At 71.3% G+C, this 57,371-nt stretch carries 49 protein-coding genes and 1 riboswitch (2 of these 50 only partly in view); of the genes, 19 read left to right on the top strand and 30 right to left on the bottom strand.

What is annotated here, in order from left to right:
- Positions 1-1,711 carry the 3' portion of an AMP-dependent synthetase/ligase gene (locus tag OG373_RS27895; protein ID WP_405441053.1) on the top strand. The gene continues 86 nt to the left of window position 1, outside the view, so 1,711 of the gene's 1,797 nt are visible here — the last part of the coding sequence; its start codon lies off the left edge, out of view; its stop codon occupies positions 1,709-1,711.
- An 18-nt stretch (positions 1,712-1,729) separates the two neighbouring features.
- On the opposite strand, the gene OG373_RS27890 is transcribed toward OG373_RS27895, so the two are convergent.
- The 7 genes from OG373_RS27890 to OG373_RS27860 all read right to left on the bottom strand — a co-directional run bounded on the left by OG373_RS27890 (position 1,730) and on the right by OG373_RS27860 (position 10,103).
- Positions 1,730-3,346 (bottom strand): GMC oxidoreductase, encoded by a 1,617-nt coding sequence (locus tag OG373_RS27890; protein WP_405441052.1) that lies wholly within the window; start codon positions 3,344-3,346, stop codon positions 1,730-1,732.
- 221 nt (positions 3,347-3,567) lie between these two features.
- On the bottom strand, positions 3,568-4,710 hold the full coding sequence (locus OG373_RS27885) for a glycosyltransferase family 4 protein (protein ID WP_405441050.1): 1,143 nt from the start codon (positions 4,708-4,710) through the stop codon (positions 3,568-3,570).
- Between the two features lie 23 nt (positions 4,711-4,733).
- Entirely contained in the window at positions 4,734-5,849 is a 1,116-nt protein-coding gene (locus OG373_RS27880) for a hypothetical protein (RefSeq protein WP_405441048.1), read from the bottom strand.
- A 24-nt stretch (positions 5,850-5,873) separates the two neighbouring features.
- A complete protein-coding gene (locus OG373_RS27875) occupies positions 5,874-6,932 on the bottom strand; it encodes an NlpC/P60 family protein (protein WP_405441046.1) in 1,059 nt (352 codons plus the stop codon).
- Between the two features lie 245 nt (positions 6,933-7,177).
- On the bottom strand, positions 7,178-8,206 hold the full coding sequence (locus tag OG373_RS27870) for a C40 family peptidase (RefSeq protein ID WP_189963599.1): 1,029 nt from the start codon (positions 8,204-8,206) through the stop codon (positions 7,178-7,180).
- A 252-nt stretch (positions 8,207-8,458) separates the two neighbouring features.
- Positions 8,459-9,823, bottom strand: coding sequence for an NYN domain-containing protein (locus tag OG373_RS27865; RefSeq protein WP_397737550.1), 1,365 nt, complete (start codon positions 9,821-9,823; stop codon positions 8,459-8,461).
- Between the two features lie 40 nt (positions 9,824-9,863).
- A complete protein-coding gene (locus tag OG373_RS27860; protein ID WP_008738811.1) occupies positions 9,864-10,103 on the bottom strand; it encodes a hypothetical protein in 240 nt (79 codons plus the stop codon).
- A gap of 124 nt (positions 10,104-10,227) precedes the next feature.
- Here OG373_RS27860 and OG373_RS27855 point away from each other — a divergent pair, with 124 nt between their 5' ends.
- Together OG373_RS27855 and OG373_RS27850 are read left to right on the top strand one after the other, a co-directional pair.
- Complete coding sequence (locus OG373_RS27855) at positions 10,228-10,962, top strand: rhomboid family intramembrane serine protease (RefSeq protein ID WP_405441044.1); 735 nt, start codon at positions 10,228-10,230, stop codon at positions 10,960-10,962.
- A complete protein-coding gene (locus OG373_RS27850) occupies positions 10,959-11,240 on the top strand; it encodes an Lrp/AsnC ligand binding domain-containing protein (protein WP_214949914.1) in 282 nt (93 codons plus the stop codon). The genes OG373_RS27855 and OG373_RS27850 overlap by 4 nt, the downstream gene beginning before the upstream one ends.
- Positions 11,241-11,876: 636 nt before the next feature.
- Here OG373_RS27850 and OG373_RS27845 read toward each other — a convergent pair.
- The 6 genes from OG373_RS27845 to OG373_RS27820 all read right to left on the bottom strand — a co-directional run bounded on the left by OG373_RS27845 (position 11,877) and on the right by OG373_RS27820 (position 19,139).
- Entirely contained in the window at positions 11,877-13,262 is a 1,386-nt protein-coding gene (locus tag OG373_RS27845; protein WP_405441042.1) for an aminotransferase class V-fold PLP-dependent enzyme, read from the bottom strand.
- 217 nt (positions 13,263-13,479) lie between these two features.
- Positions 13,480-13,596: riboswitch (SAM riboswitch) on the bottom strand.
- A gap of 92 nt (positions 13,597-13,688) precedes the next feature.
- Positions 13,689-14,753: an anthranilate phosphoribosyltransferase gene (gene trpD, locus OG373_RS27840; protein WP_397739763.1), complete on the bottom strand. Its 1,065-nt coding sequence runs from the start codon at positions 14,751-14,753 to the stop codon at positions 13,689-13,691.
- A gap of 187 nt (positions 14,754-14,940) precedes the next feature.
- Positions 14,941-16,581, bottom strand: coding sequence for a cytochrome bc complex cytochrome b subunit (locus OG373_RS27835; RefSeq protein ID WP_405441040.1), 1,641 nt, complete (start codon positions 16,579-16,581; stop codon positions 14,941-14,943).
- Positions 16,578-17,636 (bottom strand): Rieske 2Fe-2S domain-containing protein, encoded by a 1,059-nt coding sequence (locus OG373_RS27830; protein ID WP_405441039.1) that lies wholly within the window; start codon positions 17,634-17,636, stop codon positions 16,578-16,580. Before OG373_RS27830 ends, OG373_RS27835 begins: the two co-directional genes overlap by 4 nt.
- On the bottom strand, positions 17,633-18,442 hold the full coding sequence (locus OG373_RS27825; RefSeq protein ID WP_189963611.1) for a c-type cytochrome: 810 nt from the start codon (positions 18,440-18,442) through the stop codon (positions 17,633-17,635). Before OG373_RS27825 ends, OG373_RS27830 begins: the two co-directional genes overlap by 4 nt.
- 76 nt (positions 18,443-18,518) lie before the next feature.
- A complete protein-coding gene (locus tag OG373_RS27820) occupies positions 18,519-19,139 on the bottom strand; it encodes a heme-copper oxidase subunit III (protein WP_030036314.1) in 621 nt (206 codons plus the stop codon).
- A gap of 202 nt (positions 19,140-19,341) precedes the next feature.
- Here OG373_RS27820 and OG373_RS27815 point away from each other — a divergent pair, with 202 nt between their 5' ends.
- On the top strand, positions 19,342-19,743 hold the full coding sequence (locus OG373_RS27815; protein WP_405441037.1) for a hypothetical protein: 402 nt from the start codon (positions 19,342-19,344) through the stop codon (positions 19,741-19,743).
- Between the two features lie 117 nt (positions 19,744-19,860).
- On the opposite strand, the gene OG373_RS27810 is transcribed toward OG373_RS27815, so the two are convergent.
- The 4 genes from OG373_RS27810 to coxB form a co-directional block, all read right to left on the bottom strand.
- Positions 19,861-21,108: an Ig-like domain-containing protein gene (locus tag OG373_RS27810; protein ID WP_405441036.1), complete on the bottom strand. Its 1,248-nt coding sequence runs from the start codon at positions 21,106-21,108 to the stop codon at positions 19,861-19,863.
- A 124-nt stretch (positions 21,109-21,232) separates the two neighbouring features.
- Positions 21,233-21,631 carry a cytochrome c oxidase subunit 4 gene (locus OG373_RS27805; protein WP_397739774.1) on the bottom strand — a complete coding sequence of 133 codons (399 nt, stop codon included), beginning with the start codon at positions 21,629-21,631 and terminating at the stop codon, positions 21,233-21,235.
- Complete coding sequence (gene ctaD / locus OG373_RS27800) at positions 21,628-23,358, bottom strand: cytochrome c oxidase subunit I (RefSeq protein ID WP_405441034.1); 1,731 nt, start codon at positions 23,356-23,358, stop codon at positions 21,628-21,630. The genes OG373_RS27805 and ctaD overlap by 4 nt, the downstream gene beginning before the upstream one ends.
- Positions 23,355-24,329: a cytochrome c oxidase subunit II gene (coxB, locus tag OG373_RS27795; protein ID WP_397739777.1), complete on the bottom strand. Its 975-nt coding sequence runs from the start codon at positions 24,327-24,329 to the stop codon at positions 23,355-23,357. The genes ctaD and coxB overlap by 4 nt, the downstream gene beginning before the upstream one ends.
- Positions 24,330-24,612: 283 nt before the next feature.
- Between coxB and OG373_RS27790 the strand changes: the two genes are divergently transcribed.
- Positions 24,613-25,992: a cysteine desulfurase/sulfurtransferase TusA family protein gene (locus tag OG373_RS27790; protein WP_405441033.1), complete on the top strand. Its 1,380-nt coding sequence runs from the start codon at positions 24,613-24,615 to the stop codon at positions 25,990-25,992.
- A 366-nt stretch (positions 25,993-26,358) separates the two neighbouring features.
- On the opposite strand, the gene OG373_RS27785 is transcribed toward OG373_RS27790, so the two are convergent.
- On the bottom strand, positions 26,359-27,333 hold the full coding sequence (locus OG373_RS27785) for a carbohydrate kinase family protein (protein WP_189963621.1): 975 nt from the start codon (positions 27,331-27,333) through the stop codon (positions 26,359-26,361).
- Positions 27,334-27,464: 131 nt separating this feature from the next.
- On the opposite strand from OG373_RS27785, the gene OG373_RS27780 reads away from it, so the two are divergent.
- Together OG373_RS27780 and OG373_RS27775 are read left to right on the top strand one after the other, a co-directional pair.
- A complete protein-coding gene (locus tag OG373_RS27780; protein ID WP_405441032.1) occupies positions 27,465-27,704 on the top strand; it encodes a hypothetical protein in 240 nt (79 codons plus the stop codon).
- A 72-nt stretch (positions 27,705-27,776) separates the two neighbouring features.
- Positions 27,777-29,234, top strand: coding sequence for a hypothetical protein (locus OG373_RS27775; RefSeq protein WP_405441031.1), 1,458 nt, complete (start codon positions 27,777-27,779; stop codon positions 29,232-29,234).
- A 126-nt stretch (positions 29,235-29,360) separates the two neighbouring features.
- On the opposite strand, the gene erpA is transcribed toward OG373_RS27775, so the two are convergent.
- Positions 29,361-29,717, bottom strand: a complete 357-nt coding sequence (erpA, locus tag OG373_RS27770; RefSeq protein WP_030010511.1) for an iron-sulfur cluster insertion protein ErpA — start codon at positions 29,715-29,717, stop codon at positions 29,361-29,363.
- A gap of 293 nt (positions 29,718-30,010) precedes the next feature.
- Between erpA and nadA the strand changes: the two genes are divergently transcribed.
- Complete coding sequence (gene nadA / locus OG373_RS27765; protein WP_405441030.1) at positions 30,011-31,198, top strand: quinolinate synthase NadA; 1,188 nt, start codon at positions 30,011-30,013, stop codon at positions 31,196-31,198.
- A gap of 122 nt (positions 31,199-31,320) precedes the next feature.
- Here nadA and OG373_RS27760 read toward each other — a convergent pair whose 3' ends face one another.
- From OG373_RS27760 to cobS, 3 genes are all read right to left on the bottom strand, one after another.
- On the bottom strand, positions 31,321-34,449 hold the full coding sequence (locus tag OG373_RS27760) for an efflux RND transporter permease subunit (protein WP_405441029.1): 3,129 nt from the start codon (positions 34,447-34,449) through the stop codon (positions 31,321-31,323).
- A 136-nt stretch (positions 34,450-34,585) separates the two neighbouring features.
- On the bottom strand, positions 34,586-35,314 hold the full coding sequence (locus OG373_RS27755) for a response regulator (protein ID WP_405441028.1): 729 nt from the start codon (positions 35,312-35,314) through the stop codon (positions 34,586-34,588).
- 34 nt (positions 35,315-35,348) lie between these two features.
- Positions 35,349-36,170, bottom strand: coding sequence for an adenosylcobinamide-GDP ribazoletransferase (gene cobS, locus OG373_RS27750; protein WP_405441027.1), 822 nt, complete (start codon positions 36,168-36,170; stop codon positions 35,349-35,351).
- A 70-nt stretch (positions 36,171-36,240) separates the two neighbouring features.
- Here cobS and OG373_RS27745 point away from each other — a divergent pair, with 70 nt between their 5' ends.
- Positions 36,241-37,026 carry a hypothetical protein gene (locus OG373_RS27745; RefSeq protein ID WP_397739780.1) on the top strand — a complete coding sequence of 262 codons (786 nt, stop codon included), beginning with the start codon at positions 36,241-36,243 and terminating at the stop codon, positions 37,024-37,026.
- A 69-nt stretch (positions 37,027-37,095) separates the two neighbouring features.
- Here OG373_RS27745 and OG373_RS27740 read toward each other — a convergent pair whose 3' ends face one another.
- Positions 37,096-37,374 carry a hypothetical protein gene (locus OG373_RS27740; RefSeq protein WP_405441026.1) on the bottom strand — a complete coding sequence of 93 codons (279 nt, stop codon included), beginning with the start codon at positions 37,372-37,374 and terminating at the stop codon, positions 37,096-37,098.
- 13 nt (positions 37,375-37,387) lie between these two features.
- Positions 37,388-38,182, bottom strand: a complete 795-nt coding sequence (locus tag OG373_RS27735; protein ID WP_405441025.1) for a PspA/IM30 family protein — start codon at positions 38,180-38,182, stop codon at positions 37,388-37,390.
- Positions 38,183-38,444: 262 nt separating this feature from the next.
- Here OG373_RS27735 and OG373_RS27730 point away from each other — a divergent pair, with 262 nt between their 5' ends.
- Together OG373_RS27730 and OG373_RS27725 are read left to right on the top strand one after the other, a co-directional pair.
- Positions 38,445-39,053, top strand: coding sequence for a DUF3043 domain-containing protein (locus OG373_RS27730; protein ID WP_397739478.1), 609 nt, complete (start codon positions 38,445-38,447; stop codon positions 39,051-39,053).
- A gap of 17 nt (positions 39,054-39,070) precedes the next feature.
- Positions 39,071-39,862 (top strand): class I SAM-dependent methyltransferase, encoded by a 792-nt coding sequence (locus tag OG373_RS27725; RefSeq protein WP_397739476.1) that lies wholly within the window; start codon positions 39,071-39,073, stop codon positions 39,860-39,862.
- Positions 39,863-39,942: 80 nt separating this feature from the next.
- On the opposite strand, the gene OG373_RS27720 is transcribed toward OG373_RS27725, so the two are convergent.
- Entirely contained in the window at positions 39,943-40,155 is a 213-nt protein-coding gene (locus OG373_RS27720; protein ID WP_030389078.1) for a hypothetical protein, read from the bottom strand.
- Positions 40,156-40,247: 92 nt separating this feature from the next.
- Here OG373_RS27720 and OG373_RS27715 point away from each other — a divergent pair, with 92 nt between their 5' ends.
- From OG373_RS27715 to OG373_RS27695, 5 genes are all read left to right on the top strand, one after another.
- Complete coding sequence (locus OG373_RS27715; protein WP_405441024.1) at positions 40,248-41,453, top strand: bifunctional adenosylcobinamide kinase/adenosylcobinamide-phosphate guanylyltransferase; 1,206 nt, start codon at positions 40,248-40,250, stop codon at positions 41,451-41,453.
- Between the two features lie 151 nt (positions 41,454-41,604).
- Positions 41,605-42,669 (top strand): nicotinate-nucleotide--dimethylbenzimidazole phosphoribosyltransferase, encoded by a 1,065-nt coding sequence (gene cobT, locus OG373_RS27710; RefSeq protein WP_397739471.1) that lies wholly within the window; start codon positions 41,605-41,607, stop codon positions 42,667-42,669.
- A gap of 83 nt (positions 42,670-42,752) precedes the next feature.
- The gene (locus OG373_RS27705) at positions 42,753-44,618 is read left to right on the top strand and encodes a phosphatidylglycerol lysyltransferase domain-containing protein (protein ID WP_405441022.1); all 1,866 of its coding nucleotides are present in this window, start codon (positions 42,753-42,755) and stop codon (positions 44,616-44,618) included.
- Positions 44,619-44,671: 53 nt separating this feature from the next.
- The gene (locus tag OG373_RS27700; RefSeq protein WP_405441021.1) at positions 44,672-45,322 is read left to right on the top strand and encodes a hypothetical protein; all 651 of its coding nucleotides are present in this window, start codon (positions 44,672-44,674) and stop codon (positions 45,320-45,322) included.
- A gap of 76 nt (positions 45,323-45,398) precedes the next feature.
- Positions 45,399-46,580 (top strand): sensor histidine kinase, encoded by a 1,182-nt coding sequence (locus tag OG373_RS27695; protein ID WP_405444222.1) that lies wholly within the window; start codon positions 45,399-45,401, stop codon positions 46,578-46,580.
- Between the two features lie 206 nt (positions 46,581-46,786).
- Here the strand turns inward: OG373_RS27695 and OG373_RS27690 are convergent, their stop codons facing one another.
- The 5 genes from OG373_RS27690 to OG373_RS27670 all read right to left on the bottom strand — a co-directional run bounded on the left by OG373_RS27690 (position 46,787) and on the right by OG373_RS27670 (position 53,506).
- Entirely contained in the window at positions 46,787-47,596 is an 810-nt protein-coding gene (locus tag OG373_RS27690; protein ID WP_397739466.1) for an endo alpha-1,4 polygalactosaminidase, read from the bottom strand.
- Positions 47,593-48,288 carry a spherulation-specific family 4 protein gene (locus tag OG373_RS27685; protein WP_405441020.1) on the bottom strand — a complete coding sequence of 232 codons (696 nt, stop codon included), beginning with the start codon at positions 48,286-48,288 and terminating at the stop codon, positions 47,593-47,595. Before OG373_RS27685 ends, OG373_RS27690 begins: the two co-directional genes overlap by 4 nt.
- Complete coding sequence (locus tag OG373_RS27680) at positions 48,285-49,862, bottom strand: hypothetical protein (RefSeq protein ID WP_405441019.1); 1,578 nt, start codon at positions 49,860-49,862, stop codon at positions 48,285-48,287. The genes OG373_RS27685 and OG373_RS27680 overlap by 4 nt, the downstream gene beginning before the upstream one ends.
- Entirely contained in the window at positions 49,859-51,385 is a 1,527-nt protein-coding gene (gene pelF / locus OG373_RS27675) for a GT4 family glycosyltransferase PelF (RefSeq protein ID WP_405441018.1), read from the bottom strand. The genes OG373_RS27680 and pelF overlap by 4 nt, the downstream gene beginning before the upstream one ends.
- Before the next feature lie 93 nt (positions 51,386-51,478).
- On the bottom strand, positions 51,479-53,506 hold the full coding sequence (locus OG373_RS27670) for a hypothetical protein (protein WP_405441016.1): 2,028 nt from the start codon (positions 53,504-53,506) through the stop codon (positions 51,479-51,481).
- A 345-nt stretch (positions 53,507-53,851) separates the two neighbouring features.
- Between OG373_RS27670 and OG373_RS27665 the strand changes: the two genes are divergently transcribed.
- The 3 genes from OG373_RS27665 to sucB form a co-directional block, all read left to right on the top strand.
- Positions 53,852-55,390 carry a leucyl aminopeptidase gene (locus OG373_RS27665; protein WP_405441015.1) on the top strand — a complete coding sequence of 513 codons (1,539 nt, stop codon included), beginning with the start codon at positions 53,852-53,854 and terminating at the stop codon, positions 55,388-55,390.
- 389 nt (positions 55,391-55,779) lie between these two features.
- On the top strand, positions 55,780-57,168 hold the full coding sequence (lpdA, locus tag OG373_RS27660; protein ID WP_030772210.1) for a dihydrolipoyl dehydrogenase: 1,389 nt from the start codon (positions 55,780-55,782) through the stop codon (positions 57,166-57,168).
- A 54-nt stretch (positions 57,169-57,222) separates the two neighbouring features.
- Positions 57,223-57,371: the 5' end (the start) of a 2-oxoglutarate dehydrogenase, E2 component, dihydrolipoamide succinyltransferase gene (gene sucB, locus OG373_RS27655; RefSeq protein WP_405441014.1), read on the top strand. It continues 1,678 nt past the right edge of the window; 149 of the gene's 1,827 nt are visible here — the first part of the coding sequence; it begins with the start codon at positions 57,223-57,225; the stop codon falls past the right edge of the window.

Below are 57,371 nucleotides of genomic sequence, written 5' to 3'. Positions count from 1 at the left end.
TCCAGACACCGCCGTCATGAGCCGCAAGGTCGACGGCCGGTGGCAGGACGTGACCGCGACCGAGTTCCTCGCCGAGGTCCGGGCCGCGGCCAAGGGCCTCGTCGCGGCCGGCATCCGGCCCGGCGACCGGGTCGCCCTCATTTCCCGCACCCGCTACGAGTGGGTGCTGTTCGACTTCGCGATCTGGAGCGCGGGCGGCGTCACCGTCCCCGTGTACGAGACCAGCTCCCCCGAGCAGGTCCAGTGGATCCTCGGAGACTCCGGCGCCGTCGCCGTCATCGTGGAGAGCCCGGCGCACAGCGCGTCCGTGGCCTCGCTGCGCGACCGGCTTCCGGAGCTGCGCGAGGTCTGGGAGATCGAGCAGGGCGCGCTGGAGACGCTGAAGGCCGCAGGCGCGGAGATCTCCGACGCCGAGGTCGAGGAGCGCAGCAGCCACGCGAACGCCGACGACCCGGCCACGATCGTCTACACCTCGGGCACCACCGGCCGCCCCAAGGGCTGCGTGCTGACCCACCGCAACTTCTTCGCCGAGTGCGGCAACGTGGTGGAGCGCCTGAGCCCGCTCTTCCGCACCGGCGAGTGCTCCGTGCTGCTCTTCCTGCCGGCCGCGCACGTCTTCGGGCGCCTGGTGGAGGTGGCGGCCGTGCTGGCGCCGATCCGGCTGGGCTGCGTACCGGACATCAAGAACCTGACGGACGAGCTCCAGTCCTTCCGTCCCACGCTGATCCTCGGTGTCCCGCGCGTCTTCGAGAAGGTCTACAACTCGGCGCGCGCCAAGGCCCAGGCCGACGGCAAGGGCAAGATCTTCGACGCCGCCGCGGAGACGGCGATCGCCTACAGCCGCGCGCTGGACGCCCCGGGCGGCCCGTCGCTGGGGCTGCGCCTGAAGCACAAGCTGTTCTCCAAGCTGGTCTACAGCAAGCTGCACACGGTCCTCGGCGGTCGCGGCGAGTACGCGATCTCCGGCGGCGCCCCGCTGGGCGAGCGGCTCGGCCACTTCTTCCGCGGCATCGGCTTTACGGTGCTGGAGGGCTACGGCCTGACGGAGTCCTGTGCGGCCACGGCCTTCAACCCGTGGGACAAGACGAAGATCGGTACGGTCGGCCAGCCGCTGCCCGGCTCCGTGGTGCGCATCGCGGACGACGGCGAGGTGCTGCTGCACGGCGAGCACATCTTCAAGGAGTACTGGAAGAACGAGACGGCGACCGCCGAGGCGCTGACCGACGGCTGGTTCCACACCGGCGACGTCGGCACCCTCGACGAGGACGGCTACCTCGCGATCACCGGCCGCAAGAAGGAGCTCATCGTCACGGCGGGCGGCAAGAACGTCGCGCCGGCCGTGATCGAGGACCGGATCCGCGCGCACGCGCTGGTCGCGGAGTGCATGGTGGTGGGCGACGCGCGGCCCTTCGTGGCGGCGCTGGTCACCATCGACGAGGAGTTCCTCGGCCGGTGGGCCGCGGAGAACGGCAAGCCGGCCGGTGTGACGGCGGCGGAGCTGCGTGAGGACGCAGACCTGATCGCCGCCGTCCAGAAGGCCGTGGATGACGGCAACGCGGCGGTTTCCAAGGCGGAATCGGTGCGGAAATTCCGCATTCTGCCCTCCCAGTTCACGGAGGAGTCGGGTCACATCACGCCGTCGCTGAAGCTCAAGCGCAATGTGGTGGCGAAGGACTTCGCGGACGAGATCGAGGCGCTGTACCGCGGCTAGGTCGTCTCTTTCGGGGCGTCAGCGGGGATCCTCGGCGAGGATCCGGGCCATGTTCCGCTCCGCGAGGGCGGTGATGGTCACGAACGGGTTCACGCCGAGCGATCCGGGGACCAGGGAGCCGTCGACCACGTACAGCCCCTGGTAGCCCTTGGCCCGCCCGTACACGTCGGTGGCGTCCCCGAGGACGCAGCCGCCGAGCGGGTGGTAGGTGAAGTTGTCCGCGAAGGGCCGGTTGTCGCCGAAGAGGTCGTAGCGGTAGATCGTGAAGTTCCGCCGGTTGATGCGGTCGAAGAGGTTCTTCGCGGCGTTGACCGAGGGCGTGTTCTGGTCCCGCCGCCAGTTGAGCCGGGCCGAGTCGGTGGCGGCGTCGTAGGTGAAGTGGCCGCGTTCCCGGTTCTTGGTGATGGCCAGGTACATCGAGATCCAGTGCTCGATGCCCATGGGGAGCGGGGCGATCTCTGCGAAGACCGGGTTCGTGGCGTTGTCCCAGTCGTCGATGCCCAGCGCGGGCATGGTGGCCTGGTTGCAGCCGACGGTGTCCCACAGGTGGTTGGCGCGGGCGGTCATGACGTTGCCGTTGGGGCCCCAGCCGAGGCCGACCCTGTCGCTGAGCGCGGGCAGCGTCCCCCTCTCGCGGGCCCGCAGCAGGATCTCGGTGGTCCCGAGGCTCCCGGCCCCGAGGAAGAGCTGCCTGCAGCCGAGTTCGCGGACCTGGGTGACCCGTCCGGTGATGTCGCTGGTGCGGACCGTCAGGACGTACCCCCCGGCCGGGTCGGGGCGTACGCCGACCACGCGCTGCATGGTCTCGATGGTGACGTTGCCGGTGCCGATGGCGGCGGCGAGGTAGGTCTTGTCGACGCTCTTCTTGCCGTGGTTGTTGCCGTAGATGACCTCGCCCGCCAGGGCCGAGCGGGTGGCGGTGCCGGCGGCCTCGCGCTTCATGTACGCGAAGTCGTAGACGTTGGGGACGAAGACGGTCTTCAGGCCGGTGTTCTGGGCGTGCTTGCGGGAGATCCGGGCGAAGCGGTACCACTCGGTGGATTCGAACCAGGCCGGATCGATGTCGTTCACCCCGAGCATGGCGCGGGCGCGCGGGTAGTACGTGCCGTACATCTCGTCGGCGTCGACCTGGGGCAGCACCTCGGAGAAGTACGAGCGGCGGGGCGTGGGGGCCATACCGCCGTTGACGAGCGATCCGCCGCCCACCCCCCGGCCGACGTACACGGACATGTCGCCGTAGTTCACGCGGTCGAGGACCCCGGGGTACGGGCTGATGTCGCGGTTGACCACGTCGAGCCAGAGGAACTGGGCGAGCGGGGCCTCGGTGCGGTTGCGGAACCACATGGAGCGCTGGTCGGGCGCGGAGGTGGAGGGGAAGACCTTGCCGTCGGCCCCGGGGGTGTCCCAGAGCCGGCCCATCTCCAGGACGACGGTACGCACGCCCGCCTGCCCGAGGCGCAGCGCGGCGACGGCGGACCCGTAGCCGGAGCCGACGACGATGGCGGGGGCGTACTGGGCGGCGGCGGGCTCCACGGCTGCGGCGGAGGCCGCCCCGATCCGGGTGAAGCCGAGCGCGGCGGCGGTCGAGAGGGCGCCGAGTCCCATGAGTTGACGGCGCGTCAGGTTGGATGTCATGGCCGCATCATGGGCGGAATCCGGCCTTCCGGCCAGACGCCGTCTTGACAGGCATCTGAGAGACAGTCAGGCGTGGCTGCACGGCCCGTCGCCGGCGGCTCCGCCGTCGGGGCTCCGCCCCGAACCCCGCTCCTCAAACGCCGGAGGGGCTGATTCTTGCCGGCGATCGAGGCGCGGAGGCCCGGGGGCAGGGCCCCCGGCAACGGCGCGGCACCCGGCAATCAGAGCAGCTCGCGCAGGCGTTCCGCCAGGAGGTCCCAGCGCCACTTCTCCTCGACCCACTCACGGCCCCGCTCGCCCATCCGGCGGCGCAGTTCCGGATCCTTCAGCAGGGTGACGATCCGGTCGGCCGCCTCCTCGGGGGAACCGCCCCGGACGACCCAGCCCGTCTCGCCGTCCAGCACCGCGTCCGGCGCCCCGCCCGAGTCGCCCGCGATCACCGGCAGACCCGTGGCCGAGGCCTCCAGGTAGACGATGCCGAGGCCCTCCACGTCCAGGCCGCCCCGCCGGGTCCGGCACGGCATCGCGAAGACGTCCCCCGCGCCGTAGTGCGCCGCGAGCTCCGACCACGGGACGGCGCCGGTGAAGACCACGGACTCCGAGACCCCGGCCCGGACGGCCAGCGCCCGCAGGTCCGCCTCGTAGGGCCCGCCGCCCACGATCAGCAGCACCGCGTCCGGCACCGCCGCCAGGATCCGCGGCATCGCCTCGATCAGCGTGTCCTGCCCCTTGCGCGGCACCAGCCGCGAGACGCAGACGACCACCGGCCGGTCCGTCAGCCCGAGCCGGGCCCGGACCTCCGGCCCGCCCGATCCGGGGTGGAAGGTCTTCTCGTCCACTCCCGGCGGGAGTTGGACCATCCGGGCCGCCGCCCGGTCCGTCACCGCCGAGGCGATCCGCGAGCGCGTGTACTCCCCCAGGTAGGTCAGCGTGTCGGTGCCCTCGCCGATCCGCCGCAGCAACTGCCGCGCGGCCGGCAGCTGGGCCCAGCCCGCCTCGTGCCCGTGGGTGGTCGCCACGATCCGCCGCGCGCCCGCCCGCCGCAGCGCCGGGCCCATCAGCCCGAGCGGGGCCGCGGCCCCGAACCACACGGACTCGCAGCCGTGTTCGCGCAGCAGACCGACGGCCCGGCGCGTCACGCGCGGAGTCGGCAGCAGCATCGTCGTACGGTCGCGGACCACCTGGAACGGCTGCTCCGCGTCGAAGGCCGCGGTGGCCTCCCGGCCCTCCGCGCCGTGCTTCCACGTGGAGGCGTAGACGACGATCCGGTCGGGATCCAGCCGAAGCGCCATGTTGTGCAGGAAGGCCTGGATGCCGCCCGGTCGCGGCGGGAAGTCGTTGGTCACGATCAGCGTCTTGTGCATCGCTGACAACGTACCGGACGCCCTCAGCGGAACTGCTCCCGCAGGTCCTCCTGCCAGTCCTTCGTCAGCCCCTCCGGATCGACGCCGAGGGCTTCCCGCACCGCCACCGGCCACGGCTCGCGCCCCGCCCTCCCGTACAGGTCGACGAGCGCCGCCTCGCCCCGGCGCCCCGCGACCATCCGGCAGGCCATCCAGGCACCCTCGTAGGCCCGGGCCAGCGCCTCCGGGTCACCGCCGAAGGCGAAGTCCTGCGGCCCCGGCAGCTCATGGGGCACCTCGCCCCGCCGCACGGCCCCGGCCAGCGCCGGAGCGGCCTGCTCCGGGGTGGCGGGGGTACCGCGGTACGCCGCCCAGTCCGCGAAGCCCTCGGACAGCCACAGCGGGGTGGTGGCGGTGGTCGCCGCCCGGGTGGCCACATGGGTCACCTCGTGGGTCAGGACGACCCGGCGGCCCGCCGTACTGAGCTGCGCCCACCCCTCCGGGTTGACGACGACCCGGTCGGCGGGGGCGGGAGCCGCGCCCACCCGGCCGGTCGTGACGGCCCCCATGCCCCGGTACTCGGCGGCCGGGCGGCCCAGCAGCTCCGCCATCCGCTCCAGGGAGCCCGGGACCAGTACCACCGCCCGCCCCGCCCAGGGGCCCGGCCAGGCACCGCTCACCGCGGGCACCGCCCGGTCGGCCTCCGCCGCGATCGCGGACAGCGTCCCGGCGTCCTGCCCGACGCCCAGCACCAGGGAGTGCGCCCCGCGGACCACCTCCACCGGGCCCTGGTCCCACAGCTGCGGCAACGCGCCCGGCGCCGCCCGGTCCCCGGTGACCCGCCACCGGCCGTCCTCCCGGGCGACGCGCACCTCGCGCGCCGAGCCGGCCGCGGCCGCGTCGTAGCCGCCGAGCCGGTAGCGCAGCTCCGCCCGGGCCGTGGCCCCGCCACCGCTGCGCCGGACCGCGGAGACCTCGTACGCCCACCCCTCCAGCGGGATCCCGGCGAGCTGTGCGGGCGGCGTCCGCGCCCAGTCTGCGACGGCCTGCCGCACGTCCCGCTCGGCGGCGTCCCGCGGTGCGGGCACCCCGCACCCGGCGAGCAGCGCGCTCAGCAGGAGCGGCAGCACGCGTAGGAGGGACCGGCGGAGGGGCGACATCCGACGATCGTACGCACGGGTGGGTCAGGGGCGGGTCACCGAGGAGACGGGCATCATCCCGACGGGGTCGTAGCGGACCCGGGCCCCCGGATAGGGGGCGTGCACCACCTGGCCGTTGCCGACGTACATGCCGACGTGGCTGGCGTCCGAGCGGTACGTCACCAGGTCACCGGGGCGGGCCTGCGACAGCGGCACCTGGCGGCCCGCGTGCCGCTGGGCCTGCGAGGTGCGCGGCAGCGAGACGCCGGCCTGCCGGTACGACCAGACCATCAGCCCGGAGCAGTCGAAACCGGAGGGGCCGGTGGACCCCCATACGTACGGCTTGCCGACCGCGGCCCGGGCCGCCATCACCGCGGTCGCGGCGCGGCCCGAGGACGGGCCGAAGGAGGGCAGCTCGGGCATTCCCTCGGAGCGGCCCCCGGAGCGCGAGGAGCGCTCGTAGTCGGCCCGCTCCTCGGAGGGCATGGCGTTGAGCAGCCGCCGGGCCGCCGCGAGCTTCGCGGTGACGGAGCGCTTGTGCCGGGCCACGTCGGAGCGCAGGGCGTCGAGTTCGGCGAGCTTGCTGGAGGCCTCCTGGCGCTCCTGGCCGAGTTCGCGCTGCTCCTCGCGGAGTTCGGCGAGCTGCCGGGCCTGGCGGCCGGTCAGCCGGTCGAGGGCGGCGGCCTGCTCCAGATACGCGTCGGGGTCGTCGGCGAGCATCAGCCCGACGGCGGGGTCGATGCCGCCGCTGCGGTACTGGGCCCCGGCGAAGGTGCCGAGGACTCCCCGCATGGCGTTGATGCGCTCCTGGCCGCGGGCCACCGCGTCCTGGGCCCGGTTGACCTCGACGCGCAGCCGGCCGGCCTTCTCGCCCGCGTCGTTGAAGCGCTCGGTGGCCTGCTCGGCCTCCTCGAAGAGGCGGTCGACCTGGGCGCTGATGCCGGTTCTCGCCGCGCCACCGGGTTCGTGCGGGAGGCCGGGGGCCGCGCTCGCGGGTACCCCCGTCATGGCGACCGCGGCCGTGGCCGCGGCGGCGGCGGTGAGGACGGTGACCTTCGTGTTCCGGTCGAGGCTGCCGAGCCCGGCCCGGCGATGGGACGCCACGTGAAACCGCTCCCTTCCGCTGTGCGGGGCCCGGGTCCGCCCTCCGTGGACGGCCGTGTGCCGGGTTCCGCGCTGGCAGACAGTAGCGGCGCGACCACGCACCGACCAACGACCGTCGGAGGGCGCACATGCCGACGCCCCGCAGGAGACGCAGGTCACCGGCGGGGCGTGTGGTCAGAGGGCGGGCCGGGAATTCGCCCGGATGGGCGGTGTGCGGCGCGTCCCGGACCCGGGCGCGGAGCGGATCAGCCGACCCGGACGCCGAACTGGAACGGCATGTTGTCCATGGACTCGTACTTGATGCCGCTGCGCGGGTTCGAGGCGTGCAGCGTCATGTTGTTGCCGGCGTAGAGGCCGACGTGGTGCAGGTCGCCGTAGAAGAAGACCAGGTCACCGGGCTGCAGCTGGCTGCGGCTGATGCGCGTGCCGTCGTTCACCTGGGTGAAGGTGGTGCGGCTGATGTTGACGCCGGCCTGCTTGTACGCCCACTGGGTCAGGCCCGAGCAGTCGTAGACGTTGGGGCCGGTGCCGCCGGACTGGTAGGTGAAGCCCAGCTTCGTCTTGGCGGCCGCGAGGGCGGCGCCGGCGCGGCCGGAGGCCTTCACGTCACCGAGGTCGACGCGCTGGCTGTCGGCGCGGCTGGCGCGGGACTCCTCGTCCTTGAGCGCGGAGCGCTCCTGCGCGGTCAGCGTGTTGAGGAGGGCCTGGGCCTCGGCGAGCTTGTCGGCCGAGGCCTTCTTCTTCTCGGCGAGTTCCTTGCGCGTGGCGTCGAGGTCGGCGAGCTTGCCGGCGGCCTCCTGACGCTGCTGCGCGAGGGTGCGCTGCTTGGCCTGGATCCGCTGGACCGACTCGACCTGCTTGCCGCTCAAGTGCTCCAGGGAGGAGGCCTTGTCGAGGTAGCTGTCGGGGTCCTCGGAGAGGAGGAGGCCGAGGGAGGGGTCGATGCCGCCGTTGCGGTACTGGGCGCTCGCCATCGAACCGAGCGTGCTGCGCAGGTCGTTGAGGTCGCCCTGGCCGCGCGCGACCTGATCCTGGAGCTGGGCTATCTCCTTCTCGAGCTTGTCCTGGCGCTCCTTGGCGCCGTTGAACTTCTCGGTGGCCTGCTCCGCCTCTTCGTAGAGCGCGTCGACCTGGGACTTGACCTCGTCCTTGCTCGGCTTCGCCGGCGCGGCGGAGGCGCTCTGCGCGGTGAGGGCGACGGCAGCGGCCGCGACCGAGGTGAGCACGGTCACACGAGCGCGGGTCGGCTGCTTGGGTCGACGGTGGGACGCCACGAAGGCGAGCTCCTTCTTCCTCGAGCCGCCGAAGAACGCAACTCGGCAGCACCTTCGCTGCCACCCCTAATGAGTGATCTACCGCACGAAGGTTTGAGGAGACCCTAGTGACCCATCTGTGATCAGTTCAAATCCTGCCGGGAAAAAATTCGGGCCCCGACCAGGTTCTTTACCTACAGCGCACGCTCTGTGCAGGTCACTTGACGGTGCGTCCCCCGCGAGTCCCACCAATTCGGGCATCGGGGCGAGGAGTTACGAAACGCGCGAAAGCCGCTTCAGCAACAAAGCGGACGTCACCGGCCGCGCACCCGCCTTGGCCACCCCGTCGGCGACCTCCCGGTCCGTGGAGACCACGACCACCGGCCGGCCGGGCGGCTCCGCACGCACCAGCTGGCGGATCAGCTCGTCCGCCGTCACCCCGGCCTTGGAGAACAGCACCCGCACCCCGCGCGGCGGCGCGAGCAGCACCGGGGCCGCCAACTCCGCCCCGTCGAAGACACAGGTCATCTCCGCACCCGTCTGCGCCGCCAGCATCGACAGCCCGCCCAGCAGCCGCAGCCGCTGCTTCTCCAGCGGCATCGTCGGATAGCCCGTCTTGGTCACGTTGTAGCCGTCGACCACCAAATGGGCCTGCGGCAGTGCCAACAGCTGGTCCAGCAACGCCGGATCGGTCTCCGAGAGGGCGCGCGCCGCGATGTCCTTCGGCGTCATCCGGCCCGGCTCCACCGCGTCCACCGTGTCGGCGGGCCGCGTCGAGACCGGCGGCAGGGCCAGCTCCCGGCGCAGCCCCTGGGCGGCATCCAGCACCGTGTCCAGCAGCAGCCTCAGCCGCATGTCCTCGATACTGCGCCCCTCACGGGTGGCCCGGCGCGAGGTCTCCAGCGCCGTCTCCACCTCCGCGAGACGGGACTTGAGCCGCCGGCTCTCGCTCTCGGCCGCGGCCACCCGGGCGGCCGCGTCACCACGGATCCCGTCGATCTCCGCATTCACCTTGCGCAGGGCCGCGTCACCCCGCTTGACGTCGCTGAGAGCGCTGCGCAGCTTCCGCTGAAGCGATTCCGCTTCCTTGCGGGCCGCGTCCAGCTCCACCCGTACCTGCTCTCCGCCCGCGCGCTGCAGATCCCGTACGTGGGCCAGCTCCTCGCGCAGCCGCTCCAGCTCGCGCCGGGTCTCCTCGCCCACCCGCTCGGCGTCGGCGCGCTGCGCCTCCTCGCCCGCGGCGGCCACCAGCTTGACCCAGCCGGCCGGCCGCAGGACGAAGGCGGCGGCGGCCACGTCCAGCGGATCCGCGGCGGCCGGCGGCGCGCCGGCCTCCAGGGCGGCGGCCAGATCGGCCTGCGCCTCACGCAGCTTCTCGGCGACCCTGCTCCGGAACACGGGGTCGCTCTCGACCGCCGCGGCCATGGCGTTGCCCGCGAACTTGGCGCGCCGGGTCGGGGTGAACCGGGCATACTGACGCAGCTGCGCCGGGAGGTCCGCGACCGTCAGCGCGCCGAAGGCGTCAGAGACGAGCGCGACGACCCGGCGCCGCACGCCTTCCGGCAGCGGGTGGTCGAGCGCCTCGGCGGCGTCGCCGGCCGCATCGGCCGGCTCAGCGCCGCTTGCTGGCTCCACAATCCGTCACCCCTACCGTGATCTTCCTGTGGGTGCGCCTCCGTCAGGAGTCCGCGCCCGGCCTGTCCACGAGCTCGATCTGGTCCACCGCGTTGCACCAGCGACAGCGGACCGACTCGATGGTCTCATTGACCACCTCGCGCTCCTCGACCTTGGGCTCCCCGGCGAGGTCCAGGTGGACGTACTCCACGACCTTCGACGAACGGGTGACGTCGAAGCGCGTGAGGTTGCCGCACAGGGTGCAGCGCCACCGGGTGGTGTCGGTCGGCAGGGGAACCGTCATCAGGCCGCTCTCTCCTTCGTAGCTGATTCAATTAAAGCCGTCCGCGCCGCTGTATGCGTCGTCCTGCGGACCGCAGCTCGTAACCCTACGGCCTGCCACCGCTTCAGGTGGGTCCCCTTGCGTCATGCTCTGTCACATGATCGTAAGGTGGCGGGCCGTTCGCGAGGCTGCCCGGGGACCGGTGGTCACCCAAGCGCTGATCGCGGGCTGCGCCGTGGTGTTCGTACTCGGCCCGGCCTCGGGTCTCAACCCGGTCTACGGGACCGGCGAGGAGCTGCTCTCCAACGGGGCGGCGTACTTCCGGCGCTGGGGCGTGGTCCCGGACGAGCTGTTCACGGGCACCCCCCGGGCCTGGCTGACCCCGCTCACGGCGCTCTTCGTCCACGGCAGCTGGCTGCACCTGCTCGGGAACATGCTCTTCCTCCATGTCTTCGGCGCGATGGCGGAGGAGCGGATGGGCCGCCCGGCGTTCCTCGTCTTCTACCTCTGTACGGGGTACCTGGCGATGGCGACGTACGCGGCGGCCAACGCGGGGTCCCCGCAGACGCTGGTCGGGGCGTCCGGCGCGATCTCGGCCGTCCTGGGCGCCTTCCTCTTCCTGCTCCCGCGGGCAAGGGTGACGAGCCTGTTCCCGTTCCTCTTCTTCCTGCCGCTGCGGTTCCCGGCGTGGATCGTGCTGCTGTTCTGGTTCGCCCTCCAATGGGTGGCGGCGCAGCGGGCCGGCAGCGGGCCGGGAGTCGCCTATCTGGCCCATCTGGTGGGCTTCTCGCTCGGCTTCCTCTACGCGTGGGCCCGCTATCGGGGTACGACTAGAGTGAGGCGACCAGCGACGGCCACCGAGGGAGACAGCCAGCCGTGATCACCGCGATCGTGCTCATCAAGACCAGCGTGGACCGGATTCCCGAGATCGCCGAGGCCATCGCCGCCCTCGAAAACGTCAGTGAGGTCTACTCCGTCACGGGGACGTACGACCTGATCGCGCTGGTCCGCGTGGCCCGTCACGAGAACCTGGCGGACATCATCCCCGGCCGCATCAGCAAGATCCCGGGCGTCGAGGCGACGGACACGCACGTGGCGTTCCGCACGTACTCGCAGCACGACCTGGAGGCGGCGTTCGCGATCGGCCTCGACGCGTAGCGCTGGCTCCGGCCGCGCCGTGTCCCGGGCGCTGCCCGGACCCGCGCCTCAATCGCCGGCGAGGCTGAATGGTGCGGCGGGGTCGGCGCAGGTCGGTGCGTGGGGCCGTGCCGGGGTGTCTCCTCGGCTCGGCGCGCGCGGGCATGTCCCGGATGCTCGGGGCGGTCGCGCCTCGTCCTGCGGGGACACCCCGGCACGTCCCCACTCCCCTCCGCCGTCCCAGCCGCCAGGAGCCGTCCGCCCCCGGGGCCGACCCGGTCGGGCGAGGCATGCAAGGGGATGCCCGGCACGGTCGAAGTCGGCCGTGGGGCGGGGACACGCAGGAGGGTCCCCGCAGGACGAGGCGCGACCACCCCGTACGACTGGACCGTGCCCGCGCGCGCCGAGCCGAGGAGACCCTCGTGCGGGGCCCCGACCCACACCCCCAGCGGCCCGCAGGGCACCCCGCGCGGGGCACCGGCCCCCTCTTTGAGCCTCGCCGGCGATTGAGGCGCCCGCCCCGGGCAGGGACAGCCGCACCGCCGGGCCGCCCGCAGGGCACCCCGCGCCGGGCACCGACCCCCATTTGAGCCTCGCCGGCGATTGAGGCGCACCCCGAGGGGGGGCACGGCCGTACACCGCAGAGCCGACCGCAGGTCAGACGGCCGGGACGCAGCGGCCTTCCTCCGTGCGGTACTGCCACTTCGCACCGTCCGCGACGAGTTCCTTCACCGCGCGGACGAACCGCTCCACGTGCTCGTCGGGGGTGCCGGCGCCGAAGCTGACGCGGATGGCGTTGAGGGAGCGCTCACCCGGGGCCGCCTCCGGGGCACCGCACTCGCCCTGCGCCTGCGGCTCGCTGCCCAGCAGGGTGCGGACCAGCGGGTGGGCGCAGAACAGGCCGTCGCGCACGCCGATCCCGTACTCCGCGGACAGGGCCGCCGCGAAGTGCGAGCTGTTCCAGCCGTCCACCACGAAGGAGATGACGCCGACCCGCGGGGCGTCGTCACCGAAGAGGGAGAGGATCCGGACCGCCGGGACCTCCGCCAGGCCTTCGCGGACCTTCGCGATGAGGTGGCGTTCGCGGGCGACGAGGTTCTCGAAGCCGGCCTCGGTCAGGGCCTTGCAGGCCGAGGCGATGGAGTAGACGCCGATGACGTTCGGGGAGCCGGCCTCGTGGCGGGCGGCGGTGGTGTGCCACTCGACGTCCACGCCGCCGTCCTCGCGCCGGGCCACCTTGCGGGAGGCCCCGCCGCCGGCCAGGTACGGCTGCGCCTCCTGCAGCCAGTCCGCGCGGCCGGCGAGTACGCCCGAGCCGAAGGGTGCGTAGAGCTTGTGCCCGGAGAAGGCGACCCAGTCGACGTCCAGTTCCTGTACCGAGACGGGGTGGTGCGGGGCCAGTTGGGCGGCGTCCAGCACGATGCGCGCGCCGTGGGCGTGCGCGGCGGCGGCGAGTTCCTTCACCGGCCACAGCTCACCGGTGACGTTGGAGGCGCCGGTGACGCAGACCAGGGCCGGGCCGTAGGGGTCGCGGTCGGCGAGCGCGCGCTCCAGGGTGGCGACGGCCTCGGCGGGGGTGCGCGGCGCGTTGAGGTAGGTGACCTGCGCGTCCACCCACGGCAGCAGCGAGGCGTGGTGCTCGGTCTCGAAGACGAACACCTGGCAGTCGGCGGGGAGTACGGCGGCCAGCAGGTTCAGCGAGTCGGTGGTGGACCGGGTGAAGACCACCTGGTCGGCGGGGCGGCAGTCGAGGAACTCGGCCACCGTGACCCGGCTCTGCTCGAAGAGGTCGGTGGAGAGCTGCGAGAGGTACCCGGCGCCGCGGTGCACGCTGCCGTAGTAGGGGGCGTACGCGGCCACGTCGTCCCAGACGCGCTGCAGGGCGGGGGCGCTGGCCGCGTAGTCGAGGGCCGCGTAGGTGACCTCGCCGCCGGTGACGAGGGGGACGGTGACGTCCCGGCCGAGGACGGCGAGCGGCTCGGCACAGGCGGGGTCCACGGCGGTGGCGGTGGTGGCGACGGCGGCGTTCAGGGATGCGGACATGGCGATATCTCCCGGCAGGCAGGGCTGAATGGCTTCGGTGTGCCCGTACGCGGGTACGGCGCTGCGGCCGTCGGGGGTACGGGAAAGTCCTCGGAGCGACGCGGGGATGCACGGAAGTGACCCTGGTCCGAGGGTGAAGTGGGGGCGGAGTCGCCCTATCGCATTCGCTTGCTCACGGAAAACGCTCCTCGAGAGACCAGGACCCCTGGTGTCGAGGGATCCGCGCTTGCCGTAGGCCTTGCTGCCTACGACCTGGTCATCACCCGGGGCACCCCGCCACGGAAGGAGGGTTGCCGGACAGCAAGCCGGGGCCTAAACGCTGTCACTCGTGACCTGGTCAGCATCCTGCCACAAGATCACGCGAACGCAAGACCCCGGTCCGTATGGTGGACCGGGGTCAGCGTTTTCGCGCCGTTCCCGCGCGGCCTAGGCGTTGCTGGCCGCCACCCAGCGCTCCAGGACGTCCCGGGCGGCACCCGAGTCGATCGACTCCGCCGCGCGGGTCATGCCCGCCGCGATCTGCTCCTCCAGGGTGCCCGCGGCGGGGTCCAGGGCCACCAGGGCCGCCGCCGAGTTCAGGAGTACGGCGTCGCGGACCGGGCCGGTCTCGCCGGCCAGCAGTCGGCGGGCCACATCCGCGTTGTAGGAGGGGTCCCCGCCGGCCAGGGCGGAGACGTCGACCAGGGAGATGCCCACGTCGCGCGGGTCGAAGGTCTGCTCGGTGACCTTGCCGTCCCGGACCCACCAGATCCGCGAGGTCGAGGCCGTGGTCAGTTCGTCCAGGCCGTCGTCGCCGCGGAAGACCAGCGCGGAGGAGCCCCGCTCGGCGAGGACGCCCGCGACGATCGGGGCCATCCGGGGGTCGGCCACGCCCGAGGCCTGGGCCCGTACCCGGGCCGGGTTGGTCAGCGGGCCGAGGATGTTGAAGGTGGTGCGGATGCCGAGCTCCTTGCGGGCGGCCGCCACGTGGCGCAGTGCCGGGTGGAACTTCACCGCGAAGCAGAAGGTGATGCCGGCCTCCTCGGCGACCTCGACGACCCGCGCCGTGCTGAGGTCGAGGTTGACGCCGAGCTTCTCCAGGACGTCCGAGGAGCCGCTCGCGGAGGACGCGGCCCGGTTTCCGTGCTTGACGACCTTGGCTCCGGTGCCGGCCACCACGATGGCGGACATCGTGGAGATGTTCACCGTTTTGGCCCCGTCGCCGCCGGTACCGACGATGTCCACCGTGCGGCCCGGCACCTCGATCAGGTTGGCGTGCGCGTACATCGCCCGTACGAGGCCGTTGATCTCCTCGACGGTCTCCCCCTTGGCCCGCAGCGCGACGGTGAAGCCGGCGATCTGGGCGTCGGTGGCCTCCCCGCGCATGATCCGGTCCATCGCCCAGGCGGTGTCCTCGGCGCGCAGGTCCCGGCCGGTCAGCAGAGCGTCGAGAACGCCCGGCCAGCCACGGGCCGCCACGCTGTCGCCGCCTGCCGGGGTCGCAACGTTCATGGTCCGCTCCTGCTGTTGGTGGGCCGTGCCCATCTCTGCCGCCCACGTCGAATGGGTCCGGGTTCAGCCTATCCAGCCCCGGTTACGGCAAAGAGCCCCGTCCGGAGTCCGGACGGGGCTCTTGCCGTGGCGACACCAGGACTGACCGAAATCAGTCCCTCATGCGGTCATGCGTGGCGCGCGGGGATCAGTGGTGGCCGTGGCCGGACTGGATCTCCTTGTATTCCTCCACCGTGGGCTTCGGAATCTGGTTGTTCTCGCCGTAGAAGCCCTTGCTGAGCTTCGCGCGGAGCTTCTCGGTGGCCTTCACCTTGCGCTCGACACCGTTCTCGTCGACCGTCGGGCCGATCTCGATCGGCTTGTACTGCTCGTGCGCGGTGAGGGTGTGCAGCTGGCCCTGCGGGAGCGGCTCGTGGACCTCGACGAACTCACCGTGCGGCAGACGCTTGATGATGCCGGTCTCGCGACCGTGCAGCACCTTGTCGTGGTCCCGGCGCTGGAGGCCGAGGCAGATCCGCTTGGTGACGATGAAGGCGAGGACCGGGACGACGAAGAAGCCGATCCGGACGAACCAGGTGATCGAGTTGATCGAGAGGTGGAAGTACTGCGCGAACATGTCGTTTCCACCGCCGATCAGGAGCACGATGTACTCCGCGATCCAGGCGACACCGAAGGCCGTACGGGTCGGGACGTTGCGCGGGCGGTCCAGGATGTGGTGCTCGCGCTTGTCCCCGGTGACCCAGGACTCGATGAAGGGCCAGACGGCGATCGCGCCGAGCACCAGCGGGAAGAGCAGCAGCGGGATGAACACGCCCAGGACGAGCGTGTGGCCCCACAGGTTGATCTCCCAGCCGGGCATGGCTCGGATCAGGCCTTCCGGCATACCCATGTACCAGTCGGGCTGCGCACCGGTGGACACGTGGTCCGGGCGGTACGGGCCGAGCGCCCAGATCGGGTTGATCGAGGCGATCGCCGCGACGGCCGCGATGACACCGAAGACCAGGAAGAAGAAGCCTCCGGCCTTGGCCATGTAGACCGGCAGCAGCGGCATGCCGACGACATTGTTGTTCGTCTTGCCGGGACCCGCGTACTGGGTGTGCTTGTGGTAGAAGACCAGGATCAGGTGGGCCACGAGCAGGCCCATCATGATGCCGGGCAGCAGCAGGATGTGCACCGAGTAGAACCGTGCGACGAAGTCGCCGCCCGGGAACTCCCCGCCGAACAGGAACATCGACAGGTACGTACCGACGACCGGGACGGACAGGATGGCGCCCTGCATGAAGCGGACACCGGTACCCGAGAGCAGGTCGTCCGGCAGCGAGTAACCGGTGAAGCCGGTGAACATGCCGAGGACCAGCAGCAGGAAGCCGAAGATCCAGTTGACCTCACGGGGCTTGCGGAACGCGCCGGTGAAGAAGACGCGCATCATGTGCACGATCATCGCCGCGACGAAGATCAGTGCCGCCCAGTGGTGGATCTGGCGGATCAGCAGGCCACCGCGGACGTCGAAGCTGATGTCCAGCGTCGAGGCGAAGGCCTCGGACATCATGACGCCCTGCATCGGCACGTACGAGCCGTGATACACGACCTCGTTCATGCTCGGGTGGAAGAACAGCGTCAGGTACACACCCGTGAGGATGATGATGATGAAGCTGTAGAGGCAGATCTCACCCAGCATGAAGGACCAGTGGTCCGGGAAGATCTTGCGCATGTTGGCCTTGGCGAGGCTGTAGATGCCCAGGCGGCCGTCCGCCCAGTCCGCTACTCGCTCGCCGGCGGGCGCTTTGCGCGCCTTGCCAACAGATGACTTGGTAGAGGCAGTGCTCATCCGCGCTCCCAGAATGCAGGACCGACGGGCTCTTCGAAGTCGCCGAGCGCTTCGAGGAAGCCTTCGTCATTCACGCCGATCCGCAGCTGCGGAAGCGCGTGACCGGCCGGGCCGAAGATGACACGGGCGCCGTCGGAGAGGTCGAAGGTGGACTGGTGGCACGGGCAGAGCACGTGGTGCGTCTGCTGCTCGTACAGGCTGATCGGGCAGCCGACGTGGGTGCAGATCTTGGAGTAGGCCACGATCCCGTCGTGGGACCACTCCAGTTCCTGCTTGTCCTTGATGTCGTCCGGCTGAATGCGGACGATCATCAGGGCGGCCTTGGCGATCTGGACCTGGAAGTCGTGCTGCTCCTCCTCCAGGCCTTCCGGCATGGCGAAGGTCAGCGAACCGACGAGGACGTCCTCGGGACGCAGCGGCTCCATCGTGTTCTGGTTGATGAGCAGCTTGCCCTTGGCCCACAGGGTCTTGCGCAGCTTCTCCTCGGGCAGCGGGCCCAGGTCGCGCATGATCATGACGGCGGACAGCGGCAGCATGGCCAGCGCGCCCAGCATCGTGTTGCGGATCAGCGGACGCCGGCCGATGCCGGACTCGTTCGCACCGTCCGCGAAGTCCTGCAGGACCTTGGCCTTGACCTCCGCCGGGGCGGCGATCTCGTGGCGGTCGTCGGCGACCTCGACGTCGGACATCAGGGTGCGGGCCCAGTGGACCGCGCCCGCGCCGATGCAGAAGAGGGCCGCGCCCAGGGTCATGCCCAGGGAGAAGTTGAGCGCGCTGACCTTCCCGATGGGGAAGATGTACACGATCTTGTCGACCGGGAAGATCACGTAGGACGCGATGAAGCCGATCGTGGCCAGCATCGACAGCGTGAAGAGCATCGCGACGGTGCGCTCGGAGCGCTTCGCCGCCCGCTCGTCGATGTCCTGGATGCGCGGCTTGTGGACCGGCAGGCCCGGGTCCGCGAACGGGTCGTCCGCGATCGCTACGCCACCGTGGTGGGCGTCGCCCTGCTCGCTCGGCAGGTGCTTGTCTTCGGGAATCTCTTGGCTACTCATGACTTCTTGGCCTTAGCGGTGTGGGCCGCGACCCAGACGGCGACAGCGATCAACGCACCCAGGGCGAAGATCCAGCCGAACAGACCCTCGGAGACGGGGCCGAGGCCGCCGAGCTTCAGGCCGCCGGGGCTGGTCGACTTCTCGCCGTTCACGTTCTCCAGGTACGCGATGATGTCCTTCTTCTGCTTCTCCGGCATGGTGCTGTCGGGGAAGGAGGGCATGTTCTGCGGGCCGGTCTGCATGGCCTCGTAGATGTGCTTCGGCGAAACGTCCTCAAGGTTGGGGGCGTACTTGCCGTTCGTCAGCGCGCCGCCCTCACCGGTGAAGTTGTGGCACTGCGCGCAGTTGTTGCGGAACAGCTCACCACCGTTGGCGATGTCGGCACCTGCCGTGTCGTACTGCTTCTCGGTCGGCGTGATCGGACCGGCACCGAGGGACGCGATGTACGCGGCCAGCTGGTCGATCTGCGCCTGGGTGTAGATGACGGGCTTCTTCGGCACCTGGGCGCCGGGCTGCTGGGCGGGCATGCGGCCCGTGCTCACCTGGAAGTCGACGGCCGCGGAGCCGACGCCGACCAGGCTCGGGCCGTCAGAGGAACCCTGACCGCCGGTTCCGTGGCAGCTTGCGCAACCCACGGCGTAGAGCTTCTTGCCCTCCTCGATGGCGAGGGACTGGGCAGTTTCATCGGCCTGCGCCTTGCCCGCGGGGGCGAAGGCGGCGTACAGCCCCCCAGTGGCCGCCAGCGCGAGGAGTAGAACGACGACCGCCGCCAGCGGATGGCGTCGTCGTGCGGAGAGCTTTTTCACGGATTACCCCGGTGTCAGGATCTTCTGCGTCGGTGTGTCTGGATGGAGTGCCGGGTCTTGCCCGGTGACGTGTTCGCTACTTGATCAGGTAGATCGTCGCGAAGAGGCCGATCCAGACGACATCGACGAAGTGCCAGTAGTAGGACACGACGATGGCCGACGTGGCCTGTTCGTGGGTGAACCTCTTGGCCGCGTACGTCCGGCCGAGGACCAGCAGGAAGGCGATGAGACCGCCCGTCACGTGCAGACCGTGGAACCCGGTGGTCAGGTAGAAGACCGAGCCGTACGGACCGGACGAGAGGCTCATGCCCTCGTGCTTGACCAGCTCGGTGTACTCGAACACCTGGCCGCCAATGAAGATCGCACCCATGACGAACGTGATGATGAACCACGTCCGGAGCTTCTTCACGTCACCGCGCTCGGCGGCGAATACGCCGAGCTGGCAGGTGAGCGAGGAAAGCACCAGGATCGTCGTGTTCGTCGCCGAGAAGGGCAGATTCAAGGCCGAGGCCTGCTCTGTCCAGTACTCGGGACCCGTCACGGATCGCAGGGTGAAGTACATCGCGAAGAGGGCCGCGAAGAACATCAGCTCGGAACTCAACCAGATGATGGTTCCGACGCTGACGAGGTTCGGCCGGTTGACCGTCGGGTGCGCGTGCCCGGTATCTACTGTCGTTGCTGTCGCCACGACCGACATTATGTCGGTCGCTTATCCCGCCCTCACCCCGGGGGGTGCCGTTCGGAGTGTCAGGGGCGTGTGCAAGGCCCGAACGGCCCATCAGATGGCCTCTGCGGGATGCCCCGTGCTTCCCTCGGCGAACCGATGTTGACAGTGGGCCGGGAGGAGTAGCATCCCGCGCAACATCAACGTGATTCACGGGCACACGTGGAGGAACGAAATGCGGGCGACTGCGCGGGTTCTGGTCTACAGCGACGACGCGGGCACCCGGGAGCAGGTGCGGCTGGCGGCAGGACGCAGGCCCGCCGCGGACCTGCCGCCGGTGGAGTTCCTGGAGTGCGCCACGCTGCCGGCGGTGCTGACGGAGCTGGACGCGGGCGGCATCGACGTGTGCGTGCTCGACGGCGAGGCGGTCCCCGCCGGGGGCATGGGCGTGTGCCGGCAGATCAAGGACGAGATCTTCCGGTGTCCGCCGGTGCTGCTGCTGATGGGGCGGCCCCAGGACGCCTGGCTGGCCACGTGGAGCCGCGCCGACGCCGCGGTGACCCTTCCGGTGGACCCGGTGGCGTTCGCGGACGCCCTGGCGGGCCTCCTGAGGACGCGTCTGTCGCTGGACGCCTGAGCCGCCCCGTACGTCCTGTGGGGCCGTACGGGCCCGACTGTGGCCCGTTCGGGTGAATGATCCGGTGAACCCTCCCCCCGGACGGCGTCCGGGGGGAGGTGCCCGGCTGGGGACCGCTCAGACGGTGGGCCGCAGGCGGGCCTGGTCGACGGGGCTGCGGCCTTCCTGGGTGCCCTTGAGGAGGGCGCTGCCCTGGCGCCAGTCCTTCCAGTCCATGTTCCAGTCGCCGAAGCCGTTGCCGAAGATGTCCATGTCGTCGCCGATGCTGTTGACGACCTGGACGATGTCGCCCTCGGTGATGTTCTCGTAGAACCAGGCGGCGTTGCCGGTGCTCATGCCGGTGCAGCCGTGGCTGACGTTCTCGTAGCCCTGGGAGCCGACGGACCACGGCGCGGCGTGGACGTATTCACCACTCCAGGTGACGCGGGTGGCGTAGTAGACGGGCAGGTTGTAGTACTCGCTGCCGCCGATGCCGACGGTGTCACCGCGCATCTGTACGAAGTACTGCTTGCCCAGCACCACCTTGATGCCGTTGCGGGTGGAGAAGCCGGGCTTCCCGGTGGTCACCGGAATGGTGTTGATCACTTCTCCGTTGCGCTTGAAGGTCAGGTAGTGCGAGGAGGCGTCGGTGGTGACCTCGACCCGGTCCCCGATCTCCAGCTTCAGCGGCTTGGCCACGGCTCCGTGGAGCTCGTCGGTGATCCTGACGCCCTCCAGGTTGCTCCGTACGGAGACGGCGGAGTTGGCGGGCCAGTAGTCCTTGGGCCGGTAGTGGATGTTCTTGTCGTCCACCCAGTGCCAGGCGCCCTCGACTCCGGACGGGGCGTCGACGACGAGGCCCCGTTCCACGACGGCGCGGGCGGCCTTGTCCTTGACGGGCTCGCTGAGTTCGGCGGTGATGGGCTGTCCGACGCCGTACTTGCCCTCGTCCGGGCCGAACTCGACCTTGAGGATCCCCTTGGACGGGGTGGTGTCGAAGGTGAGCGTGCGCTGCCCGGGGGCGCCCCGCTCGTCCTCGGTGCTCACGGTGACCGTGTAGCGGACGCCTGCGGCCATCGAGGTCGTGCTGTGCCAGCGGTCCCCCTTGGCGCTGAGTTCGCCCGCCAGGCGGCGGCCGTGGGTGTCCACGGCCAGCACGTCGGTGATCCTGCCACCGCCGCTCTTGGCGGTGATTTCGAGGGGCCGGTCGGGGTCCACGGGGCGGCTGCCGGCGCTCTGGTTGAAGGCGACCTGATCGCCCGCGTCGTACGGGCGGGCCGACAGCGGGTTCTTGTCGCCGGACCCGCATGCGGTGGCCCCGGCCCCGAGGGACGCGACCAGCAGGGAGCAGCTGAGTACCGTCCAAAGACGCGGTGAGTGCTTCATGGAGCCAACGCTATGAAGATATGACAATTACGGCGCGCGGTGTGACTGCAAACGAGGGGCCCGGGCTCCTCTGAGAGGTGCCCGGGCCCCAAGTACAGGTCGCGGCGCGGCCGCGGAGGTACTGCTACTGGTTCTGGTTCTCACCGCGGTAGTACTCGTACACCCAGCCCCACAGACCGATCAGGATCAACGGAGCGGAGAAGTACATGAGCCACCAGCCGAAGACGACGCCCATGAAGGCGAAGGCTCCACCGATCGCCAGCGAGAGCGGCTGCCAGCTGTGCGGGGAGAAGAACCCCAGCTCGCCCGCCTCGTCGGCGACGTCGGCCTCCAGGTTGTCCTGGGCCATCTCGTCGACACGCTTGGCCGTGAAGGCCAGGTAGTAGCCGATCATGACGCTCAGGCCGAAGGCCAGGAAGAGCGCGGTGGTACCGACGGGCTCCTTCGACCACACGCCGTACACGACGGCCATGACCAGGATGAAGAAGGAGAGCCAGAGGAACATCTTGCCCTGGATCTTCACTTGTCGGCCTCCTTGCCACCAGTGACGGCCTTGGCGGCGACGCTGTGGTCCTCGAGGTGGTCGAGGGCCGCGATCTCAGGGTGGTGCAGGTCGAACGCCGGGGACTCGGAACGGATCCGCGGCAGGGTGAGGAAGTTGTGCCGCGGGGGCGGGCAGGACGTCGCCCACTCCAGCGAACGGCCGTAGCCCCACGGGTCGTCGACCTCGACCTGCTTGCCGTACTTGGCCGTCTTCCACACGTTGTAGATGAACGGCAGCATCGACAGGCCCAGCACGAAGGAGCTGATCGTCGAGATCGTGTTCAGCGCGGTGAAGCCGTCGGCGGCGAGGTAGTCCGCGTAACGACGCGGCATGCCCTCGGCACCCAGCCAGTGCTGCACCAGGAAGGTGCCGTGGAAGCCGATGAACAGCGTCCAGAACGTGATCTTGCCGAGGCGCTCGTCCAGCATCTTGCCCGTGAACTTCGGCCACCAGAAGTGGAAGCCGGCGAACATCGCGAACACCACGGTGCCGAAGACGACGTAGTGGAAGTGCGCGACGACGAAGTACGAGTCGGAGACGTGGAAGTCCATCGGGGGCGAGGCCAGGATGACGCCGGTCAGACCACCGAAGGTGAAGGTGACCAGGAAGCCGATCGTCCAGAGCATCGGGGTCTCGAAGGACAGCGAGCCCTTCCACATGGTGCCGATCCAGTTGAAGAACTTCACACCGGTCGGTACCGCGATCAGGAAGGTCATGAAGGAGAAGAACGGCAGCAGCACACCACCGGTGACGTACATGTGGTGGGCCCACACGGTCACGGAGAGACCGGCGATCGCGATCGTCGCGGCGATCAGGCCGATGTAGCCGAACATCGGCTTGCGGCTGAAGACCGGGATGATCTCGGAGACGATGCCGAAGAACGGTAGCGCGATGATGTACACCTCTGGGTGCCCGAAGAACCAGAAGAGGTGTTGCCAGAGCAGTGCGCCGCCGTTGGCCGCGTCGAAGACGTGCGAACCGAACTTGCGGTCGGCCTCCAGCGCGAAGAGCGCGGCGGCCAGGACCGGGAAGGCGAGCAGGACCAGCACACCGGTCAGCAGCACGTTCCAGGTGAAGATCGGCATGCGGAACATCGTCATGCCGGGAGCGCGCATGCAGATGATCGTGGTGATGAAGTTGACCGAACCGAGGATCGTGCCGAAGCCGGAGAAGGCCAGACCCATGATCCACATGTCGGCGCCGATGCCCGGCGACCGGACCGCGTCCGACAGCGGGGAGTAGGCGAACCAACCGAAGTCGGCGGCGCCGTTCGGCGTGACGAAGCCGGCCACCGCGATGGTCGAGCCGAAGAGGTACAGCCAGTACGCGAACATGTTCAGCCGCGGGAACGCCACGTCGGGCGCGCCGATCTGCAGCGGCATGATCCAGTTGGCGAAGCCCGCGAAGAGCGGGGTGGCGAACATCAGCAGCATGATCGTGCCATGCATGGTGAACGCCTGGTTGAACTGCTCGTTCGACATGATCTGCGTGCCCGGACGGGCCAGCTCGGCGCGCATGAAGAGCGCCAGCACACCGCCGACCAGGAAGAACACGAACGACGTGACCAGGTACATCGTGCCGATGGTCTTGTGGTCGGTCGTGGTCATCCACTTCACGACCACGTTGCCCGGCTGCTTGCGCCGTACCGGCAGCTCGTTCTCATACGAGTCGGCGGCGGCACCCTGGGATTCGTTGAGGATGCTCACAGTTTGTTCACTTCCGCATTCCGGGCCGGGTCGGTCTGCTTGATGCCGGCCGGGAGGTAGCCGGTCTGACCCTTCTCCGCGAGGTCCTTCAGGTACGCCCGGTACTCCTCGGGGGAGACCACCTTGACGTTGAAGAGCATCCGGGAGTGGTCAACGCCGCAGAGCTCGGCGCACTTGCCCATGAAGGTGCCGTTCTGGGACGGAATGACCTCGAAGACATTGGTGTGGCCCGGGATGACGTCCTGCTTGAACAGGAACGGGACCACCCAGAAGGAGTGGATCACGTCGTTCGACGACAGGATGAAACGGACCTTCTCGCCCTTGGGGAGAACCAGGGTCGGACCCGGGTTGCCCGTCTGCGGGTTCCGGTCGCCGGGGACACCCTTCTCGTAGACGCCCTCGGCGCCCGCCGGGAAGTCCTTGGTGAAGCGGTCCGGGATGGAGGCGAGCTCCTTGGGAACCTCGCCCGCCTTCGGGGTCGCCGCTTCGCCGTCGACGTTCTCGATGTAGTTGAAGCCCCAGCTCCACTGGAAGCCGATCACGTTGATCGTGTGCGGCGGCTTCGGGGTGAGTGCCAGGAGCTTCGACTCGTCACGAGCGGTGAAGTAGAAGAGCACCGAGACGATGATGAGCGGGACCACGGTGTACAGCGCCTCGATGGGCATGTTGTACCGGGTCTGAGCCGGGACCTCGATCTTCGTCCGGCTGCGCCGGTGGAAGATGATGCTCCAGATGATCAGGCCCCACACGAGGATGCCCGTGATGAGCGCGGCCGCCCAGGATCCCTGCCACAGGGAGAGGATGCGCGGCGCCTCCTCGGTTACCGGAGTCGGCATTCCGAGGCGGGGGAAGTCTTTCCATGTATACGAGCAACCAGTGGCGGTCGCCAGGACCACGCCCGCAGTCAGCGCCTGCAGCAGCTTCCGCCGCATCGGGCGCCGCGGCGAGCGGTCGGAGCCGTAGGGACTCACGTAGCGCCTTCCCGAGAGTCTCGGCCCGCGCGGCCGGCCGCGGCCGTGTTCGGGTCGGTCGCCGGCCCTGACGCAGGCAGGGGTTTGGATGTTTATGCGGACCAAACCCTACTGGACGCTATTTGGGGTCGCGCGGGGAGGGTGCCCAACGCGCCGCTACTGCCCCCGAAGGGATGGATCCGCCGTCCGGGGGACGATGCGAATGGCCCTGAATGGCGGTCTCCGGAGCACATCTGACGCCCCCTGACCTCGAACGCTACGGGCCCCGGGTTAGCGTGACCGGATGCCCTACTTCGACAGCGCGTCCGCCGCTCCCCTGCACCCCGTGGCCCGGCAGGCGTTGCAGGCTTCCCTGGACGAGGGCTGGGCGGATCCGGCCCGGCTGTACCGGGAGGGCAGGCGGGCCCGGCTGCTGCTGGACGCGGCGCGGGAGGCCGCCGCGGAGGCGGTGGGATGCCGCGCCGACGAGCTCGTGTTCACTCCTTCGGGGACGCACGCGGTTCACACCGGCGTGGCCGGGGTCCTCGCGGGGCGCCGCCGCGTCGGAAACCATCTCGTCGTATCGGCGGTCGAACACAGTTCGGTATTGCATGCGGCGCAGGTGCACGAGGCGCTCGGCGGGACGGTGACCGAGGTCGCGGTGGACCGGTGGGGCGCGGTGACGCCCGCCGGTTACGCGGACGCGCTGGTCCCCGGGAGCGCCCTCGCCTGCCTCCAGTCGGCCAACCACGAGGTGGGCACGGTCCAGCCGGTGGCGGAGGTGGCCGAGCTCTGCGGCGCGGCCGGCGTGCCGCTGCTGGTGGACGCGGCCCAGTCGCTGGCCTGGGGCCCGGTGGAGGGTGCCTGGTCCGTCCTGGCCGCGAGTGCGCACAAGTGGGGCGGCCCGCCCGGGGTCGGCCTGCTCGCGGTCCGCAAGGGGGTGCGCTTCTCCCCCCAAGGCCCCGCTGACGAACGGGAGTCGGGGCGCTCCCCCGGTTTCGTGAACCTGCCCGCGATCGTGGCCGCGGCGGCCTCCCTGCGGGCCGTACGGGCCGAGGCGGACGCGGAGGCGGCCCGGCTGCGGGTCCTGGTGGACCGCATCCGGCGGCGGGTGGTGCGGCTGGTCCCGGACGTGGAGGTGGTGGGCGATCCGGAACGGCGGCTGCCGCACCTGGTCACCTTCTCCTGCCTGTACGTCGACGGGGAGACGCTGCTGCACGAGCTGGACCGGGCCGGCTTCTCGGTCTCCTCGGGCTCCTCGTGCACGAGCTCCACGCTGACCCCCAGTCACGTGCTGCGGGCGATGGGCGTGCTGTCGGAGGGGAACGTACGGGTGTCCCTGCCGCCGGGTACCTCGGCGGAGGAGGTCAACGCGTTCCTGGACGTACTGCCGCGCGCGGTGGCCGGCGTACGGGAACGGCTCGGCGTGTCGGAGCCCCCGGCCGTGGCGCCGGTGGCGGACTCCCTGGAGCTCGACGCGCTGGGGCTGCGGTGTCCGCAGCCGGTGATCGAGCTGGCCCGGGCCATCGTGACGGTCCCGGTGGGCGGCACCGTGACGGTCGTCTCCGACGACGAGGTGGCGCGGCTGGACATTCCGGCGTGGTGCGCGATGCGGGGGCACACCTACGTGGGCGAGTCCCCCCGCCCCACGGGCACGGCCTACACGGTCCGCCGAGCCACCTGACCGGCCGGCCCCGCCCGGCTCCGCCGGGCCCATCCGAGCCTCGCCGGGCCAGCCCGGCCTCTCCCGCGCCAATCCAGCTTTGCCGGGCCGCATCCAGCCTCGCCGGCGTTTGAGGCCGCGCACATCCAGCCTCGCCGGCGTTTGAGGCGCGGGTCCGGGCGGAGCCCGGTGCCCGGCGGAGCCGGGTTTCCTGGGGCTCCGCCCCAGACCCCGCTCCTCAAACGCCGGAGGGGCTGAAAGCGGCCCGGGCCCAACACCGGCAAGGCTGAAAGGGGCCCGGGCCCGACGCCGGCAAGGCTGAAGGGGCCCGGGCTCAGCGCCGGCGGAGCCCGGGACGGGCCCGGGGCTCAAGCAGCGGCGGGGCGGCTACGCGAGGTGGGCGCGGACTTCCGCCGCCGCCTCGTCGCCGTAGGCCTTGGTGAAGCGCTCCATGAAGTGGGCCCGGGCCAGGGTGTACTCCTGGGTGCCCAGCGTCTCGATGACCAGCGTCGCGAGCATGCAGCCCAGCTGCGCCGCGCGCTCCAGGCCGACCCCCCAGCCCAGACCGGTCAGGAACCCGGCGCGGAACGCGTCGCCGACACCCGTCGGGTCGACCTTCGCGGTCTCCTCGGGGCAGCCGACGACGATCGGGGCCTCGCCGACGCGCTCGATCTTGACGCCGTTGGAGCCCAGCGTGGTCACGCGGGTGCCGACCTTGGCCAGGATCTCCTCGTCGGTCCAGCCGGACTTCGACTCGATGAGGCCCTTCTCGTACTCGTTCGAGAAGAGGAAGGTCGCGCCCTCCATCAGGGTGCGGATGTTGTCGCCGTCCATGCGGGCGATCTGCTGCGAGAAGTCGGCGGCGAAGGGGATCCCGCGGGTGCGGCACTCCTCCGTGTGGCGCAGCATCGCCTCGGGGTCGTCCGCGCCGATGAGGACCAGGTCCAGTCCGCCGACCCGGTCGGCGACGGCCTTCAGCTCGATCAGCCGGGCCTCGCTCATCGCGCCCGTGTAGAAGGAGCCGATCTGGTTGTGGTCGGCGTCCGTGGTGCACACGAAGCGCGCGGTGTGCAGCACCTCGGAGATCCGGACGGACTCGGTGTCGACGCCGTGCCGGTCCAGCCAGGCGCGGTACTCGTCGAAGTCGTAGCCGGCGGCGCCGACGAGGATCGGGCGGGTGCCGAGCTGCCCCATGCCGAAGCAGATGTTCGGGCCGACCCCGCCCCGACGGACATCGAGGTTGTCGACGAGGAAGGAGAGGGAGACCGTGTGCAGCTGGTCCGCGACGAGCTGGTCCGCGAAACGGCCGGGGAAGGTCATGAGGTGGTCGGTGGCGATGGAGCCGGTGACTGCGATGCGCACGGCGAGGACGCTCCTGCTGAGGACGGCGAGGGACAGTCAAAACTACCCGGTCCGCGACCCCAGGCCGAACCCCAGAAACTACCCCTTAGTAGGTCTTTCTTCGCGTGAGCTCCGATGCCTACGGTGCCTCCATGACCTATACCGACGGTTTCGGCTACTCCGAGTACACCGCCGACAGGCGCGGCGCGGAAGCCCCACGACAGCCCGGCTTCGCCCGCCTGCTGGGTGACTGCGCCCGGATGGCCCCGCACTGGGCGGTTCCGGCGGGTCCCCGGCCGGCCCGTGTGACCCCTTCGCAGATCCACGGGATCAGTGTTCCGCCCTCCTCGGCCCGGCTGATCGCCGCCACGTCCGTGTACGGGGACCAGTAGGAGGGAACCGGTTGCCCGCCGGCTCCGTCACACCCGCATCAGGTACGACGGAACCGGAGAAGGAGCGATGCGGTGACCAGCGAAGAACCCGACACATCACGCGGCACTCGGCGGCGGCCCGCCTGGGCCGTCGGCTCGATCGCGGCCGCCGTCCTGCTCACGGGCGGCGGCACCGCGTACTGGGCGTCGACCGCCTACGGCGACGGCGGGTCGGGCCACCGTACGGGTGACAGCGCGGCCTCCGCGCCCCGTGACGCGGGAGACCCCTCGGGGCCCGGCATCGCGCCGGGGGAGCCCGACCCGTCCGGCGGCGGGGTGGTCTACCGGGCCGACGTGAAGCTTCCGGAGGCCCCGGCGAGCGCGCCGACGTACGCCCTGTCCGGCGAGGTCACCTCGGCGGAGGTGGCCCGGCTCGCCGCGGCCCTGGGCCTGCCGGGCGAGCCGCGGCTGAGCGGGGACGTCTGGCTGGCCGGGGAGGCCGCCGACGGGTCCGGGCCCCGGCTCACGGTGACCCGTACGGCGCCGGGGACGTGGAACTTCGCGCGCTTCCAGGCCCCGGGCAACGGAACCGGCAACGGCGCCGGGGACGACTGCGTGCGCGGCAAGGACACCTGCGGCCCGGCCACCCTTCCGCGGGACGCGGGCGGCGCGAGCGCGGAGGGCGGGGCGGGGGCGGGCAAGCCGGTGTCCGAGGAGGCCGCCAAGGCCGCCGCGGCCCCGGTGCTGGCCGCCGCGGGGGTGGAGGGGTCGAAGCCGGACGCCCGGCTCACCCAGGGCTCGGTGCGGGTGGTGTCCGCGGACCCGGTGGTCGGCGGGCTGCCCACGCAGGGCTGGTCCACGAAGGTGAGCGTGGGCGGCGACGGCTCGGTGGTGGGGGCCAACGGCGAGCTGAAGGCCCCCGCACGGGCGGCCGAGCAGCCGGTGGTCGGGGCCGTGGAGGCGCTGGCCAGGCTGAACGAGAAGTCGGGCGGCGGGTCGGGGAACCCCGAGCCCAGCGGTTGCGCGAGCGCCGTCCCGCTGACGGCGGACGTCCCGGCGGCGGGCACGGACACGGTGCCGTGCAATCCGGAGCCGCGGCCCATGAAGCCCCCGCGGACGGAGACGGTACGGGGCGCCGTGCTCGGGCTGGTCCCCGGCACGGTGAACGGGGCGCAGGGTCTGGTCCCGGCCTGGCTCTTCGAGGTGGCGGGCCAGGGCGGCGGGCCCGGCCACACGGTGGCCCAGCCGGCCGCGGCCCAGGAGGACACCCCGGGCCCGCAGGACGGCCGTACCGTGCCCGGATTCTCGTACGCGGAGGCCGACCGGAAGCTGACCGTGAACTTCTGGGGCAGCCCGTGCAGCACCTACGCCGTGGAGGCGCGGGAGCAGCCGGAATCGGTCATGGTGAAGATCACTGACACGCCGAAGAAGCCGGGGCAGGCCTGCATCATGCTGGCGCAGGAGATGTCCTCGACGGTGACGCTCCAGCAGCCGCTGGGCGACCGGAAGGTGGTCGACGCGACGACGGGCAAGCCGCTCCCCCGGCAGTAGCCGGCACCGCGGCGGTCCCGGGCGCTCCCGGGCATGCGCGAGGGCCCGCCTCCGGGTCGGATTCGACCGGAGGCGGGCCCTCGCGTCATGCCGGGGTGGTGCGGCGTTCAGGCGTGGCCCTCGGGCTTAGCTGAACGAGTCGCCGCAGGCGCAGGAGCCGGTGGCGTTGGGGTTGTCGATCGTGAAGCCCTGCTTCTCGATGGTGTCGACGAAGTCGATGGAGGCACCGTGGAGGTACGGGGAGCTCATCCGGTCCGTGACGACCTTCACACCGTCGAAGTCCTTCACGACGTCGCCGTCGAGGGAGCGCTCGTCGAAGAAGAGCTGGTAGCGCAGGCCGGAGCAGCCACCGGGCTGGACGGCGACGCGGAGCGCCAGGTCATCGCGGCCTTCCTGCTCCAGCAGGGTCCTGACCTTCTCGGCGGCGGCGTCGGACAGGAGGATGCCGTCGCTCACAGTGGTCTTGTCGTCCTGTACGGACATCTGCATTCACTCCCGAAGTGGGCGGCTCCCCGCCGGAGGCGAGGAAACGTCGGACTCTTGCCGTCGGTGGCAACGAGCGGGACCGCGGATTCATTCCGGGACCCGACGCTTGTTTCAGATATTCCATGCTCGCACACCGCGCGCGGGGTCGGGTCCGGCGAATCGTGGGCTGATGCGTCACATTGACACTATCGGCATCGTCAAACTGACGTGAAGCGGTTATGATAGATAGCGTCAAATAGACGAGAAGTCGAAGTGATGATCCAGAAGTCCCTTGTCGCAGAACAGAAAGGGTGCGTGTCGTGACCACCGCCCAGCCTTTGGACGTCCAGCCGACGCCCCTTGCCCTGCTGCTGCTCGGCCGTGAGGCCGACCCCAAGAGCGAGCGCGGGGTGGAGTGCCCCGGCGACCTGCCCTCGCCGTCGGACCCGAACCTCGTGGCGCGTGCCCGCGCGGCCAAGGAGAAGCTCGGGGACAAGGTCTTCATCCTGGGCCACCACTACCAGCGTGACGAGGTCATCGAGTTCGCGGACGTCACCGGCGACTCCTTCAAGCTGGCCAAGGACGCGGCCGCCAAGCCGGAGGCCGAGTACATCGTCTTCTGCGGCGTGCACTTCATGGCCGAGTCCGCGGACATCCTGACCTCGGACGACCAGAAGGTGGTCCTGCCGGACCTGGCCGCCGGCTGCTCGATGGCCGACATGGCCACCGCCGAGCAGGTCGCGGAGTGCTGGGACGTGCTGACCGAGGCCGGCATAGCCGGGACAACGGTTCCCGTCTCGTACATGAACTCCTCCGCCGACATCAAGGCCTTCACCGGCAAGCACGGCGGCACGATCTGTACCTCGTCCAACGCGAAGAAGGCCCTGGAGTGGGCGTTCGAGCAGGGCGAGAAGATCCTCTTCCTCCCGGACCAGCACCTGGGCCGCAACACCGCCGTCCGCGACATGGGCATGTCCCTGGACGACTGCGTGCTCTACAACCCGCACAAGCCGAACGGCGGCCTGACCGTCGAGCAGCTGCGCAGCGCCAAGATGATCCTGTGGCGCGGGCACTGCTCGGTGCACGGCCGGTTCTCGGTCGACTCGGTCAACGACGTCCGTGCCCGGATCCCCGGCGTGAACGTGCTGGTCCACCCCGAGTGCAAGCACGAGGTCGTGGCGGCCGCGGACTACGTCGGCTCGACGGAGTACATCATCAAGGCGCTGGAGGCGGCCCCGGCCGGCTCCAAGTGGGCCATCGGCACCGAGCTGAACCTGGTCCGCCGCCTGGCGAACCGGTTCGCCGCCGAGGACAAGGAAGTCGTCTTCCTCGACAAGACGGTCTGCTTCTGCTCGACCATGAACCGCATCGACCTCCCGCACCTGGTGTGGACCCTGGAGTCCCTGGCCGAGGGCAACCTCGTCAACCAGATCCGGGTCGACAAGGAGACGGAGAGCTTCGCGAAGCTCGCGCTGGAGCGGATGCTCGCCCTCCCGTAGGGGCGACCGGTACGGCTCCGGCCCGCAGATGCCCGAAGGGGCGGCTCCCGTACGGGAGCCGCCCCTTCGGGCATTCGGGCATTCGGCCGGGCGGGCCGAGTGACTCGGCCCGCCCGGGCCGGTCAGACGTGGGCCGGAGCGTCGTCCGAGGAGTCGGACGGGGCCGGGACCACCGTCAGGCGGGCCGTCTTCTTGGCACGGCGGCGCTCCTTGCGGAGTTCGACCATCGTGTAGAGGGTCGGCACCAGCAGCAGCGTCAGCAGGGTGGAGCTGACCAGGCCGCCGATCACCACGACCGCGAGCGGCTGCGAGATGAAGCCGCCCTCGCCGGTGACGCCCAGCGCCATCGGGAGCAGCGCGAAGATCGTCGCCAGGGCCGTCATCAGGATCGGGCGCAGTCGGTGCCGGCCGCCCTCGACGACCGCTTCGACGACGCCCAGGCCCTGGGCGCGGTACTGGTTGACCAGGTCGATCAGGACGATCGCGTTGGTCACGACGATGCCGATGAGCATCAGCATGCCGATCATCGCCGGGACGCCCATCGGGGTGCCCGTGACGAGCAGCAGGCCGAGTGCGCCGGTCGCCGCGAACGGGATGGAGACCAGCAGGATCAGCGGCTGGACCAGCGAGCGGAAGGTCGTGACCAGCAGCATGAACACGATCGCGATGGCCGCGAGCATGGCCAGGCCGAGCGAGCCGAAGGCCTCGTCCTGGTCCTCGGAGACGCCGCCGATGGAGGCCGTGGCGCCGTCCGGCAGGTCCAGCGCCTTGAGCTTGGTCTGGAGCTCGGCGCTGACCGCGCCGGTGTTGTCGCCGAGCGGCCGGGCGGTGACGGTGGCGGCGCGGGCGCCGTCGATCCGGGTCATCGCGACCGGTCCGGGGACCTCCTTGACATCGGCGATGTCACCGAGCTTGACGGGGCCGACCGGGAGCGCCTGCAGTTCGGCCAGGGTGGTGGCCGGCTGCGCGGACTTGATGACGATGTCCCGCTCGGTGTCGTCCAGTACGGCCTTGCCCGCCGGGTTGCCCCGTACGGCCTGCGCGACGACGGCGCCGAGCGCGGCCTGGTTCAGACCGACCTCGGCCGCCTTCGGGGTGGCGGTCACGGAGATGCGGGGCACGGACTGGGACAGGTCGCTCTGCACGTCGGCGACGTTCTTGAGCTTCGCCACCTCGCCGCGGACCTGCTCGGCCGCCTCGGCGAGGACCTTGGCGTCACCGGCCTTGACGACCACGCTGAGGTTCTGGCTGCCGAAGCCGTCGCCCGCCACGATGCGGGTCTCGCCGATGCCGTCGAGGGCGGCCAGCTTGTCCTCGATGCCCTTCTTGACGGAGTCCGCCTTGCCGGAGTCCTTCAGGGTGACCTGGTACGAGGCCTGGTTGGAGCCCGTACCGCCGCCGAAGGCCGCGAGGAAGCCGGAGGAACCGACGGTGACCTGGTAGCTCTTGACGCCCTCGACCGAGCCCAGCACCTTCTCGATCTTGCGGCTCGCCTCGTCGGAGGCGGCCAGCGAGGTGCCGGGCGCGAGCTCCTGCTTGACCGTCAGGACTTCCTGCTCGCCCTGGTCGAAGAAGTTGGTCTTCAGCATCGGGGTCATCGCGAGGGTCCCGATGAGCACGACCACCGCTATGGCCACGCTGGTCAGCCGGCGCCGGGTGGCGAAGCCCAGGACGCGGACGTAGAAGAGCTGGAGGCGGCTGCGCGCCTCCTTCTCCTCGGCCTCGCGGCGGGCCTTCGCCGCGCTCTCCGCGTTCGCGGGATCGACGCCCTTGGGGGCGCTCAGGAACCAGTACGAGAGCACCGGTACGACCGTCAGCGACACGAGCAGCGAGGCCAGCAGGGCCGCGGTGACCGTGAGCGAGAACGAGCCGAAGAGCTCGCCGATCATGCCGCCGGTGAGACCGATCGGCAGGAAGACGGCGACGGTGGTGAGGGTGGAGGAGGTGACCGCGCCGGCGACCTCCTTGACCGCCGTGATGATGGCGGCCTCGCGCTCCTCGCCGTAGCCGAGGTGGCGCTTGATGTTCTCCAGGACCACGATCGAGTCGTCGACGACACGGCCGATGGCGATGGTGAGGGCGCCCAGGGTCAGCATGTTGAGCGACAGGTCCTGGGTCCACAGCACGATGAGCGCGAGGACCACGGACAGCGGGATGGAGACCGCGGTGACCAGCGTCGAGCGCAGCGAGGCGAGGAAGACCAGGATCACGATCACCGCGAACAGCAGGCCGAGCAGGCCCTCGGTGGTCAGGCTGGAGATGGACTTGGCGACGGCCGGGCCCTGGTCGCTGACGACGGTCAGGTCGGCGCCGGCGCCGAGCGTGGTGCGCAGCTCGGGGAGCTTGTCCTTGACCGCGTCGGAGATGGCGACGGCGCTGCCGTCCTTGTCCATGGTGAGGACGAGGGCGAGGCTGGGCTTGCCGTTGGTCCGGGTGATGGAAACGGCCTTGGCCGGCTCCTGCTTGACGGCGGCGACGTCGCCGAGGCGGACGGCCGGCTTGCCCGGGCCGGGGCTCAGGCGCAGCTCCTCCAGCTGGGCGAGGGAGGTGTAGCCCGAGCCCACGCGGACGGTCCGGTTCTTGCCCGCCTCGTCGAAGGAGCCGGCGGGGACGGCCGCGCCGCCCGCCTGGAGGCCCTGGGCGAGGGAGGCGCCGTCGAGGCCGGCGGCCGCGAGCTTGGCGTCGTCGGGGGTGACGGTGACCTGGAGGTCCTGGACGCCGTCGACGGTGACCTGGCCGACGCCCTCGATGTCCGACAGGACGGGGACGACGGAACGTTCCAGCTGGTCGGCCAGCGCCTGCTGGTCCTTGTCGGAGGTGACGGCCAGGATGACCGTCGGGATGTCGTCGGTGGAACCGGCCACGACCTGCGGGTCCACCTCGGCGGGCAGCCGGACGCGGGCCCGGTTGACGGCCTGCTGGACGTCGGCGACGAGCTGCTTGGTGCCGCTGTCGCCGTAGTCGAAGGTGGCCATGATGAGGGCGTTGCCCTCGCTGGCGGTGGAGGTGATGCCGGTGAGGCCGTCGACACCCTTGAGCATGGCCTCGATCGGTTCGACGACCTGCTTCTCCACCACGTCGGGCGAGGCGCCCTGATACGGCGCGAGCACGGAGACCATCGGCAATTCGATGGAGGGCAGCAGCTGCTGCTTGAGCTGCGGGATGGCTATGGCGCCGAAGAGGAGCGCGACGATCGACACGAGGCCGACCAACGCCCTTTGGGCAAGGCTGAAGCGGGACAGCCACGACATGGGTATGGGATCTCTCTGCAGTGACGAACGCGAGGGCACCACCACCCTGTCCCACGGCGGTGGCGGATTTCGTCGCTCGCAGGTGCCGTCCTTATGTGCGGCATACCGCGTCTGGAGTACGTCGCAGCGGGCGGTGCTACTCCGCGCGAGGGCGGACCAGTCCCGATTCGTACGCAATAACCACCAATTGGGCCCGGTCGCGGGCGCCGAGCTTGGCCATGGCCCGGTTCACGTGGGTCTTGACGGTCAGCGGGCTGACCTCCAGCCGTCCGGCGATCCCGTCGTTGGACAGCCCCGCCGCGACATGGACGAGGACCTCGCGCTCCCGGACGGTCAGCGCGGCGAGCCGCTGCGCGTGCGCGCCGGCCGAGTCCATCGCGGCGGCCGGGTCGGCGCCGCCGCCCTGGGCGAGGAAGGTGGCGATGAGCCCTTTGGTGGCGGCCGGGGAGAGCAGGGCCTCACCGGCCGCGGCGACCCGGATGGCGTTGAGCAGTTCGTCGGGCTCGGCGCCCTTGCCGAGGAAGCCGGAGGCGCCGGCCCGCAGCGCCGAGACCACGTATTCGTCGACCTCGAAGGTCGTCAGCATCACCACGCGCACGGCGGCGAGTTCCGGGTCCGCGCTGATCATGCGGGTGGCGGCGAGCCCGTCGGTACCGGGCATGCGGATGTCCATGAGGACGACGTCGGGGCGCGTGCGGCGGGCGAGTTCGACGGCCTGCGCCCCGTCGGACGCCTCCCCCACGACCTCCATGTCGTGCTCGGAGTCGACGAGCACCTTGAAGGCGCTGCGCAGCAGTGCCTGGTCGTCGGCGAGCAGCACCCTGAGGGGCGCGGCGGTGGGCAGGTCCGGGGCTGTGTGGTCCACGGGGTGAGGGTACGCGGCCCCGCCGCCGGACCGCTCAGCCCAGGGCGAGGACGATCAGGGCGGTGGTCGCCGCGACCTCCTCGAGGGCGCCGAAGACGTCGCCGGTGACCCCGTCGAAGCGGCGTACGCAGCGGCGGAGCAGCAGTTCGGCGGCGAGCAGGGCGGCCAGGACGGCCGCCGCGCACTGGGCGGCGGCGGCCGGGCCCAGCGGGAGGGCGGCGGCCGCGGCCGCCGCGACGGCGAGCAGGGTGATCAGTACGGCGGCGCGCCGCGGGACCACTCCGGCGACCGCGGCGCCCAGTCCCCCGGGGCGGGCCGCCGGGACGCCTTCGCGCGAGGCCAGGGTCATGGCGAGGCGGGCCGCGACGGCGGCGACCACGGCGGCGAGGGCGCCGCGGACCCAGCTGTCGGCGTAGATCTCGGACAGGGCGGCCACCTGCAGGAGCAGCACGATGATCAGCGCGACGACGCCGAAGGGGCCGATGTCGGACTGCTTCATGATGCGCAGGGCCTCGCCGGCGGGTTTGGCGCTGCCCAGGCCGTCCGCGGTGTCGGCGAGGCCGTCCAGGTGCAGTCCCCGGGTCAGCGCGGCCGGCACGGCGACGGTGAGGGTCGCGGCGAGCAGCGGGCCCCCGCCGAGCAGCAGGAGGAGCACGCCGGGTACGGCCGCGAGCAGGCCCACGGCCAGACCGGCGAGCGGGGCGCAGGCCATTCCGGTGCGGGCGGCGGGGCGGTCCCAGCGGGTGATGCGGGCGGGCAGCACGGTGAGGGTGCCGAACGCGAAACGGACGCCGTCGAGGAACGAGGCGCGTTCCGGGGGCGGCGTCAGGGGCGGGCCGTCGAACGAATCTGTCATCGGCGGGAACGGTACCCGCTCGACACGAGCGGTAAATTACCCATTACGTGCCAAATAGGGAGTCAGTGGGATGGGTCACTGGTGGTATCGGAACATCGTCGAACCGGGCAAGCTGCCCCTCCTGCTCGCCCTGCTCTCGTTTGTGATGTCGTTCCTGGTCACCCGCGTGATCACCCGGCTGATCCGGGCCGGCCGCGGCCCCTTCAAGAACGTCACCCCGGGCGGCATGCACATCCACCACGTGGTGCCCGGGGTGATCCTCGTGATCATCGGCGGGTTCGGCGCGGTGGGCAGCGGCCGGCACGGCTTCGGCGCGTGCGCCTCGGCCGTGATCTTCGGGCTGGGCGCGGGCCTGGTCCTGGACGAGTTCGCGCTGATCCTGCACCTCGACGACGTCTACTGGAGCGAGCAGGGCCGCAAGAGCGTGGAGATCGTCGTCGTCACCGCCGCCCTGGTGGCGCTGGTGCTGGGCGGCTTCGTGCCCTTCGGCGTGAACGACCTGTCCACCGAGGAGCGCCAGAGCCGCAGCCTGGTCATCATGAACGCGGCCACCAACTTCTTCCTGGCCCTGATCGCCCTGTGGAAGGGCAAGGCGCGCACCGCCCTCTTCGGCCTGGTGGTCCCCTTCGTCGCGCTGGTCGGCGCGATCCGGCTGGCCCGGCCCGGGTCCCCGTACGCGAACAAGTTCTACGCGAACCGTCCGCGCGCCCGGGCCAGGGCCGGGCTGCGGGCCTTCCACCACGACCGGCGCTGGGCGGGGCCGCGCCGCAGGTTCGAGAACTTCATCGGCGGGACCCCCGACCCGGAGCACGATCCGGACCACGTGGTGTCCCTGGAGAAACGTCCCCCGCAGTGAGAACGGCGGCGGGCCCTCCCCGGGAGGGGGAGGGCCCGCCGCCGCTGCGTCGGTGTGCCCGGCCGGGACTCAGCCCGGGATCAGGCCGTCGTCGCTGAGCATCTCCCGGACCTCGTCGAGTGTCGCGTCGGGGGCCGGCAGGATCAGGTCGGACGGCTCCAGCGCGTCGTCGGGCAGCGGCCGACCGAGCCGCCGTACGGCTTCGAGCAGTGCGCCCAGCGTGCGCCGGAAGCCCTCCTCGTCGCCGTTCTCCATCTCCGCGAGCAGTTCGTCGTCCAGCTTGTTGAGCTCGATGAAGTGGCCGTCCGCCAGCTCCACCTGGCCTTCCCCCATGATGCGGACAATCATGACGGGCCCCGTCCTACTGCTTGTCGAACCGGTGCGGAGTCTGCGGCTGCTGCCCGTTGCCCTGGGCGCCGCCCTCGATGGCCTGCTGCTGGGCGGACGGGCCGCCCGCGAGCTCGGCCTTCATGCGCTGGAGCTCCAGTTCCACGTCGGTGCCGCCCGAGAGGCGGTCCAGCTCGGCCTGGATGTCGTCCTTGGAGCCGAGCCCGCTCTGGTCGTCGAGCGCGCCGGAGGCCAGCAGCTCGTCGATCGCGCCGGCGCGGGCCTGCAGCTGGGCGGTCTTGTCCTCGGCCCGCTGGATGGCCACGCCGACGTCGCTCATCTCCTCGGAGATGCCGGAGAAGGACTCCGCGATCCGGGTCTGCGCCTGGGCCGCCGTGTAGGTCGCCTTGATGGTCTCCTTCTTCGTCCGGAAGGCGTCCACCTTGGCCTGGAGCCGCTGGGCGGCGAGGGTGAGCTTCTCCTCCTCGCCCTGCAGGGTCTGGTGCTGCACCTCCAGGTCGCTGACCTGCTGCTGGAGCGAGGCGCGGCGAGACAGGGCTTCGCGGGCCAGGTCCTCGCGGCCGAGGGCGAGGGCCTTGCGGCCCTGGTCCTCCAGCTTGGCGGACTGCCCCTGGAGCTGGTTGAGCTGCAGCTCCAGGCGCTTGCGGGAGGTCGCCACGTCGGCGACTCCGCGGCGCACCTTCTGCAGCAGCTCGAGCTGCTTCTGGTACGAGTAGTCGAGGGTCTCGCGCGGGTCCTCGGCCCGGTCAAGGGCCTTGTTCGCCTTCGCGCGGAAGATCATCCCCATACGCTTCATGACACCGCTCATGGGCTTCGCGCGCCCCCTTCTAGACGGACTGTGCTCCAGGTCACCGACAGAACCCACAGTACGGGCCCTGTCTCCATTACCGCACTGTTCGAGTACGGATGCGCTCCTCCTCCAGGACGACTACGCCCGCGCCCCATCAGGCGTAAGGAGTAGGTGATCCCAGGAGAGCGGGCCCACCGCACGCACCGTGCAATGGGAAGACGCCCGCCGTTGCCGGATCGTTCCCAAGCGGGGTGGGGGCCATGCCCGCAACCACGTAGGCTTGGGTTTTGTGTTTGGTAGCCGCTCCTCCAAGGAAGAGAAGGCCGCCGCCACCGACAAGGTGAGCGCCGACCTCTCGCAGCCCCGTGACCCGCAGGCCCCGAAGGGCCGCCCTACGCCGAAGCGTGCTGTGGCCCAGTCGCAGCGCAAGGCCGTGGTGGCCTCGACCGGCAATCGCAAGGAGGATGCCAAGCGAGCGCGTGAGCGCCGCCGTACCGAGATGGCCAAGCAGCGCGAGGCGCTGGCCAATGGCGACGAGCGTTATCTGCCGACCCGTGACAAGGGTCCCGTGCGCCGGTTCGTCCGTGACTACGTGGACTCCCGTTACTCGGTCGCCGAGATGTTCCTGCCCCTGGCCGTCGTCATCCTGGTGCTGAGCATGGTGCGCCAGCCGGCGATCCAGAGCATCGCGCTGATGCTGTGGCTCGGTGTGATCGTCCTGATCCTCCTCGACTCCATCGGCCTGGTCTTCCGCCTCCGCAAGTCCCTCGTCGAGCGCTTCCCGAACGAGCCCCGCCGCGGCGCCATCGCCTACGGCCTCATGCGCACCCTCCAGATGCGCCGGCTGCGCCTGCCGAAGCCGCAGGTCAAGCGCGGGGAACGGCCCTGAGCCGAGCGACGCCCGGTATGTCGGGGGAAGGCTTCGCGGAGGGCGCCCGGCTCTGGCTCGAAGGCCTCGGCGGACTGCGCAACGCCGTCCGGCAGGAGCTCGTGGGCCGGCAGGTCGACGAGCAGATCGCGCAGCGCTTCCCGGTCGGGCAGCGGCTGCGCGTGCTCGACGTCGGCATGGGCCAGGGCACGCAGGCACTGCGGCTGGCCCGCGCCGGGCACAAGGTGACGGGCCTGGAGCAGGACCCGGGCATGCTGGCCGTCGCCCGCGAGGCGCTGGCCGCGGAGCCCCCCGGGATCCGTGACCGTGTCAGCCTCATGGAGGGCGACGGCCGCGAGACCGGGGCCCACTTCCTGCCGGGCAGCTTCGATGTGGTGCTGTGCCACGGCGTGCTGATGTACGTGCCCGAGCCGGACGCCATGCTGGCCGGGCTGGCCCGGATGCTGGCCCCGGGCGGGCTGCTGTCCCTGCTGGTGCGCAACGGCGACGCGCTCGCCATGCGGCCGGGGCTGGACGGCGACTGGCAGGCCGCGCTGGCCGCGTTCGACTCCATCGACTACACGAACCGGCTCGGCCTGGACGTCCGCGCGGACCGGCTGGCCGGGCTGACGGCCACCCTGTCGGGGATCGGCGCGCCGCTGCAGGCCTGGTACGGGGTACGCGTCTTCACCGACGGCACCGAGGCGGGCGAGATCCTGCCGCCCGACGAGGAGCTGGAGCGGCTGCTGGCCGCCGAGGACCGCGCCGGGCGCAGCGACCCCTACCGTGGCGTGGCCGCGCTGCTGCACCTGTGCGGGGTACGGGGCTAGGAAGATCGGCAGGCACGAGAACGACGGAGCCGCCGGGTCGCAGACCCGGCGGCTCCGTCGTTCTCGTGCCTGCCGAACGGCTACGCGTCCAGCGCGGCGCGCAGGCTCATCGTGTAGAGCTCGGTCCCGGCGTCGTCGGAGAGCTTGACCTGCTCGACGCCGCCTTCCAGCAGGTCCTTCCAGTACTCACCGATCCAGGACTCCGCGTCGCCCTGCGTGGTGAACTCCTCGGGCACCACCGACGGGCTCGTCTCGGTGCCGTCGGCCGTCTCGAACCGCCACGTCCACGCCATGTCGCCTCCGTTGCTCGCACACTTCGTGTCCTGAGTCTGCCCGCAGAGTAACCGGGCGCGCAGCAGTCTCGGCGACGCGGGAGGATCATCCTGTGGAACTCACTCTGCTCGGCACCGGCACACCCGAGGGGCTGCCCCGCCCCGACTGCCCCTGTGCTGCCTGCGCGGTCTCCGTCGGGTCGCGCTCCCGCGCCGCCACGGCCCTCCTTGTCGACGGGGCGCTGCTGCTGGACCTGACCCCCGGGGCGGTACTGGCCGGGGCCCGGGCCGGGCATTCGCTGGCCGGTGTGCGGCAGGTCCTGCTGACCCACCCGCACGACGGGCCCGCGGTCGAGCTGCCGCCCGGGCTGCCGACCGCCGGGCGGGTGCCGGACGGGCGGGAGCTCGCGGTGATCTCCGGGCACCGGGTGCGGGCCGTGCCGATGGACTCGCCGGGCACCGGGTACGAGGTGACCGGCCCGGACGGCAGCCGGCTGCTGTACCTGCCGCCCGGCGGCGCCCCCGCCGGGGCGGCCGACCTGGCCGGGCAGCGCCCGTACGACATGGTCCTCGCCGATGTGCTGGGCCGGCCCGATGCGCTGGCGCGGCTGCGGGCGAGCGGCGCCGTCGGCCCGGCCACCGACGTGATCGCCGTCCACCTGGACCACGACACCCCGCCGGGTCCGGAGCTGGCCCGCCGGTGCGCGGCCGCCGGGGCACGGGCGGTGCCGGACGGGACCACGCTGATCGTCGGGGACTACCACGCGGTGCCGGATCTGCCGCGCCGGACCCTGGTGCTGGGCGGGGCCCGCTCCGGCAAGTCCGTGGAGGCGGAGCGACGGATGGAGTCCTTTCCCGAGGTGGTCTACGTGGCCACCGGCGGCACCCGGGAGGGGGACCCGGAATGGGCGCAGCGGGTCGGTCTGCACCGGGACCGCCGGCCAGGGACCTGGCGGACGGTGGAGACCTGCGAGCTGGTCCCGCTGCTGGCGGCCGACGGGCCGCCGCTGCTGATCGACTGCCTGGCCATGTGGCTGACGGACGCGATGGACCGGGCCGGGGCCTGGGACGACGCCGTGTGGGCGGGCGGCGGGCAGCGCCGGTTCGCCGAGCGGTCCGCGGAGTTGGTGGCGGCCGTGCGCGCGACGCGCCGTCAGGTGGTGCTGGTCAGCAACGAGGTCGGCTCGGGCGTCGTCCCGGCGACCGCCTCCGGCCGCCGCTTCCGCGACGAACTGGGCCGGCTGAACGCGGCGGTCGCGGACGAGTGCGAGCACGTGCTCCTCGTCATCGCGGGCCTCGCCGTCGTGCTCAAGGAGTAGCCGGGGTCCCGGGCGTCCTCCGGTCCCGTCCGGCCGGACAGGGCCCGGCGGACAGAGGCGGATCGGTCCGGTCGGACGCTCGTGCGGGAGCGGGCCGGAACAGGGCGCCCAAGGCCTGAGGGAAGGCCTTACCGGCTGTACTCTCTGGCAGATGAGCACGCTGAATCTCGACGACTTCTCCGATCTGATCGAGCGCCCCGACGGGGGTGTTCGACGTGATGCCGAGGAACGCCGTGAGCGCCTCGCCGTCCCGCCGGGCGCGCTGGGCCGGCTCGACGAGCTCGCCGAATGGCTCGCCGCCGCGCAGGGGCAGGTTCCGGTCAAGCCGATCGAGCGGCCCCGCGTGGTGCTGTTCGCCGCCGACCACGGGATCGCCGCCGAGGGCGTCTCCGCCCGGGCCGCGTCCACCGGCCACGAACTGGTGCGGGCCGTCCTCGACGGGACCAGCCCCGTGGCCATCCTGGCCGGCCGGCTCGGCGCCACCATACGAATCGTCGACGCCGGGCTCGACTGCGATCCCGGGCTGCTCCCCGCCGACGTGGTCGGGCACCGCGTGCGGCGCGGCAGCGGCCGGATCGACGTGGAGGACGCGCTGACGGCCGAGGAGGCCGAGGCCGCGGTCCGGCTCGGGATGCGGATCGCCGACGAGGAGGCCGACTCCGGAACGGACCTGGTCGTCCTCGGTGACCTCAGCGTGGGCGGCACCACCGTCGCCGCCACCCTTGTCGCCGCCCTGTGCGGAACGGACGCCTCCGTGGTCACCGGCCGCGGCGGACTGCCCATCGACGACCTCGCCTGGATGCGCAAGTGCGCGGCGATCCGCGACGCGCTGCGCCGGGCCCGCCCGGTCCTGGGCGACCAGGTGGCGCTGCTGGCCGCGGTCGGCGGTGCGGACGTGGCCGCCATCACCGGTTTCCTTCTCCAGTGCGCGGTACGTCGTACTCCCGTCATCCTCGACGGGGTGGTTTCGGCCGCGTGCGGGCTGGTGGCCCAGCGGGCCGCGTTCCGGGCTCCCGACTGGTGGCTGGCCGGTCAGGCGAGCGGCGAGCCGGGCCAGGCGAAGGCACTTGACCGAATGGCGCTCAACCCCGTGCTCGATCACGGCGTCACAGTAGGTGAAGGTACCGGGGCACTGCTGGCTCTCCCCCTCGTCCAGGCGGCCGCCGCACTCGCGGCGGAACTCCCTGAGCGGGCGGCGGAGGAGCCGACGGAATGAGCCGCCGGGGCCCTGGGTCCTGACCAGGCCGAGGCCCCCGACCGCGCAATCACGGACAGCTGCGCCCCATATGATCGCTTTTTATGGGAGAGGTCCGTTTGACCAGCGCAGAGACCGACCGCACCGCCGTACCGGCGACCGGTCCGTCAGCCGGCAGGAAAGAGTCCGGCGGCGACCCCGCCGGCAGGGCGGCGGGGGGTGGCCGGGAGACCGGCCGGGGGAGCACCCGCTCGCGGCGCGGCGCCGCCTTCGCGGTGTGGTACCTGCGCGCCGTCACCTTCATCAACTTCCTCAGCGCGGTGTGGGTTTCGCTCGGGCAGGACCTGAGGCGCCACAACATCGAGGACTTCTACACCCCGTACATGCTCACCGCGGGCTTCGCCTCCGGGCTGTTCACCCTGCTGCTCGCCGTCACCCTCGGCCGCCGCAAACGGGCCTCCTGGATCCTCAACCTCGTCCTCAGCGGCCTCCTGGCCCTGCTGCTCGCCTACGCGCTCTACGCCTACGAGGAGATCCGCGAGCACCCGCAGAACTGGGTCTCCCTGGCCCTGACCGCAGCCTTCACCGGGGCCCTGCTGCTGGGCCGCCGCGAGTTCTACGCCAGGGGCGACCGCTCCAACCCGGCGCTCGCCACCGCCGTCGCCGCCATCGGCCTGCTGCTCACCTCGCTGGTCGCGGCCCTGCTCGTCGGCGCCACCAACACCTCCCCGCTCAGCGCCGAGGCCTCCTTCCCGGCCCGCTGGAAGTACGGCGTGATGCGGCTGATCACCCTGGCGCCCGACGACCGGGCCTACGAGGCGATCACCACCCCCGGCTGGGTGGACGTCTGCATCAACGTCATGTCGATGCTGCTGCTGCTCGCCGTGCTGTTCGCCGCCTTCCGCTCGCGCCGCGCCGTCGACCCGCTCAGCGAGGAGGACGAGGAGCGGCTGCGGGCGCTGCTGGCCCGCCAGGGCGACCGCGACTCGCTCGGCTACTTCGCGCTGCGCCGCGAGAAGTCCGTCATCTGGTCCCCCACCGGCAAGGCCGCCGTCACCTACCGCGTCGTCGGCGGGGTCTCGCTGGCCTCCGGCGACCCGATCGGCGACCCCGAGGCCTGGCCCGGCGCCATCGAACCGTGGCTGGCCGAGGCCCGCGAGCACGGCTGGGTGCCGGCCGTGATGGGCGCGAGCGAGGAGGCCGGGCAGATCTACGCCCGGCACGGCCTGGACGCCCTCGAACTCGGTGACGAGGCGATCGTCGAGACCGCCGAGTTCACTCTGGAGGGCCGCGCCATGCGGACCGTCCGGCAGGCGTACAACCGCGTCAAGCGGGCCGGGTACACCGTCCGCATCCGCCGCCACGCGGACATCCCGGCCGAGGAGATGGACGTACTCCTCGAACGCGCCGACGACTGGCGCGACGGCGCCACCGAGCGCGGCTTCTCCATGGCACTGGGCCGACTGGGTGATCCCGCCGACGGCCAGTGCGTGATGCTGGAGTGCACCGACGGCAACGGCGACCTGCGGGCCGTGCTGTCCTTCGTACCGTGGGGGCCCAAGGGCCTGTCGCTGGACCTGATGCGCCGCGACCGGGACTCCGAGAACGGCCTGATGGAGTTCATGGTCATCGAACTCCTCGAACGCTCCAAGGAGATCGGGGTCACCCAGGTCTCGCTCAACTTCGCGATGTTCCGGTCCGTCTTCGAGCGCGGGTCCAAGCTCGGGGCGGGCCCGGTGCTGCGGATGTGGCGCTCGCTGCTCAGCTTCTTCTCCCGCTGGTGGCAGATCGAGTCCCTCTACCGGGCCAACGCCAAATACCGGCCGATCTGGGAACCGCGGTTCATGCTCTTCGAGAAGAGTTCGGACCTGCTGCGGATCGGTGTCGCGGCCGGCCGGGCCGAGGGCTTCCTGGAGGCTCCCGGCCTTCCGAAGTGGCTGCACCGCAGACACCTGGAGACCCGCCGTTGACAGCGTGGAACACCTCCCCACTACGGCGGTTCGCCCGCCGTGAGTGGGGGCCGATGTTCTGGACCGTCCGGGACGCGCTCGTCCACGAGAAGTGGCGGGCGATCCCGATGACCCTCGGCGCGGTGTGCCTCACGTCCGTCTTCCAGATCGTGCAGAACACCTCCTGGGGCTTCCAGCCCGTCCAGAACCTCGGCTCGGTGAAGGCGGCCGACCCGCTCTGGCTGGCCCTCCTGCGCACCCCTCTGTCGCTGTTCGTCCCGGCCCTGGACCTGCCGGTGTGGGGGGCGCTCGCGCAGATCCTGCTCGTCTTCGGGATCGCCGAGATCTGCATCGGCTGGTGGCGCACCCTGCTGGTCGGCTACGTCGCCACCCTCGCCGGGACCACGTACGCGCGGATCGGACTCGCGCTGGGCCCGGAACACCCCCTCGGCCTGCCGGTGTCGGACCGCATCGTCAACGACACCGGGCCCTCGGCGGCGGTGGTGGGGCTGGCCATCTACGTCTGCTGGCGCTACCGGGCCTACCTCACCGGCGCCCTGGTGATCCTCGTGATGATCGTCGAGGTGCTCTTCAAGGACAACCTGGCGGGCAAGGAGCACCTGGCGGCCATCGCCGCGGTCATGGCGGTGTGCGTGGTGCGGGCTCAGTGGGGGCCGGCGCGCTCCCGCGTCCCGCTGGGACAGCACTCCCACCCTCCGCCGTAGAGGGTGGCGGCGGGCGAGGCCGTACCGTATCCGGGTGACGACAGACCTCGGGCGGTTCGCCCCCACCCGGCAGTGGATGCGGGCCCATCCGCTCGCCACCGATGCCGTGCTGGCGTTCGGGGCGTTCGTCGCCATGGTCGTCGGCTCCTTCGCCGATCCGCACGGACCGCACGGGCCCACCTTCGGGACGCGCACCCCCGAGCCGTTCTCGCTGCTGCTGATGCTGCTCGGCGCGGCCGCCCTGGTCTTCCGGCGCCGCCGGCCGCGCGCCGTGCTCGCCGTGACCTGTGGGTTGTCCCTGCTGGAGCTGACCACCGGGGAGCCGCGGGCGCCCGTCGCCATGTGCACGGTGATCGCCCTGTACACGGTGGCCGCCCGCACCGACCGGCCGACGACCTGGCGGATCGGGCTGCTCACGATGGCGGGGCTGACGGGCGTGGCCATGCTGGCCGGGCCGCTGCCCTGGTACGCGCAGGAGAACATCGGGATCTTCGCCTGGACCGGCATGGCCGCGGCCGCCGGGGACGCCGTGCGCAGCCGGCGGGCCTTCGTCGACGCGATCCGGGAGCGGGCCGAGCGCGCCGAGCGGACCCGGGACGAGGAGGCCCGGCGACGGGTCGCCGAGGAGCGGCTGCGGATCGCCCGGGACCTGCACGACGTGGTGGCCCATCACATCGCCCTGGTCAACGTGCAGGCGGGAGTGGCCGCACACGTCATGGACAAGCGCCCGGACCAGGCGAAGGAGGCGCTGGCGCACGTACGCGACGCCAGCCGGTCGGCGCTGAACGAACTGCGGGCCACGGTCGGCCTGCTGCGACAGTCCGGCGACCCGGAGGCACCGACGGAGCCCGCTCCCGGGCTGGGCGTCCTGGACGAGCTCGTGGACACCTTCCGGCACGCCGGGCTGCCGGTGGAGGTGATAGTCCAGCTGGACGGGGCGGCGGGGCCGCTGCCGGCGGCCGTGGACCTGGCGGCGTACCGGGTGATCCAGGAGGCGCTGACGAACGTGCGCAAGCACGCGGGGCCGGGGGCGAAGGCGGAGGTCAGCGTGGTCCGGGTGGGGCCGTCGGTGGAGGTGACGGTGCTGGACGACGGCGGCCGGTCGGCGGACCCGGCGCCGGAGCCGGCCGATGCGCCGGGCGGCGGGCACGGACTGCTCGGCATGCGCGAACGCACCGGCGCGCTGGGCGGCACCTGCTTCGCGGGCCCCCGCTACGGCGGCGGCTACCGCGTCCACGCCATCCTCCCCCTGGCGTAGTCCGCCCTTCCGACCCGGCCGCACCATCCAGCCCGGGCCGGGCCGAATCCAGCCTTGCCGGGCCACTTCCAGCCTCGCCGGCGTTCGAGGCGCGGGTCCGGGCGGAGCCCGGTGCCCGGCGGAGCCGGGTTTCCCGGGGCGCCGCCCCAAGACCCCGCTCCTCAAACGCCGGAGGGTCTGAAACTGCCGCCGCGAGGTTGGAGTCGCTACTGACAGACCTGGCGCCACGCGTCGAGGTCGTACCGTTTCTGCATGGAGCTCAGCTTCGCCGCGCGGGCGCCCGGGCACCAGCGGTTCAGCCGGCCCTCGTACTCCACGTGGAACACCGCCTTGCCCGCGTCGATGAACGGGACGTACCGGTCGCATTCCTCGTACTCCATGCACTGCTCGTTGACCGCGAAGTCGAAGTCACCCACCAGCTGCGGGATCTGGTCCAGGTCGTTCTTCAGCCCGACCGACATGCCCCGGTCGTGCGCCAGCCGGGCGACGAGCCGGTTGTACTTCAGCTGGTCCTCCGCGGTCAGCGGGAAGCCGGACCTGTTGGCGTAGCCGTCCATGTTGTCCGGCTCCACCGCGTCGAAGCCCTTCTCCTTGCACATGTCGAACCGCTTGCCGATCAGCGGTTCCAGTTCCGCCAGGCGCCGGATGTCCAGCCAGCGCTCGCCCTCCCAGCCGTTGCCCTCGCCCAGCATCGTTTTCGGGAAGGCGTCGGCGTCCGGACGGAAGTCCTCCCAGGCACCGGTGGAGATGTAGCAGATCGTCTTGCGGCCGTCCTTCTTCAGGGTCGCGACCTGCGCCTTCGTGGTGTTGAACCCGTCCACGTCGTACACCGCCGCCTTCACCGAGGTGTCCAGCCTGCCGGTGAGCTGCCACTGCCAGCCCACCCCCGGTTTCGGCTGCCAGCGCTGCCCCGGCGGCGGGTCGGGCGACAGCTCGTCCCGTTCCGGTTCCGGCTGGGCCGTGCACGCGGCGAGCAGCAGCAGGGGTACGGCCAGCAGGGCCGCGAGCCGTCTCATCCCGCCTCCTCCAGGACGTACGGGAGGGTCCCCCAGGGGTGCGCGCCGCTGCCCGGGACGGCGCAGTGCACGCCCGCCCCGCGTTCGGCGGCGAGTTCCTCGGCGAGCCGGGCGGCGAGCGCGCCCGGCGGGACGGCGTAGACGAGGTGGCAGAACCGCTGGGCGGGGTGGTCGGCGGTCCAGGGCGGTGCCGCGTCCGCGTCCCGGTAGGCGTCCCAGGGGCCCTCGAAGGTGACGAGCAGGTCGGCGAGTTCGGCGTAGCCGGGGTGCGGGTGGACCCCGTGGTTGAGGACGAGGGTGGAGGCTCCCGCGGCCCGGGCGGCGACCGCGAGCCGCCCGTAGTGCGGGAGCAGGTCGGGGTCGGCGGAGGCCTGGTCGAGGAAGGCCCCGTCGGTGGCGTACCAGTCGCGGTGGCGCAGCAGGTCCTGCACCACCGCGGCGTGCGGGCGCCTGCCGTAGTCGGTGTCGGCGTATCCGAGGACGGGCACCCCGGCCTCGCGCAGCCGCTCGGCGACGAGGGCGAACCGTTCGTCGCGGGCGGCGCCCGGCCCGCTGTCGGGGTTGAGCACCACCGAGTGCAGCCGGCTCGCGGAGCGGATGAGCCGCTCCCAGGCTTCGGGCCGTTCGGCGGGGTGCTCGTAGAGGGGCACCAGCAGCATGGGGTCCTTCTTCTCGGACGGATGGTGCGTCATCGGTGGGCGGTCGCGCGGCCGAGGAGCAGGCAGACCAGGGCGGCCAGTACGGTGGCGGCCGCGCCCGCCACCACCAGTTGGACCGCCCGGGGCTGGCCCAGCCCGGTCAGCAGGGCCAGGCTCTGGGCGACGGCGGCCGAGGAGCAGACCACGGCCGCGGGCCGGACCGCCCCGAAGGACTGCAGGAGGAGTCCGGTCCACATGACGGCCCCGAGCAGCAGCAGGGTCGCGATCCGGACTCCGGTGAGGACCGGTGCGCCCGGCCAGAGCAGGGTGCCGGCGAGCCCCAGAGCCAGCAGTACCGTCAGGTAGAACGCGAGGCAGCGGGCCAGGGTGGTGAGCATCCGCCGCCGGAAGGCGCCGGGCGAGCGGGCCCCCTGGAGTCCGGAGAGGCTTCCGCTGCGGAAGCGGTGGAGCAGCCATTCGGCCGGGCCCATGCTGAGGGTGAGGGCCACTGCCGAGGGGGCGGCGACCGCCTCGGCGGGACCGCCTGCGAGCACCTCCCCGAGGGCGGCGTACAGCACGAGCAGGCCGGTGCCGAGGCCGAACACCCCGTACGGGACCGAGTCCCCGAGCCGGGGCCCGCGCGGGGCGAAGTCCTCCTCGGCGCCGCGCAGCATCTGCCAGCGCACGGGCCCCTGGCCGGGCCGGCGGGCCGCCCAGCCGCGGATCCGGTGCGCGACGGCCCGGAGTCCGTCGGCCAGCGGGAGCTCCCGTACGGCCAGGGTGCAGGCGGCCAGCAGGGAGATCGCGAGCAGCGTCACCCGTACGGGTACGGGCAGGTCGACGAAGAGGGCGAGCGCCGCGCCGACGGCCATCGGGGCGAGCGCGGCGAGCAGGACCCGTTCGCGGCCGAGGACCAGCAGGACGGTGGCGGCCCCGACGTACAGGGCCTGTCCGGCGGCGAAGGCGTAGGAGAACGGTGGTCCGCCGGGCACCGAGAGTGCGGCGGCGGTGCCCAGCAGGGCGCCGACCGGGGCTCCGACGAGCAGGGTCCGCCCGGCGGCGCCCCGGTCGCCGAGGCCGAGCCAGGAGTAGGCGCGGTGGGAGAGGGTCTGGTCCCAGACCCAGCCGATGAGCGCGCCGGCGAGCAGGGTCAGCGTCCCGGCGGGCAGGCCGAGGCGGTCCTGCGGGCCTTCGAGCAGGGGCGCTCCGAGCAGGTAGGCCAGGCCGGGCAGGGCGAAGATCACCCCGCGCAGCAGGCAGGCGGTGAGGGAGACCTTCCAGGGGTCGGGGGCGGCGCCCGGGTCCGGGAAGGACCGGGGCACCCGGGCGTAGAGCTCCTCGGCGAGTCCGAAGGAGTCGTGCCGGCCGTAGGTGAGCCGGATGTACTCGTCCGTCATGCCGTCGGATTCGAGGATGGCGGCGATCTCGTCGGGGTGGACGGCCGAGGCGATGAACACGTCGAGACGCTCGGCGAGTTCGTCCATCGGGTCGGCGGCGGGTGCGCCGCCGGGGCCGTCGCGGCGCGGTCGCGGGACGGCCGGCAGCGTGTCGGCGCCGTGGCCATGGCCGTGGCCGTTGTGGGGGCCGTTGCCGGGGCCGGGCGGCTTGAGCCAGAGGGATCCGCTCACCACAGGCTCCCGTCGGCCGCGAGTTCGCGGTACCAGGGATCCGCGAGCCGCTGGGTCCACACGTCGCCCGCGTGGACGGGCAGGACGGGCTGGCCGGCGAGTTCCCGGTAGATGTGCCGGAAGCCGTCCACGGACTGGTGCAGGGTGAACTTCTCCACCACCCGCTTGCGCGACATCCGGCCCAGCTCGGCCCGGCGTTCGTCGTCGCGCAGCAGGGCGAGGGTGGCGCGGGCCATGGTCTCGGGCTCGCGCGGCGGTACGACGAGGCCGGTGTCCCCGACGGCCTCGCGGACTCCGCCGACGTCGGTGGAGACGGTGGTGCGGCCGCAGGACATGGCTTCGATGATGCTGAAGGGGAAGCCCTCGCTGATGGAGGAGAGCATGACGACGCTGCCGGCCGCGTAGGCCCGGGCCACCTGCTCGATGCGGCCCTCGTAGGTGATGCCGTCGGTCACGCCGAGCTCGGCGGCGAGCTTCTCCAGGCGGAGCTTGTACTCCTCGCAGCCGGGCGGCACGGGCCCGAAGAGGCGCAGCCGCAGGGCGGGCAGTTCCTCGCGCATGAAGGCGTAGGCCCGGATGAGGGTTTCGAGGTCCTTGATGGGGTCGATGCGGCCGCACCAGCTGAGGGTGGGGACGTCCGGTTCGGGGCCGGCCTCGGGGAAGGCGTGCGGGTCGACGCCGTTGTAGACGGTGCGGATGCGTGTCGACTCGGCGCCTCCGCGCTCCTCCCAGCGGCGGTTGTACTGGTTGCACGGGGTGATGAGGTCGGCCTGCCGGTAGCCCTCGGAGTTCAGCTCGCGGTAGAAGCCGAGCATGAGGGCCTTGACGGGCCAGCGCTGGGCGGCGCTGCGGTAGCCCAGGTAGCGCTCGCGCAGGTAGATGCCGTGCTCGGTGAGGAGGAAGGGGACCCCGTCGAGGTATTTGGCGGCGAGGGCCGGGAGGGTGGCGAGGCCGCTGCTGACGGCGTGCGCGACGCTGTCGGGCGGGATCCGGACACCGAGCGGGCGCAGCGCGTGCTCCAGCAGGTCGGTGGCGGTGAGCGCGTCGTGGATGGTGGGCGCCGCGTCGGCGGTGGCGAGACCGGGGCGGGTCCATACGGTCATCAGCAGGCGCAGAACCGATTCTGAACGCAGGGCCGGTGCGAGTTTTCCGGCCCGGGCGAGGACGGCCAGTTCGCGCAGGGCCTCGGAGAAGCTGTGCCGGGCGGGGTCGCCCGCGGGGTCGAGCAGGGAGAGCAGGAAGCTCTCGTAGATCTCGGTGAAGCGGCGGTGGGCCTTGCCGCGCAGGGCCGACCGGCGGATGCGGGACGGGAGCGGCCCCCACAGCGGGAAGGCGGTGTGCCGGTAGACGTTGCGGGGCAGTTCCCAGGTGACCGGCTCTCGTCCGGAGCCGGTCAGGGCTATGACGTTGAAGTCGACCTCGGGCATTCCTCGTACCAGTTGGTCGCACCAGGTGCTGACGCCCCCGTGGACGTGCGGGTAGGTGCCTTCGGTGAGCATGGTGACGTGACGCCCATGACTCATGCGGTGTGTCCCCCCAGGACGGAAAAGGGGCCGGCGCCCGTGGGTTCGCGGTGCGCCGGCGCTAGGTGGTACTCGTGGTGGCTTGCGGGACGGTCAGGCGGGCAGCTTGAGCGTGACGGCGCTCTGGAGCAGCTCCGGACCGGCCCAGGCGGAGCGGGTACCGGCGTACGCGGTGCCGAAGTCGGCGGTGCCGAGCAGCATCTGCTTCTTGGTGCCGGTGGGGGCGGTCACCGGGGCGACGACCCCCGAGGGCGCCTTGATGGTGACGTCGTTGCCGATGCGGTAGGCGGTGACCTTGCCGTCCGCGAGCGCCTTGTCCCAGGCGGCGCGGCGCTGGAACTCGACGCCGGTGTCCTTCATGCTCTGGTTGACGATCGGCGCGCTCGGGGCGTACAGGGTCCGGTAGGTGTCGAGGACCTGGTTGAGCACGGGGTAGAGGGTGCGGTCCTCGGCGAGGTTGGACTGGTGGACGTAGTGCGGGCGCGGGTCGTTGGCCAGGACGTGGCGCAGGGCGGTGCGGGCCTCGGCCGGGACGATGTTGTTGAGGTAGCCGGTGTTGACGTCCAGCGGGGCCGGCAGGCAGGTGGAGGTCCCCGGGTTGTCCTCGCAGATGCCGCTGCCGCCGTGGGCGCGGCTGGTGTAGATCCAGTTGTACTCGTCGGCCATCTCGGCGTTGGTGCCCGTGTTGTAGTACACGTTCATCGGATGCCGGGGGACCGTGAGGGTGGAGCCGATCGCGCGCTGCGCCGGTTCGCGGGAGTTGTCGCTGCCGGCCCACTTGACCCCGTTGTCGGCGAGGGCGCCGGCCAGGTTGGGGTTGTCGACGGGCTGCTGCGGGGCCGTCTTGAGGCCGGAGTGCTCGCCGGTGACCAGCTCGGTCCGGTCGGTGGTGATGCCCTTGGTGGCGGCCCAGTTGTTGTTGTCGCGGATCTGGGCGGAGATCTCGGCGCGGCTCATGTACTGGATCACGCCCTGGGCGTTCTTGGTGCAGGTCCAGGGGGTGACCGCGGTGTTCTGGACGCAGCCGAGGAACGGGTGGGTGTAGGTGTGGTTCATCCAGCGGTACTTGGCGCGGTCGGCGACGAGCTGGGCGGTCAGCGCGTCGACGCCGCCGTTCTCGGCCTTCCACTCCTCCCCGGCGCCGCCGTTGAAGAGCATGTCGAGCTTGAAGCTCTTGGACGTCTGCCACTGCGCCGCGTACACGGCGTCGGCGGCGGACATCCGGATGGTGCTCTCCTTGCCCTCGCCGCCCGCGCAGGCGTAGTCGCCCGGCGTGCAGTTCAGGTCCTTGTTCCAGCGGGCGTCGGGGGCGAAGACGTCGTCGACGTGGACGGCGAAGTAGTTGCGGCTCTGGCCGAGGTGCACCCCCTGGGTCAGCCAGTCGACGATGCCGCGGGCGAGCAGCCGGAACTGCTGCTGGTACTGGTTGTAGCCGAAGGTGACGACGAGTTCGCTGCGGCCGTCGTGGGTGTACTCGCCGACGAGGGAGGCCCGGCCGGAGCCGACGGGCGCGTCGACGTAGCTGGTGTAGCCGGGGCGCGGCTTGCCCATGAAGCCGTAGCTCTCGGGGACCAGGGCCGAGTTGTCCTCGAAGGTGACCTGGCCGCCGAGGTAGCCGAAGGGGCCGGCCTTGCCGGCGGTGGTGACGGCGGCCTGGGTGCCGTCGAGCTGGCCGCTGAAGCCGCCGTTGTCGGTGTATTCCAGCCCGACGCCCGGGTGGGCCCAGGTGTAGGCGTCGACCTGGCGGATCCCGTACGTCGTCTCGTAGGCGGCGAGCGCGGCCATCTCGGCCGATCCCTCGCCGAAGGGGTTCTCGTTCGGCAGGACGACACCCTGGTACTTGGCGCGCGGACGGCCGTCCACGGTGTCGCTGAGGAAGCCCGCGTTGATGACCGGGCGGCCGCTGCTGCCCAGCTGGACGCGGGTGTACGGCACCCCCGTGTCGCGGAGTTCCGCGGTGATCGCCTCGACCGAGCTGCCGCCGTCGTCGACGACCAGCACCTTCAGGTCGATGCGCGGCGTCACGGCCGCCGTGGCGGTCGCGGCGGGTACTGCCACGGATACCAGGGCGGCTGCCGCCATCATCGCGGCGACCCTGTTCATCCGATTCTTCTTGACCATTTCGGCCTTTCCCCCCGCAGGCGTCCCTCGACTCGGCCCTTGGCGGACAGCCGGGCCCGGGAGGCTCTGTGGAAATCATGCAAAGGAACCCCGCGTCCCCTTGCGAGAGTGGACCGAGTCTCTCGGACCTCGTCAGGTCTACGAGGCAAACCTGGAGCAGAGTCCACAGATGGGTGAACCTGATGGCCTCTTGATCGAACAACTTGCCAAACCTTCGAGTGACGTACGGACGAGCGCGTACGCGTAGGCTCATTTCTGGCGGCCGTCGGGCCCGAATACGATCGCTACGGATGGCCGTCCACCCACTCGGCCCACACACACAAACGGAAGCGAGACTTCACCACCGTGACTGCTCTGACTCTCAGCACTGCCGGCGCGGCGACGCTCCGCGCCGACGCCCTCGTGGTCGGCGTGGCGAAGGGCCCCAAGGGACCGATCGTCGCCGCGGGCGCCGAGGCCGTGGACAAGGCGTTCGACGGCAAGCTCGCCGGTGTCCTCGACGCACTCGGCGCCTCGGGCGCCGAAGGCGAGGTCACCAAGCTGCCGGCTCCGGCGGGCCTGAAGGTCCCGGTCGTGCTGGCGGTCGGGCTGGGCTCCGTCCCCGAGAAGGACGAGTCGTTCGACGAGGAGGTGCTGCGCCGCGCCGCCGGCGCCGCCGCCCGCGCGCTGCACGGCAGCAAGAAGGCCGCCTTCGCCCTCCCGCTGGAGGACGCCTCCGCCGTCACCGCCGTCGCCGAGGGCGCGCTGCTGGGCGCGTACGCCTTCACCGCCTACCAGGGCGGCGAGAACAAGGCCCGCAAGGAGGCCAAGGGCGCGGCCCCGAAGGCCCCCCTCGCCGAGGTGGCCCTGCTGGGCGCCAAGCCCCGCGACAAGGAGCACAAGGCCGCGGTCGAGCGCGCCGCGGTCGTGGCGGCCGAGGTCAACGTCGCCCGTGACCTGGTGAACACCCCGCCGAACGACCTGACCCCCGAGGCCTTCGCCGCGGTCGCCTCCGCGGCCGCGAAGGAGAACGGCATCAAGGTCCAGGTGCTGGACGAGAAGGCCCTGGTCAAGGGCGGCTACGGCGGCATCATGGGCGTCGGCAAGGGCTCCGAGAACCTGCCGCGCCTGGTGAAGCTCACGTACACGCACCCGAAGGCGGAGAAGACCCTGGCCTTCGTCGGCAAGGGCATCACCTACGACTCGGGCGGCATCTCCCTCAAGCCGGCCGGCCACAACGAGACGATGAAGTGCGACATGGCCGGCGCCGCCGCCGTCTTCGCCTCCGTGGTCGCGGCCGCGAAGCTGGGCCTGCGCGTCAACGTCACCGGCTGGCTGGCGCTCGCCGAGAACATGCCGTCGGGCTCCGCCACCAAGCCCGGTGACGTGCTGCGCATGTACAGCGGCAAGACCGTCGAGGTCCTCAACACGGACGCCGAGGGCCGTCTGGTCCTCGGTGACGCTCTGACCAAGGCCTCCGAGGACAACCCGGACGCGATCGTCGACGTCGCCACCCTGACCGGCGCGATGGTGCTCGCCCTCGGCGACCGCACCTTCGGCATCATGGCGAACGACGACGCCTTCCGTACGTCGATCCACGAGATCGCCGAGGAGGTCGGCGAGTCCTCCTGGCCGATGCCGCTCCCCGCCGAGCTGCGCAAGACCATGGACTCCCCCACCGCCGACATCGCGAACATGGGTGTCCGCATGGGCGGCGGCCTGGTGGCCGGCCTCTTCCTGCAGGAGTTCGTCGGCGAGGGCATCACCTGGGCCCACCTCGACATCGCCGGCCCGGCCTTCCACGAGGGCGCGCCGCACGGCTACACCCCCAAGGGCGGCACCGGCTCGGCCGTGCGCACCCTGGTGCGGCTGGCCGAGCGCACGGCCACGGGCGACCTCGGCTGACCACCGCGTGTGATGCCGCGTGAACGACGCGCGTGATGTGACGTGACGCACCCCGGGCCCGGGTCGGGGCCCGGGGTGCGTCACGTCCGGCGCCCGCCCGGGCACCCGGGCGGGCCGCTCCGCGTCCGTCTCACGACGAAACCTCAAGGAATCGGTAGGTATCTCCGTAGGTACCTACGGAGATACCTACGCAACGGTAACCGTCGGTCCGGGCAGATCGCCCGATCACATCGTGGGCCCGGCGTCCCGTGTTCCCCCGACAAATGCGAAGATGGGTTCTCGGCAGGACAGGGCCCCCACCACAGGGCCGAAGAAACAAGCGGCCGATTACCAGCCGCCGCCCGGTCACAGAGGACCGGTGCCCGGCGCACATGCATGGAGGACGTGACGTGGCGAACGACGCCAGCACCGTTTTCGACCTAGTGATCCTCGGCGGTGGCAGTGGCGGTTACGCCGCGGCGCTGCGCGCATCCCAGCTGGGTCTGGACGTTGCCCTGATCGAGAAGAACAAGCTCGGCGGCACCTGCCTGCACAACGGCTGCATCCCCACGAAGGCTCTGCTGCACGCGGGCGAGATCGCGGACCAGGCTCGTGAGGCCGCCCAGTTCGGTGTCAAGACCTCCTTCGAGGGGATCGACATCGCGGGTGTCCACAAGTACAAGGACGAGGTCATCTCGGGCCTGTACAAGGGTCTGCAGGGCCTGGTCGCCTCCCGCAAGGTGACCTACATCGAGGGAGAGGGCCGCCTCTCCTCCCCGACTTCCGTCGACGTGAACGGCCGGCGCATCCAGGGCCGCCACATCCTGCTGGCGACCGGCTCCGTGCCGAAGTCGCTGCCGGGCCTGAACATCGACGGCAACCGCATCATCTCCTCGGACCACGCGCTGGTCCTGGACCGCGTCCCCGAGTCGGCGATCGTCCTGGGCGGCGGCGTCATCGGCGTCGAGTTCGCCTCGGCGTGGAAGTCCTTCGGCTCCGACATCACCGTCATCGAGGGCCTCAAGCACCTCGTGCCGGTCGAGGACGAGAACAGCTCGAAGCTGCTGGAGCGCGCGTTCCGCAAGCGCGGCATCAAGTTCAACCTGGGCACCTTCTTCGACAAGGCCGAGTACACCGAGAACGGCGTCCGCGTGACGCTGGTCGACGGCAAGACCTTCGAGGCCGAGGTGCTGCTGGTCGCCGTGGGCCGTGGCCCCGTCTCCCAGGGCCTGGGCTACGAGGAGCAGGGCGTCGCGATGGACCGCGGCTACGTCCTGGTCGACGAGTACATGCAGACCAACGTGCCGACCGTCTCGGCCGTCGGTGACCTCGTCCCGACCCTCCAGCTCGCGCACGTCGGCTTCGCCGAGGGCATCCTGGTTGCGGAGCGTCTGGCCGGTCTCAAGGCCGTCCCGATCGACTACGACGGTGTCCCGCGCGTCACCTACTGCCACCCCGAGGTCGCTTCCGTCGGCATCACCGAGGCCAAGGCCAAGGAGATCTACGGCGCGGACAAGGTCGTGGCCCTGAAGTACAACCTGGCGGGCAACGGCAAGAGCAAGATCCTCAAGACCGCGGGCGAGATCAAGCTCGTCCAGGTCAAGGACGGTGCCGTGGTCGGCGTCCACATGGTCGGTGACCGGATGGGCGAGCAGGTCGGCGAGGCCCAGCTGATCTACAACTGGGAAGCTCTGCCGGCCGAGGTCGCGCAGCTCATCCACGCGCACCCGACCCAGAACGAAGCGATGGGCGAGGCCCACCTGGCCCTCGCCGGCAAGCCGCTTCACTCCCACGACTAATTCGTCACGGGCGCGACGACCACTTCCGCACTTTCGTTAGGAGCAACTGAAACCATGTCGGTTTCCGTAACCCTTCCGGCGCTCGGTGAGAGCGTCACCGAGGGCACTGTCACCCGCTGGCTGAAGGCCGAGGGCGAGCGCGTCGAGGCCGACGAGCCGCTGCTCGAGGTCTCGACCGACAAGGTCGACACCGAGATCCCCTC

The organism is Streptomyces avidinii (assembly GCF_045161815.1).
In the GTDB taxonomy this organism is placed as follows: Bacteria; Actinomycetota; Actinomycetes; order Streptomycetales; family Streptomycetaceae; genus Streptomyces; species Streptomyces avidinii.
The sequence above is the reverse complement of the archived record's forward strand: the minus strand, read 5'-3'. Positions and strand labels throughout refer to the sequence as shown.

Coding starts and splice junctions, on each gene's coding strand:
- OG373_RS27860 (WP_008738811.1), bottom strand. CDS start 10,103: ATGACGGTTCCCCTGCCGACCGACACCACCCGGTGGCGCTGCACCCTG.
- erpA (WP_030010511.1), bottom strand. CDS start 29,717: ATGTCCGTACAGGACGACAAGACCACTGTGAGCGACGGCATCCTCCTG.
- OG373_RS27720 (WP_030389078.1), bottom strand. CDS start 40,155: ATGGCGTGGACGTGGCGGTTCGAGACGGCCGACGGCACCGAGACGAGC.
- OG373_RS27810 (WP_405441036.1), bottom strand. CDS start 21,108: ATGAAGCACTCACCGCGTCTTTGGACGGTACTCAGCTGCTCCCTGCTG.
- OG373_RS27705 (WP_405441022.1), top strand. CDS start 42,753: ATGGGAGAGGTCCGTTTGACCAGCGCAGAGACCGACCGCACCGCCGTA.
- OG373_RS27690 (WP_397739466.1), bottom strand. CDS start 47,596: ATGAGACGGCTCGCGGCCCTGCTGGCCGTACCCCTGCTGCTGCTCGCC.
- OG373_RS27855 (WP_405441044.1), top strand. CDS start 10,228: ATGCTCTGTCACATGATCGTAAGGTGGCGGGCCGTTCGCGAGGCTGCC.
- cobS (WP_405441027.1), bottom strand. CDS start 36,170: ATGACAGATTCGTTCGACGGCCCGCCCCTGACGCCGCCCCCGGAACGC.
- OG373_RS27845 (WP_405441042.1), bottom strand. CDS start 13,262: ATGTCCGCATCCCTGAACGCCGCCGTCGCCACCACCGCCACCGCCGTG.
- OG373_RS27885 (WP_405441050.1), bottom strand. CDS start 4,710: ATGCACAAGACGCTGATCGTGACCAACGACTTCCCGCCGCGACCGGGC.
- OG373_RS27695 (WP_405444222.1), top strand. CDS start 45,399: ATGCGGGCCCATCCGCTCGCCACCGATGCCGTGCTGGCGTTCGGGGCG.
- OG373_RS27700 (WP_405441021.1), top strand. CDS start 44,672: ATGTTCTGGACCGTCCGGGACGCGCTCGTCCACGAGAAGTGGCGGGCG.
- OG373_RS27685 (WP_405441020.1), bottom strand. CDS start 48,288: ATGACGCACCATCCGTCCGAGAAGAAGGACCCCATGCTGCTGGTGCCC.
- OG373_RS27830 (WP_405441039.1), bottom strand. CDS start 17,636: ATGAGTAGCCAAGAGATTCCCGAAGACAAGCACCTGCCGAGCGAGCAG.
- OG373_RS27735 (WP_405441025.1), bottom strand. CDS start 38,182: ATGAGCGGTGTCATGAAGCGTATGGGGATGATCTTCCGCGCGAAGGCG.
- pelF (WP_405441018.1), bottom strand. CDS start 51,385: ATGAGTCATGGGCGTCACGTCACCATGCTCACCGAAGGCACCTACCCG.
- OG373_RS27725 (WP_397739476.1), top strand. CDS start 39,071: ATGTCGGGGGAAGGCTTCGCGGAGGGCGCCCGGCTCTGGCTCGAAGGC.
- trpD (WP_397739763.1), bottom strand. CDS start 14,753: ATGAACGTTGCGACCCCGGCAGGCGGCGACAGCGTGGCGGCCCGTGGC.
- OG373_RS27790 (WP_405441033.1), top strand. CDS start 24,613: ATGCCCTACTTCGACAGCGCGTCCGCCGCTCCCCTGCACCCCGTGGCC.
- OG373_RS27670 (WP_405441016.1), bottom strand. CDS start 53,506: ATGGTCAAGAAGAATCGGATGAACAGGGTCGCCGCGATGATGGCGGCA.
- OG373_RS27780 (WP_405441032.1), top strand. CDS start 27,465: ATGACCTATACCGACGGTTTCGGCTACTCCGAGTACACCGCCGACAGG.
- OG373_RS27745 (WP_397739780.1), top strand. CDS start 36,241: ATGGGTCACTGGTGGTATCGGAACATCGTCGAACCGGGCAAGCTGCCC.
- OG373_RS27760 (WP_405441029.1), bottom strand. CDS start 34,449: ATGTCGTGGCTGTCCCGCTTCAGCCTTGCCCAAAGGGCGTTGGTCGGC.
- OG373_RS27820 (WP_030036314.1), bottom strand. CDS start 19,139: ATGTCGGTCGTGGCGACAGCAACGACAGTAGATACCGGGCACGCGCAC.
- OG373_RS27740 (WP_405441026.1), bottom strand. CDS start 37,374: ATGATTGTCCGCATCATGGGGGAAGGCCAGGTGGAGCTGGCGGACGGC.
- OG373_RS27880 (WP_405441048.1), bottom strand. CDS start 5,849: ATGTCGCCCCTCCGCCGGTCCCTCCTACGCGTGCTGCCGCTCCTGCTG.
- OG373_RS27835 (WP_405441040.1), bottom strand. CDS start 16,581: ATGAGCACTGCCTCTACCAAGTCATCTGTTGGCAAGGCGCGCAAAGCG.
- cobT (WP_397739471.1), top strand. CDS start 41,605: ATGAGCACGCTGAATCTCGACGACTTCTCCGATCTGATCGAGCGCCCC.
- OG373_RS27815 (WP_405441037.1), top strand. CDS start 19,342: ATGCGGGCGACTGCGCGGGTTCTGGTCTACAGCGACGACGCGGGCACC.
- OG373_RS27890 (WP_405441052.1), bottom strand. CDS start 3,346: ATGACATCCAACCTGACGCGCCGTCAACTCATGGGACTCGGCGCCCTC.